Here is a 57,671-nt window from a genome sequence, read left to right on the forward strand (position 1 = left end):
CCGTATTAAATGTACGATATTTACCTAATTTGCCACACTTATAAGTAGTAACCCACCTCCGCAGCCATTTATTGGTGTGGTCTACAGAGGATTATGTCTTTTTAGAGGGGAAAATCCCTAGAACCCCTATCTGGATTACAGGAGTCCAAATCAATATGAGGCGGACATGAAGAAATTGAAAAAAGTAGCTTAACTGGGTTGGTCAATTTTGGTTGACCACGTCATCTCTGCTCTTTGAGAAACTGTGTATAGATCGTATATACAGTAACCTTTATCTACAAGTAAATATTTTATCGCTGACCGTAGGTTGGAATTATATTGTTCATTTACTCTCTAATAGGGGATCGGCTAACTTCACATCGTCACGTGCGATCGCAAAAATTCATTTTTTTCTAAACCATTTCAGGGGCGAGTGCTGTAACTAGTATTATGAAATAAATGTAAGGTTGCTCATGCTCTGGCTTTTAGGTCTTCACATCTTCGGTCTTCTGATCTGGTTGGCAACCGTGTTGTATTTGCCAATCTTAATTGCTACTGAGTCGAAAATGCGCGAAGACTTTATCGATATTCCATTTGGAGTGGGGTCGGTAGCGCGGCTGATATTCGCGTATGTGGCTTCGCCCGCGGCTATCATTTCTATTATTGCGGGAACATTGGTCTTTGTAATAAACGACACCCTTACTTTCTGGCTGATGGTGAAACTAACCATTGTGACGATACTGGTGATATTGCACGCGAGCCTTGGGCTACTGATAACGCGCCTTGAACGCCAGGAAATGCGTTATCTGGCAGGCTTTAGCTGGTGCTTTCTGATAGCGATATTTTGCGGCGTCGGAAGCATACTGTTTGTGGTCCTGGCAAAACCTGCTGCACCTGGTTTTGTGCCATGGCCAATCTAGGGCTCAACTTAGCGTTCATTATTTTGAGGCTCGTTAACACCTACGCCGTAAGCAAAAACCAGTTGAGCGCCCAAAAAACCAGTAATACCGATAAGGATGCCAGCTAGAACGCTGACATAGATTCCCCAGGGATTAATAAGTTCGCCGGGGTCATCGCCTAAGCGTAAGGTAAGGTTAAATGTGGTCAGCGATAGCGTCATTACTGCTAGAACGGCGTGAGCCCAGGCTGCGACAATATGGCGAATAATACGTACAGTAAAAACATCAATGGCACCGGCAAGGCTGGCCAAAACACCAAATGCCAGTCCAGCAGCAGTAAGCCAAAAACTGGCTTCAGCCCAGAAAGGATCGCTGGTAAGGATAAATACAATATCTGTGACAATGAGTATGAGCAAAAACGCGATGGGAAAATGGATCAGGGCTGGATGTAGCGCATGCCCCCTAAGTGAAGCGCGGCTGCTGATTATTGAATTCGACATAGAAGCGTCAGATCCTAAATACCGTTTAAGGAGTGAGTTTGGTAAATAGAGTAACAGAATATCTTTTCACTGCCAGTGCCTTATTGTTGGCAGGTTGCAGTGAGCCGTATTCCATTCTCGCCCCGGCAGGTCCGTCAGCCAAGGCGGTTACCACAATCTGGTGGGGCATGCTCACGGTTGGAGTCGTGGTATTACTGGGGATTTGCTCACTCTGGTGGTATGCCAGCTTCCGACGCAATCGTAAATATAGCGATGCAGATGTAAAACGCGTTCTTACTCGTATGGTTTTGTGGGGCGGTATTGTGTTACCCACGGTGGGCATAACCGTATTGCTCATTTTTGGTATTCCAGCTGGGAATATTATGCTGCCTTTGGCAGATGAGCGCGCTGTGCGAATTGATGTGCATGCCAGACAATGGGCGTGGGATGTAACCTATCCGCAACATGATATTGAACTAACAGATGAAATTCATATTCCTGTCGATACGCCAATTGATATTCATGTGACTAGTGCGGACGTGATTCATGGCTTCTGGGTGCCACGGCTAGGAGGAAAGATTGATGCGATCCCGGGGCACACGAACATCGTGCGTTTGCAAGCCGATGAAGTAGGTGAGTTCGGTGGCCAATGCGCCGAATATTGCGGCCTTTCTCACGCTAAAATGCATTTTAAAGTCATTGCTCATTCTGCTGAGAAGTTTGATGCATGGCTCGTCCAACAAGGTAAAACACAATGAATGGCAAATCAGAACTACACAAAAATTTTGCCAAGGTATGGGATAACCTACCTGGGTGGGGCAATCTTGCAGCGGTAAACCATACTTCTATCAGTCAGCGATTCATGCTAACCGGGGTGATCTTTTTTCTCGTAGGCATTTTGCTGGCAATGCTGATCCGCTCGCAATTGGCGTTGCCAGGTCAGACACTCATTACTGCCGACCTGTATTCACAGGTTTTTACTATGCACGGCACTATTATGATGTTCTTGTTTGCCATTCCGGTTCTGGAAGGCGCGGCGATGTATCTTATTCCAAAGATGATCGGCACGCGCGATCTAGTCTTTCCCCGTTTGAGCGCCTTAGGCTATTACTGTTACCTCTTTGGAGGGTTGATTTTGCTGTCAAGTCTGGTGCTAGGCATCGCGCCTAATTCGGGCTGGTTTATGTACACACCCTTATCCAGCGACGACTATTCCGCTGGCGCGGGCTCAGACTTCTGGCTACTCGGAGTGACTTTTGTAGAAATATCTGCAGTATCGGCAGGTATTGAGCTTACCGTCTCGATTTTGCGTACAAGAGCGCCGGGCATGAGTTTGAGCAAAATGCCTATTTTCTGCTGGTATATTCTCGCGATGGCGTTAATGATCGTGTTCGGTTTTCCTCCGCTGATTCTGGCTAGCATTCTGTTAGAGCTTGAGCGGGCAGCGCAAATGCCTTTTTTTGATCCTAACGCTGGTGGTGACCCTATTTTATGGCAGCATTTGTTCTGGTTATTCGGCCATCCTGAAGTTTACATTATTTTTCTGCCGGCAGCGGGTATGGTCTCCACTATATTGCCAGTGTTCGCGGGTCGACCGCTGGTGGGATATCGTTGGGTTGTATTATCAGTAATCATCACTGGGTTTATCAGCTTTGGCTTATGGGTACACCACATGTTTACCGTCGGGATCCCTCATTTGGCCCAGGCATTTTTTTCCATTGCCAGCATGCTGGTGGCGATTCCCACAGGCATTCAGATTTTCGTTTGGTTAACGACATTGTGGGTAGGCCGTGTTCGGTTTGAACTGCCGATGCTATGGATTTTTGGCTTTTTGTTTATCTTCGTTTGCGGTGGGTTGACTGGTGTGATGCTAGCACTGGTGCCCTTTGACTGGCAGGTGCACGATACGCACTTTGTAGTGGCGCATTTTCATTATGTGCTTATTGGCGGAATGTTCTTTCCGCTGATCGCCGCCCTATATTACTGGTTGCCCCATTTTTCCGGACGAATGCCGTCTATGAGAATGGGACGCTGGGCGTTTGGCTTGGTGTTTGTCGGATTTAATTCAACGTTTCTGATCATGCACCTAACTGGTCTGTTGGGCATGCCACGCCGAGTGTTTACTTACGAAAGTGGCCTGGGCTGGGATTGGTTAAATCTGAGTTCTTCCATTGGTGGCTTCGTGCTCGCGATTGGTATTTTAATGCTCGTCTTAGATGTGACGCTACATTTTCGATATGGTCGAAAGGCTTCATCTAATCCTTGGCAAGCTGATACATTGGAATGGGCCACGGGCATGCCGCCGGTGTCTTACAATTTTGCCAGTATCCCTGAGGTAAAATCACGTCATCCACTATGGGACGACCCGTCGTTGATTAATAGCATTCCAGCTGGCGAACATGGCTTAAAAAGTATTAAGCACGGGCGACGGGAACTGTATGGAACAGATGCGATTAGTGGCAAGCTAAAAGAAGTTATTCATATTCCCAGCCATTCGTGGTGGCCTCTAATTTGTGCGGCTACCCTGGCGGGGTTGTGCATCAGCCTGGTGTCTAAAGCGTATATGGTCGGCATCTTTTTCGCCATATTGGGTCTAGGCTTCTTTTTACGCTGGAGTTGGGAGAACGGCACGCACAAGACGATGGCACCACTGACGGATGAAGAAGCGAGCCGGGGAGAGCCGCCTCTGCACTCGCGTACCTTTGACGGGCCAGGGTTATGGGGTATGTGTGTGACTCTGTTAGCTGACGGCACCTTATATTTGTCGCTGCTTTTCGGTTGGTTATATTTGTGGACAGTTTCACCAAATAAAACCTTACCTGACGTGTCGGCAATTTCGCCGGTTTTAATGGGGCTAAGTGGTGCGTTACTGACCATTGCAGTGACTTTGTATCGCCGTCTGAATCGCTATTTGCGCCGTGAGCAAGAGAAGTCGCTCGCTAAGTGGCTTTGGCTCGTTTCAGCCTGTGGAATGGGTCATGTTGGACTATTGGCTTTCATCACTGTTTCGAGTGACCTGCAATTTACGACTAATGCGTATGATGCCGTATTGTTGGTGATGCTGGCCTTTTTGCTTTTCCACAGTATCATCAGCGTGATCACCACTACGCTCCAGGCACTGCGGGTTAGTTATGATTACATCAGTACAAAGCTGTCCTATGAAATTGTCGTAATGAGCCCCATGTGGTTGTTTACACATGTTATTTTTTGGCTAAGCTTCGCAAGCTTTTTGATCTTACCAACAATATGGGAGGCTAAATGAAAGTTTCCCGCGCGCACCCTTGGCATCTTGTGGCCGGGTTTGTGATTTGGGCGCTCTGGTTTGTATTTACTTATGGCGGTGTCGCGGTGGCTTGTCAGCTGGCTAAACCTGCGGCCGAGGCGGGCCTATTTAATTGGATAAACCTTAGTTTTTTAATTCCTACGTTTCTTATTGTTATTTATTTGGGAATTTGCGCCTTTAAGTCGTGGCACGTAGCGGCAAATGCAGAAAATGAGTCGCGCTTTTTACTGCGTGTAGCGGCGACAAGTTATCTTGCTTCGGCCATTTCGACGCTGGCTGTTGGCATTCCTCTTTTGGCGATGGCACCATGTATTTAATTATTCTCGTAGCAACGTTATTGTTTTGGTCAACCGGTGCATGGGCGCACAACCCCTTTACCAGTGGTGGCCAGGACGCGTTTTCCGCTAGCCTTACGGCGGTGATAGTACTGATATTCTGGATAATCTATGTATGGGGCTGCCGCTACGCTACCGCAGTTGTATGGCGGAGATGGCTATTTCATATCACCATTTTGATCACCTTTTTTACCATTTTGGGTCCGTTGGACGAATGGGCTGAACATAGCTCTGCTGCGCATATGACCCAGCATATGTTTATGATGGTAATAATAGCGCCAGCTTTCGCTTTGGCTCGGCCATTGCCACAGTTCTACAGGGCTTGTGGAGCATATGGGGAAAGATTATGGAAATATGCATTTAAAATCACTCAATATCCGATGGTATGCACCTACTTTCACGGTATGATGATCTGGTTCTGGCACATCCCGAAATTTTATATGTTGGCGTTGGAGAATCCCTGGATTCACGTATTCGAACACGCCTGCTTTCTGATATCGGCGGTATGGTTTTGGTGGGCCTGCTTACATGCCTTTACCCGTAAAGTTCCCTATGCGTTGCTGGCACTGTTGGTGACGCTAATGCACACGGGCTTTTTAGGTGCGTTTCTTACCTTTGGCAGCACTCCTTTTTACGGTGAATCCCGCAACCTTGCCGATCAGCAATTAGCGGGACTTATCATGTGGGTAGTAGGTGGAGTGCCCTACATCACCGCAGCATTTTGGGTGGGGCATCGCTGGTATAGACAGCTACAACGAAAATCGCTAACTGTTTAATCAGAAGGATTTGTACGTGAGGACTACCGGTCTCGGAGAATAGTTAGCAATCTTGTCATAGAAAGCGCGCCATTACGCGCTTTCTCGTCACCAAATCAAAGCTTGTTAATTAGGCAGCTTCAAGTTCAGCTTTAACCGATGACAGCGCAACATGGTCGTCCATCTCAATAATCATTTTTGCCATGAGCTGCGGATAACCTTTAGCCAGAGCAGCAATTTCCTTACCATCTTTGCGAAAAACTGCGAGGTATTGTTCGTCTTCCGGTGTGCCCACCGCTTCGATTTCGTCCCACTCTTTTGCGTGGCCTACGTATTCAAACTTTACATCAAATTGCTGTGTCCAGAAATAAGGTGTGCGATCAAATGCTTTACGTTCGGCAGGGTAGGCTAGGCTCGCGAGTATATTTTCTGCTGCGCAACGACCATGCTGCTGGGCTAGTCGCCAGTGCTCAATGTGCATTTCTTCGCCATTATACGGATAGCTGGTAATATCACCCACCGCATAGACATCTTCAGCAGCTTCAAGGAATTCGTTCACTTTCACCAATCCCTGATGCGTTAATGTAAAGCTATTGAGTAAATCTTTATCAGTCGTTATGCCGGTAGCTAGCAGCACCAGATTGGTTTCCAACGTTTCGCCACTTTCCAGCTTCACTGCGGTTACTTTTTCAGTACCATGAAATCCACTTACTGTGCCCTCGACAAACTCGACGTCATGCTTCTCGTGTAAATCACGGAAATACTGCCCGATTTGGGTTCCAAATTGTTTTTCAAACGGCACCGCATCAGGTGCGATAACCTTTACCCGTATATTGTCGCTACGCTGCTTTAATGAAGCGGCCACTTCCAGACTAATAAAACTGTTGCCAACAATGGTAATATTGTTCGTGTTTTCAACGTCAGCTAATAGACGTTCCACATGCTCAATATTTCGAAGCGTATGGATCCCCAACAAATTAACGCCGGGTAAATCCGGCCGTATGGGGATCCCGCCTGTGGCAATAAGTAATCGATCGTATGTCAACGATTGACCATCATATAGCTCAATTTGATGGGCGGCAGTATCAATTCCGGATACTTTAGCCACTAGGCGTGTAACTTCTGTGATATCCATGTCGTCTTGATTAACAAGGGGGTCTACCTCATCAGGTTCCATGTCGCCCGCTGTCACAGCTTTGGTAAGCAGTGTTCGGTCATAAGGTGCATCTGCTTCTGGATCAACAACAGTGATCCGACCGTGGTAACGATTGTTCACCAGACTTTGCAGAGCGGCAGCGCCTGCTGCGCCAGCGCCGACAATCACAATATGAGAATGTGCGTTAACTGCAGTTAATCGGTTTTGTCGTTTATCGGTGCTGTCGGTGGCCTGTTCGGGATCCACAAGTACCTCGCCGTCACGTATTTCAACCGCATACCGAGATAATCCTGTTAGTGCAGGTGGTTCGCATACATCAGCAGAGGCGATATCAAAAGTGCCTTTATGCCATGGGCAAACCAACTTGCCTCGACATACTGCACCATCTTCAAGAGGCGCACCTTTATGAGGGCAATCGGCGCTGCCGGCATAAACGTTTTCACCGTCACGAATGAGAAGAATTTCTGTATCGTTAAGGGTAACGCGTTTAGGTTTGAGGTTTTCAAGGCGGTCTGCAGGACCGGCTGAGATAAATGACATGAGAGGCTCCTTATCCAAATGGGCGCCGACACCGTGTGCCAGCAAGGAAGTATTGCGAGACTCTAGACCATCAAGTTTTATTCCTATTTGCGCATTGAAAACATTAAATTTCATTTTACGGTCGTGCAATCTTACTTATTCAATTAAAATCATTAGCCTATGGCATTTATTAACCAACGCGGTGTGGCAGCAAAGGCTCCTTGCATGATGGCTCCCCAAACCAATCGTGTTTTTACTACAAAGTATATTCCTGTCGTTCGCAAGTTTTACACTGTCCCGCCGCATTATCGATTATCAAGCAGACGCGGCGCGTTTCCCTAAATTGCCGAAGTTGATTAGATTTTGTCTATTTTCATCGTTTTCTCTCTGTCAATGACCCGAAACGCGGGTTGATTCGTTACTCAATAGTAACCCTCTTAATTTTAGGTTTCTGGCAAGGACTTATTGATGGCACAACAAGCAGCAGAAAAGCGGATTGTTCTGATAACTGGTGCATCTGGCGGCGTAGGCAGTGCACTTTGTGAGGTGCTGAAAAAAGATTATCACCTTATTGGGTTGGATTTGACACCTTGCGAAAGTGCCCATGAAAGTTACGAGTGCGATTTTACCTCCAAAGACTCCATTTCCCTTGCGTTGTATAAAATTCATGAAAAACATGGCGGTCATATTGCCTGCGTGATTCACCTTGCCGCCTATTATGATTTCTCGGGCGAAGACAACCCCTTGTATGAGGCTCTCAATGTAAAGGGAACGGCGGATTTTCTAACCGAACTGCAGCGCTTTGATGTGGATCATTTCATCTATTCCTCCACCATGCTCATTCATCGGGCAGGGGTCCCTGGAGAAAAAATCACCGAGGACACGCCCATTGAGCCCGGCTGGACCTATCCGCAGTCTAAAGCCGATGCCGAAGAAGCCATTCGCAGCCATCATGGCAAAATTCCCTATACCCTGTTACGAATGGCTGGCTTGTACGATGACCACACCGCTGTTCCCACTTTAAGCTATCAGATCGCCCGCATTTACGAGCGGCAATTTAAGAGTTGGGTGTACTCGGGCGATAAAATGGCCGGACAAGCTTTTTTGCATAAAGACGATATGGTGTCATTGTTTACCGAGCTGGTTGAAAAGCGCCATGAAGTGCCCAAAGAAAATGTACTATTGGCCGGCGAAGACAGCGTAATGGGTTATCAGGCGCTGCAAAATCGAATTGGTCATTTGATTTATGGTGAACGAGAGTGGAACACCATCGAAATACCGGAGTATGTTGCTAAACCTGGAGCTTGGCTGGAAGAAAAAACCGAGCCGGTGGTACCTGACGCCTTTGATCATGGTGAAAAGCCGTTCATTAAACCATTCATGATTGATTTATCAAGTGATCATTATGACCTTAATCTCAGCCGGGTAAAGGAACAGTTAAATTGGCGACCACAGCACCACATTTATGATGCACTGGAACGGTTAATTGACAATCTGAAAAAAGATCCGCCAGGTTGGTATAAAGCCAATGGCATCACTTTGCCAGACTGGATGCAAACGGCGAAGGAAAAAGAAGTTAACGCCAACGCAATTCGTGAAAAGCACGAAGATCATTATCGTGACGCCCATAGCAACTTTATTTGGGCCCACTTTATGAATATCGGGTTGGCGTTCTGGTTGTTAACCGCGCCATTTTTGTTGGGGTATGAAAGCCGCGCAATGACGATTAGTGACATGGGGTCGGGACTGGCACTGCTGGTGTTTGCCGGTTTAAGTCTGTCATGGCGAATGAGCCAGGCTCGCTGGGCCGCGGGAATTGTCGGATTTTGGGTGCTCTCGGCACCGTTGGTGTTCTGGGCTCCTACGGCGGGGGCCTATCTGAACGGCACGTTAGTGGGCATGCTGATTATTGCTTTTGCCGTGTGCTCGCGGCCAACGCCCGGTGTATCACTAATAGCGGCGGAGACCGGCCCCAATATTCCGCCCGGTTGGGAGTTTAATCCGTCAAGCTGGGTGCAACGGATGCCTATTATTTTGCTCGCATTTGTAGGTTTTTTTATTTCACGCTATTTGTGTGCCTTCCAGTTAGGACATATAGACGCGGTATGGGAACCGTTTTTTGCAGGCGGGGGCGGTGACCCGAAAAATGGCACCGAAGAAATTATCACATCTGAGGTATCTGAGGCGTGGCCGGTTCCCGACGCCGGGTTAGGTGCTATGACTTATGCGCTGGAAATTCTTACCGGCCTGATGGGGTCAACCCGCCGCTGGCGCACCATGCCCTGGTTGGTAATGCTGTTCGGCATTATGATTGTGCCATTAGGCGTGGTGTCGATTTTCTTCATTATTATTCAGCCCATCGTTATTGGAACCTGGTGTACACTTTGCCTGGTTGGTGCAGCAGCCATGCTGATTCAAATTCCTTATTCGCTGGATGAGCTGGTGGCAACTACTGAATTCTTATGGCGTCGTAAAAAGCAAGGTCGCCCATTGCTACGTATTTTCTTTACCGGCGATACTGATACAGGAGCCTGGGAGGGTGATGAAAGAGAGTTTGAACGGGGCCCCATAACAGTATTTAAAGACATGATTGCAGGAGGAGTTACTTTGCCCTGGAATCTTGCGCTCTGCATTCCTGTCGGAGTTTGGCTTATGTCCACTCGTTTGACGCTGGGGACCGAGGGCAGCACGGCTAATGCTGATCATGTGGTGGGAGCTCTGGTCCTGACAGTCGTTGTTACTGCTACTGCCGAGTCTGGGCGCATGGCACGTTATGCGCTTGTTCCTCTAGGCCTGGCATTATTTACCACGCCATTTCTGCTCGGTGCCCCTCTGGTTTCAGTTGTTTCAAGCTTGCTATGTGGCGCATTGCTAATTGGGTTGAGTTTACGAAAAGGTCATATTAGAGCAAGCTACGGGAAATGGGATAAATTCATTGTTTAGGAAAATAAGAGGGCTTCTTCAATCAGGTTATCCCTCTTGTCGGCAAAAAGCATGGATAATAAGCTGCTCCCACAGGTCGCGCTAGAGGCATGTAAATGAATAAGTCTGTTTACGTCAAAATCGCTTGGAAATATACCGGCAGTATCCCTTGGTAATCACATCATTACCTCTTATCACTTACCAATTTACGAAACTCAAATCGCCAAGACGAATGAACAAAAATTTCAAAAAGCCTGACTTGCCGAGTTACAGCGCTCTTCAATGATCTTGGCCTTTTTGTTAATAGCATAAAGATGGAGCACATAGGTAGATCCCGACCTCGCAGGTGAACAAGTCGTACTTTGGTGGGGCCTGTTTGACGACGAATTGTATGTTGAACATGATGGACAACGATATGGTGCTTATTTTCCGATCAGTGGTCCAATTCCCTTGTATAGATATCGTAAGTTTAAACAAACCAAAACAGAAAAGCGGCTTGGAAAACTCGAAACGCTAGCAAAGTCACTTAAATTACCGGACTCTGAAAACGATGAGAATCACCAAGTTATTTTGTCAATGAAGAACGTAGTTGAGCCAGTACCAACGCGAGAATTTGATAATCCAGACCCGTTTAACGAAAAGCGGTTTGAAAACATACTGAAAGCCAAGCTTGCCATATCCAACTATTTAGGTAAACCCTTGACAATACTTGCGCAAGGCGACAGAGATATGATTGATGCTATTTTGTCTGAGTCTTTAGATAAAGAGGCTGTCATGAAACGAATAAAAGAATATTTCCATAATAGGAGTGGAGAACATGCAAATTGAAGTCATGGAACACTTTGGTATAAAGAAGTATTTTCGTGATGCAGACTTCTTTGAAACTGACACGGCCAAAAGGTTATTCAGACAACTCAAAAAGATCATACCTGAAGGCCAGCTCATCGCACTGACTGGTGTTGTCGGTATTGGCAAAACTACCTACCTAGAAAAAATACAAAAACAATTAGCTGCTGAAAAAAATGTGATAGTTGCAAAGTCACTCTCAGTGGAAAAATCCAAGACAAATTTAACCACTTTGATCACAGCGCTGTTTTACGATGTTTCAGGTGATAATGGCTATCGGGTACCAAAGCTTGGCGAAAAGCGCGAGCGAGATTTGCAGGAGCTCATCAAGAAGAGTAAAAAGCCTGTTGTGTTGTTTTGTGATGAAGCCCATGACCTGCACCATCGCACACTGACAGGCCTTAAACGCCTAATGGAAGTCATTCATGAGGGCGGCGGCAAGTTATCTATTGTATTGGCGGGCCACCCTAAACTTAAAAATGACCTGAAATCTCCCACAATGGAAGAAGTTGGCTACCGCACGGTTACCATGTCTCTCGATGCCTCGCAGGGTATTTTACGCGATTATATTTACTGGCTCCTGGATAAATGCACCAATGACAATGTGAAACCAAAAGACGTTATTGAAGACCAAGCAGTGGAATATCTAGCTGAACATCTCAGTACGCCTCTTCAGGTAGAACAACATCTAACATTAGCCCTAGAAGAAGCTTACAAAGTCGGTATAAAACCTATCAATGTTGACCTTTTGGAGGAAACACTGTCTAGCCGCATAGATGAAATTGAACCGACACTTATCAGGCATGGTTACAATGAGCGCGTCATTGCTGAACAATTCCGCTATCGCCCATCCGAAATTAGAAAATTATTCTCTGGAGGGCTAGAACCGAATAGAGCGAAAGAAATGACAGCTGAAATGCGTGAAGCAGGACTGCCAATTTAGAGTCGATTAAAGTGGGCCCAACCTGATGAAATCGGTCCCAGTATCAATCAATGTGGTTCCATTCTTAATTAAAGTGAGCCAGCCTCATAGGGTAAAATCAATGATTGTGGGCCAGGAAGTTCGGATAAAATCGGTTCAGACAGGATAAGAAGTCAGGTCGCTACAAATAGCAGGGCTAATGAAGGGGCCCTTGACTCACCTTGATTGCAGTGAATTAATAGTTTCTTTCCTTGCCTCCAATGCTTATTTGAGAATTCTAAAAATGCTGTAAACAAAGGAGGCATAAACAACGGGACAGCAGGGTCGATAATATTGAGAAATAGGTCATTTTCTTTCTCAAGCACCAAATAGTTCGGGTGTGTATTTGCCAACTTTCCCCGATATCCCACAGAATGCTGATGACATGGGCTTTTGCAAGCATGTACTACAGCAAGATTACTATTGCCATTGGTGCATGACTGGTCGTTTGTGCCAATTACTCTCTCATGTATTTCTAGCACGCAGAACCTCCTTGTAACTTTTAACAGTTCATTACTGAAACTTCACAGTAGCGCCCGTTTCCACTAAAAACTATATTCTGTGCTTTTATAGGAAGGAACTAATGTCTACGTAAATGGGGTAACACGACAGAGCTGACTTCCAGATTGAGGCAAGCTCTGTGATGTTAAGTTTCAGATGAAATTTTTGTCTAATCCAATTTAGGCTTTGATCCCGCACTTACTTAAAGCTTCTGGCAAGGACGCATCCAGAGCATATTCACCTGTAGTCGATGCCGCCTGATTCATCCCAATCGTTCTGTACTTTATTTCTTTGCCATTGACCATTTCATCTAAAATCGCTCTGGCTTTTTCGCCTGTGGCAGCAGTAAATGGAGACATCGCCCTTGCGCTTCCCTCCATAGCAGCATCATATGTCCGCTGAGCCTGCTTGCGGCTCTCTTCAGGTAAGTTCTCAACGTACTGAGAAAAGTCCACAGTGGAGGCTTGTGGGGCATAATCTAACGGTGTTTCACTGGTGTTTATTGTCCAAGCGTCGTTGTTATCAATGCGTATCTGGACGTTGCCAACTGGGATACGGTAGTTACCACCGCTTTTGATACCGACCCGCAAGTCATTATCTACCACTTCGATATAGGGGTAATAGTGATTGCTGTATGTGAACACGCTACTTTTTGTGTATAAGCTGCCGACTGACACCGAACACGTTTTCTTATCGGTAAACTCGTCCACATTGACAGAGGCTACCCACGATATTTTTGGCGACGTACCCGCGCAGCCACTGAGAACTATTGCCAGACCAACTATTCCGTATTTCAAAATCCCTATTCCTCTTTATATTACAAAGTCGTATTCGACGCGGCCCTTATAGGCCGACTCTCTGCTGAAAATAGCACAGGAGGTTTAGCAATACACGCTGCATGAAGTTGGTAAGGCCCTAGTCGACTAGACACTTTGTAGCATTATAATTAAATAAACCATGAGGTGTTTGAATAAGCGGAAAACGCTATCCCGAAGATCCGGAATACGTACACAAGAGACTGTCAGATTTGGTCTAGCTCTATCTCTGAAAGTGTCAGGTTAAGTGACGACTAATCCAAATAAGGCAACGCCTATTATCCCCTTGCCTTTAAATAACAGGCCAAACAACGCAGCTCCCAAGACCCCAATAAAAATTATGTTAGCTAGCATGCCTAGAGGGTGGGCATTGTTAGCATGGCCTACGATTAACTCAAGTTCCTGCTTATTGGGTTTCATCTTGCTTTTCATGCTCCCAGATTCTTTCTAAAATAACTGCTCTTAGAGCATCCGCAGCGCCAGGTGAACTCAGTACGTAGATTCTTTTAGTAGTACAGATGGTCGATACCGTTCGCAGGGTGCTTTTGTCCACGCCGTCGTGCGTGTACTGTTTATCTTGGCCAAAGGCAAAAGGTGGTACTCCAGAAAGCTCTTCAATTATCCGCTCTGGCTCTTTATCTCGACGCTTTTGTGCTTCTTTCAACATTTGCTCATTGAGCGCTCTCAGCCTATCAAGTCCTTTTTTCAAAACAACTCCTACGTTTTCCATTTTCTAATGCTGTTACTGCATAATAGACATTTCTAACTACTCTGCCAGTGATGTCTTATCGACTTAATAAAAGTGGGCATGCTGCAAAATAAAATCTCGGCTATGACTTTACGCCTCAAAAAGCGTCTCAAATGATGCTACGCCGTTCTTACGTAAAAACCTAGCCAAGTTGTCGAGTCGCCATGTTCTAGGTTCGTCTGAGCGCCCATGGCGCATTACATAAGCTATTTCTGTATTGGCATTGATGGCCACGACAAAAAACTTCTGAGGTTCGGTTGGGCTTTCTTGAGCTATAACCTTTGTGATGGATTGAGTTTCCAGCTGTCTAACAAACTCACCTTCTTTTATTCTATAGAACGCGTTCGCCATAATTTACATCTTGAGTTATTGTTGTCGACATTATGGTGTATTGTTGATTCTTGTAAAGACTTTCCACCCATTAAGCCGTTTACTTTTACACTTATGAACTTAACGTGATTTCATCAGCATTAACACTACATGTGCTGTTTTACTTAAATTTTGAACACCATATGTCGTGTTTTTATAAAAACCCTTTTTTAAGAATAAATTTATTTTTATGTTTTAGAAATAATTAAAAGCGCTTGCAATCTGGATATTTTACGCTTGTATAACGCTAAAAAGTTAGTTGTTACTAACATAAATTTCATGCCAGTTTAGGTGCTTGAAATACCACCAGAAATTGGGTTGCAATACGACTAAAACCTCACTATCTTGTTTTGTGACGCTGGATATGTGAGCAGGGTGTAAGCGCTGTGACTTTCTAGGGTTGGAAACCGAAAGGCCAGCTACCAACTGGCCTCTCTGAGTCGGGACTCATTGTTTTGGAAATGGACCCATGAAGATTATCAATTGGCGTTGGACATCTTCATGCTCAAAGTATCGTAAGTGGCTATGAAAAATCAAGAGAGTTAACAAGTAAATTTGTGCATCTAAGGTGTATAGGCTTTGCAACTTTTTTGCAGTCCAAAGCGACTTTAATAAGTATTTCAATGAGTTCCTCATTATCTATTGAGGTAAATTCATATGACACTAATAGTGTTTAAGGACACGCCATGTCCTCATAAATATGGCAACATCTATACACATTCTGAGTTTGAACCTTTGGTGTGTGACAAACCCACCGTTACTGGAGGGTTCGAGCTATGAGTGGTAATTACATTGAAGGTAACTACGTGTTTTGTCGCTTTAGACGCAAGAAAAACAGTACAGAGATGTTAGATGCTCATGATTATGGGTATAAAGCGTGGCGTATCCCTATAAAGCGTAAGGGCTAGTAGGGTATCGCATTAGTGGGGGCCGGATAGCCCCCATTTTTATATTCTCACTTTGGACAACACGCCTTCAGCTATCAGATCCCCAGTCTCTTTGTCGAAGTCTTCAGAAGCATCAGCAAAGGTTTTACTCAAAGCAACATCAACATCCGCGTTAAGTGCTTCAATGTAACCCATAGCCAACTCATCATTTATGAACGTCTTAGCTGCATGTGATTTCCAATGTCTCATTTGAATGTCTGCCCAGATGTAATGATTATTTTTAGACATTACCTTCATCGCCATCCGCAGTTCCTTGCGTCTGAATTGGTTTCTGAATGGATACGCTGAAATCACGTCGTAAAGCGGAGTAAGCCAATGGCCAGTATGGTCAAGGTAAACACTGAAGTTCTTTGCGTGGCCATCAATGCCCATCAACAGCCAAAATACGTATTGCGCAAGAAAGAACTGATACATGTCATTTTCGCTATCAGTACTAAAGCGCAGTAGATTGGCTATCTCACTCGCACCCGGCCCCCCATTTGCTTCATACTTTGACTGGCCAGCTCTACCAAGTGCTTGGCACATGTCTTCTTGAGTAAGTCGATATATTAGGCCGTCCTCACCTTGCTGCCTATCAAACCGTTCAACCACCAGCGCTTTTTGGTCACCGAAAGTGCGTATATCCGCTTGTGCAACGTTGAATCCCAGGTAACGCATAAATCTCAGGCAGAACCATTCATTATCTACACTGTTTGTTAGCTTTAGCCCGTTTTCTAAATCATGGATTGGCAGTTTGAATATATGGGTTGTTGGAGTGGTACCTAGAGGGCGATGCCATTTTTCTTCATGAAGTGTCAGCGCGGTTTTCTCTTGTGCACCTGCAAGGGATATTCTGAATACGTCATCATCATCCATACCCAGTGTTTTACGTCTTACTGTATTCCTAAGGTGCGCTTCGATATCGGCATGACTCATTGCCTCAAGCTTTAATTCGTCGATCCCATCGACGGGTTCCGCTGTTAAAGAAAGAGAGCCAACGCAATCACGGCCAATCTCACTCAACAAATCCATTGTGTCTGTAGAGTAGGCGCCAACACGGTCAACAATTAACTTACGAATCTCAATGTCGTCCGGCAGTAGGTTGTCGAAGTAAAAGCGCACCAGGTCACCGGTGTGTCTCTTTTTGGTAAGCGGCATCGATAGACTAATTGGGTGTGCGTATTCTGCGGATAGCCACTCACCGTCGTAAGTAAATGCATGCGTGGCACCAGAGCGCTCGAATGTACCTACGTGCCGGCCATTGATGCCCACTGAGAGATTGTTAGTTTTTCTCCTCTTAGCCATAACTATTCCTTAGCTTTATTCTTACTAACAACCACCGGCGTTCTCGTTGGCTTACTGACAAACTTACCTGATTTCACTCTTCTTAATGGGCTTTTAACTTCTTTTGGGGCGTTCTGGGGAATACGCTGTCCACCAGCTACTGCTGCTGTCCCATCTATTTTATGAGTGTTTTGGTTTGTCATATCGATATTGATATTGAGAACGTTTAGAACCATCAGCACAGTACCAAATGACACGCTGGTGGGGTCATTCTCTAATCTCGATACAAAGCGCTGGTCTTTACCAATTTTAGTGGCCAAGTCTGTTTGAGACCACCCTAGCGCCTTGCGTGTAGATGCTATGTAGTGACCTACGTCTTTTGGGGTCTTAATTCTCATTGTTAACTCAATATATTCCATAAGAAGTATATTCATAAATATACCTTATCTTGCATATTTTTCAATATTCTCTAAAAGGAATATTAATCTTTATTCTATATAAGGAATATTTGAGAGCGCGGCAAGAAAAAGAAAGGGCGTTACCTCCACACCGTTATTAAGCGGTTTTGGAGGTAAACAAAACGAAACGTTGTGATACAACTGAGAGACAGGGGGGGGCATAAGCACCTATTGTCGGAGGTGCTTAAGGCCGGGTTTAGGATTTTGATGCTGCTATAAGTTCATTTCTAATCGCGATAAGCAGTTCTTCAGCCTGAATATTGTGACCTGCGAAAATAAATCATCATTGGGTTCGCTAATGCTTACCGAATCGATTACTGCTCTAGCGGCCGCTGGTGGAATTTGCTTGCGCGCTTCTTTAAGCTGGTTTACCGATTGGTTAACTTGATTAAGTTGCTTTGACATGTTCTAGCCCTTGAACGACTTTTTAAATGCAAATAAAAACATAGGATTCATAAGCTTAAAAATTAAAAGCGGATTTGCTGATCTCCAACTAGCTGCTTTTTCTAAGTAACAAGTTTTCTTTCTATGTGGCGGCTATCCAAATTGAATATCAAATAGGGGATAAACAATGGGGCTTTGCAGTCTAACTATGCAAAAGAACCTTCATAATGACTCAGGACCTAGCTTATTGGCACTGACCTTAGCGGAGAGTTTATTAGACATAGACCAAAACGTTGGCTTGCGGCAACTGTCTGTTATACTTTTTTGAAAGTACTAGCTTGCTCGTTCTTACTAGTAGTGTCATTTAGGCTTAAAGATGGTGGTATTAATGGATATATCGGTAAACCTAGATTATTTTTGGTGGTTGTTGGCTGCTTTGAGCATAACAGCGGCTGTAATTTTCTCGCTGATTTTTTGTAATAGAAAGGCTCTACAGAGATTAGGGCAACGGTTTTTAGAAGATTAACTCAACAAACGGCTCCTAACTTGGAGCCGTTTTTGTATCAACAATTCCCTCAGATTTGCCAAATTTTGTAAGTGCGCAACGCTATCTCCATCATCAATTATGGAGATTGGGAAATGAAAACAGATTATTGTCTGATGTCGGAATACAGAGACATGGTTGAAAAGGTATCGGCAGTTTATGGGGAGAAGTCCAAAGCTTGTATTAACAACTACATTGATTCTACGCTGGTAGGGGAGGTTAGGAAGTGGAAGGTGATATCTGCGTTGTTTCTTTTCTTTGGTATTTTGTTACTTCCTATTCTGTTAGGTCTCCCCTTAATTTTGGGCGGTATAACTCTTTACATTCTGATACCAAAGAAAATGGAGAGTCTAATCGAGCAGTACAGAGTCTTGGTGAAAAACGACAACACCCTAGAATGATCAACAACGCTACCATTTACTAAACTTCTCTATCTGAAGTCTTGAATCGTTTTGGATTCACTTTAGTTTCTAAAGAGCTAGCCTCACTTGCTTTAGAGATAAGGCTAGCTTTGGACTGAATTTTGAGAATAATCACCGAAACCATTCTTCCTCAAGATTAAAACTATCCATAAGGGAATCCAGAGAAATGAAAAGGTCAGCCCTAAATTAAAGTGTCGTTTAGATGACTTTTTGGCTGAGCAACTGACGGTCTACCGCTATCGCTACTAGACCATCAATCATTATTTAGGTGCTACTTACTATTTTTAGCACTCTTTCAGTGCTGATGAATAATACCAGAAATTAGAGCCACCAATCGTAGCTCTTCTATATTAGAAAGTTTTTTTCTATCGTCACTCCTCTACTCCCCACGTTACTGGACGTCCGGGAACGCCCTCGAAAAGAGCGTCCGGGAACACATATTCTATCTTTCTAAGTTTTTATGCGTGCTGGCTTTACTCCCCACGTTACTGGACGTCCGGGAACGCTTTGCTTTTGTTCTAAAAATTTAAATGGATAACGTGTTTGTACGAAAATTTAGATTCAAATTGGTCCCTATTTTTCTAAGGTAGCTTTACTCCCCCTGTTACTGGACGTCCGGGAACGCTTGTTTGTGTGCAGTGTTTTATGAATATCACAGAAATTTAGAAAGAAATAATGTGGGTTATTATCCGGTACGTAATTCATTACATTAGCCTGAGTCTTTTGAAGCGAAGTGGATTAAAGCAAAACATTGAATACTGCTCTAGAACTACTACAAGAACCCTGATATTCACTAAATATTTGGCATTTTGCTCCATACGACAATATTTTTGCCGTATGGGGTTCTAATGGAGAGCTTCAGTATTAGATGAGCCTGCAAATACCCCATATGACATTTTTTTGGACATCTGGGGGCTTTGTCTGCTCAGAAAGGCGTGAGCGGGAAAAGCGAGTCCCCATATGTATTTATTTTTGCTTTTTGGGGGATTTCCCTCAAATTTTGAGATTTAAAATGCTCAGTTACTATCAAGTATCAAAATAGGAGTATTTTATGAAACAGAATTCAAACAATGTTATTCCACATGAACCAACTAAGCTTGCTCTTTCAAAAGGAGAAGTTGAGCTTTTAGAAAATGCTTTCAAAAAGTTGAGGAGGAATAGACATCTCACTCCCGTACAAAGAAAAATGAAGTCCCTCAGAATAGGTGCAAACGCGAGGAGAATATATCAGCAAGTTTTGATAGCGAATGGTGTCAGGTTTAAAGTCTAGAATAAGGCATTCTGGTTATCGAGATAAGTCACATAGCATATCGATAATCATTATTCTGATAATATTTACCGTCATAGCTTTCACTGGCTTAACTTAGTTTTGCCTTAATTTCTTGCTGGAAACCAGTCATGCAGTAGATTACGAAAAAGTAAAAGGAACGCTGGCAGGGTATAAAATTGCAAGTGGCCTAATGACACTATTCTGGGGCAACTTATATATTACTCGCAAGTTCAAAAGTAGCAGTTCATATACTTTATTCTTTGATATGCCAGCGTTGGTATTTCTACTTTTTGGGGCTAGGCAATTCGTTGTCTGACTTACGCAGTATATTGCTGAAGAAGTAATCCCCGATGATTGAAAGGCCTGTTCAAAATGAACCAGTTTGATTACGAGCGAATAAGGTTATAAGTGACCTTTCCCCTGAACTAGCACCACTCTTTCGATGAGATTTTTCATGTTATGCTGCCTGTTTAGCATACTCAAAAGACACCAGGTAATTCAGAGGGTTATGTGGCCGAACCTGGTTTTAAAGCTCACGCCATAGCTCTACTTCTTATATTGCCTCGTCCATTGTTTTAAACCAATGCTGATCCAGATATTCGTTTCTGAGCTTGACATTAAGGCTTTCCACGAAGGAATTTTGGGTCGGTTTACCAGGCTGGATAAAGCCAAGTTCAACACCCGTTTCCTTGCTCCATAAGAACATCGCCTTACTGATAAATTCTGTTCCGTTGTCGCAAATAACCTTTGCTGGTTTTCCCCGTTGCTCAATGAGCTGCCTCAGGGAGCGTGCACCTGACGACCGCTGAAGGAGACAGAAACTAGTTGGCCGACCGTTTGGCGAGAGTAATCGTTTAATACGTTCAGTATCCTTAAGCGCCTGCCGTTGCTAAGTTTTCAGATACGAAATCCATAGACCAGCGTTGATCTGGCGCTTTTGGTATCTCAAGCGGTTATCTTGGTTGAGTCAGCTTCTTGCGCTTCCTCGTCCTTACCTGTAACGCCTCTTCGGTATAAAGCCGGTAGGTATGTTTGCAGTTCACAGCAAGCCCTTCGCCTTTGCGTAAGCCATGCAGCATCAAATAACCATACTGAGCATACTGTGATGCTAATTCTTTTAACCGTGCGCGCTAAGCGCTATTAGGTTTTGTCTTATGGCAATATCTGAATGCGGTTTGGCTTGACACCAGCAAGCTTGCAGGCAACCCGTTCTCTAAGCTTACACGTATCAATAAGGTGACAGGTGACAGGCTTTCTTGCTGCTGGCGTTACCACTTTTTTGGAAGCACATCCTTCATCGCTTATACTTCTAATAGCCTGTCAGCCAAAATCTTTTTCAGCTTGTTGTTCTCAGACTCAACCTCTTTTAAGCGCTTGGCTTCGTTGACCTCCAGGCCCGCATACTTGCTGTGCCAATTAAAAAAAGTCCCCAACGAAATACCCATCTCACGGAAGATGTCGCCCACCTTTGCGCCAGCTTCATGCTGCTTGACGGCCTTAGAAATTTGTTCTTCACTGTAGCGCTTTTCATTTTGAGACCTGCATTGTCTCCAGTTTATTGGAAATCTCATCAATATCATGGTGCTATTTGGGGGAGAAGGTCATTAATATTCAAAATTTAATTGCTCCATATGGCTCTTTTTTTGCCATTTGGGGGACGGCCGCATCGCCTCTTTAATATTGCCCAAGCTTACGGGGGCGCCAAAAGTATTTTTTTGCCATTTGGGGTTTTGATAAAATGTTGGAGGACCTTCTAGATTACTAGGAGGTACGATTTTTAATATGAACAGTATTTATTTAGCAGCGCATGAAAGCTGTAATAACAAAAAGTGATATGACAATAGAGTAAGATCACACGCGGAAAACACGGCAAGAATTTGATGCGTTTATTATTTAATATTTCGCTTATAGAGATTCATTCGTCGATTAATCAAAACCCAACCATCCCCTACATTTTCTTTAATTTTCACGTGCCGAGGCGCAATCAAACTGCTAAGGTGGGTATGGTATTTGGGGGGAGAGAAAAAGACATAAGGTAAACTCGCAGCATATCCCTTTGCTTTTTCTGCATCCTCTAATCGAATGGATGATTCAGGCCGCAGCTTTATCCGGCGTTTAACCGCAAATTCTGCGCTTTGATGTGCATCTAGTAACGACTTGTCGTGTTCAAGCTTCTCTAGCCAACTCTGACGAGAATAAGACAAGGGAACGGTATGAACCCCTTTATCTATTTTTTGTTTCAACTCTTCGAGCGTATAAGCTTTATGGAGTGGGCGTGAAACCCAATTGAAATTTACTCGGTGAACATCCTCTTTAAATGCATAGATGGTGCGATAAGCCGACGTAGTGATTAAATAATTGAACCGGTCGTGCACGTTCTGCCACTTTTCGTAGGCATCATCACTGCTTTTTACTACTGCCGCTCTAAATGCCTTTTTCTCATTATTGATCTTTTCAATGCAAGCAATAATCTCTCGTTTGTTTTTGGTTGCTACTACGAAGCCAGGGTGTTTTTGTACGAACCGGCGTGACTTTTGTGGCGTTTCATCGAATACGTACATGTCCTTATAAGCATCAATAATTTTTAAAATCGCTTCTTGGCCAGTAAACATATCAACATTAATGCTTGAGTAGCCGTGCTCAATAAGTTCCTCTTCTTGTTCTTTAAGTACAGGCTCAATGGCGTAGTAATATGTTGAAGCCGGGCAGGCGCTATCGAGGAGCAGTTCTTCTAGCTCTTTCAGAAACGCTTCAATATTACTCATGTGGAATTGTAGAAACATTTATTAACCATAGTGCTGTTTACTTATACAGCAATTTTAAGCCTATTTACCCACCAGCTCAAATCTATTCCGGTTTATGGGGTAGTGGCAGTGTGTTATAAGGATGGCTGAATTGTAGTATTAAATAATAGGTAAATTAGGAACATGGATGTACTCAAGCTTTTAGAGCTAGACCCAGTAGATGTGAAAGGCCACTTAGCCGTATGGAACGGAATTGAAAACCCATTAGAAACATTTTTCGATGGGCGATTTGAGCAATGGCAGCAGGCTCAAACTAAGCGCAATTTCGGTCGTAACTTTATCGTTTCGCTTATCAAGCTGCCCGGGGTTTGCCAGTGGCTATTTGTCGGTGTTTATCTATCAAAAGGCATTTCATCGTCGAGCAGTGACGGAAAATGTCATTACTATGACACTGAGCTTACTAACATAGGCGAGAGCCTTATCGGGCGGCTGGTAGTTCACTTTAAACGTACAGGGCGTAATTCGTATCCCACCGGTGAAACCCTTTCTGGTAGAGCAACGATTCACTCTATTCTACCAGAGCCAATGGCATTCCAAGATTTCTCCGACTTCAAGCATGTGTGCCTATCCCGAAGTGAACTAGAAATGCTGTATCGACACCAATACCCCTCATGGAAGACCGCGCTTTCATCTGTGTCTGGCGTTTATCTAATTAGTGATAGATTAACGGGAAAACAGTACGTGGGCAGCGCCTATGGGGCTGATGGTTTTTGGAATCGCTGGGCGGCATATGCCAATGGCCATCATGGGGGTAATAAGCTCTTGCGGTTGCTATTCAATGAAACCGGAGAAGGGGGCTTTAGTCAGTTCCAATACTCTATCCTTGAAGTCTGCGACATTGATTTGTCTAAAGAGTCAGTGATTGAAATAGAGAATAGATGGAAAAGAAAATTACTTTCTAAAGAGTTTGGTTGGAACGATAATTAATCTTTTCAAGATAATGTATTTTGTATTAATTTAATAGTTCACGCATGATAAGTGTAATTATCATGCGTGAATCCGAAAATTTATAAAGCTTGAGATTAACTTGAAGCTTTAGATATGTTATGAGTTCAAATGCATCCATCGGATATTAAATCATAATAATATTTACTACCTCAACCTACCTAATAACATCGATTTAATCCAACACACTGATGAGCTAAGGTTATGAAAAGTTAAACTTTTTGATTGCACCCTGCATTATTCATCGCTAAAAACTCCAACTACGTCTGTCTCAGTTTATGGGAAGTGGACACTACCGAAAACCAAATTAGGCGAAGCGATACAATACTGCTTGAATCAATGGGAAAAGCTGGCGCGTTATACACTCGACGGATTATTGAATATCGATAATAATCGCGCTGAGCACGCGATTAAACCGTTCTTGATAGGCAGAAAAAACTGGCTGTTTAGCCAGACCTCCACGGGCGCAAATGCCAGTGCGGTTCTCTACAGCATCATCGAAACCGCTAAAGCTAATGATCTCAATGTGTTCGAGTATGTGATGACTGGCCTCGATAAACTCAGTAAGGCCGACGTTGATATCGAGCAAATTGCCATGGCAATTTGCTAAGCGTTAGGTGGGATTACCGGACGTTTACACTTATGTGCTGATGTTCTTAGTTGCAGCAATAAAAGTACTTCATAGCCTCTAGTTCTTCAGGTGGCCGCTTTAGCTTCAATTGTACGCTTAGACGAGCAGCATATGCAGTAACCTTTGGTTATCCACGGATTTATAAAAACTCAAAATAGTCTCAAACTATGAAACCTATTATCCTTGTAAACGGCTACACCAAAAGCTAAGCCCAAACAAGGGCCAAGCTTTTTAATAGAAGTATCTCTAGTTGCTTAAAAACAAATTTCGTAGCTTTTGGAAAGATTTAGTACAGCAAAGATAGGTATCGCTATTTATAATCGAAGCGTTCTATCGTTATCCTTCCTCTGTAAAATCCACCACTAAAAATTAAAGAATTCATGTTTACGCCGTATCCTAGTGGGCTCAAATAGTTGTTCATATCTTCTATGTGAGCCTCTAGCGCCGCTTTGATGTTCATATTGTTCAACTTAGTTACATCTTGCTGTACTTCATTATTGTTAGTATCAAGAATTCTGAGTATTTTAACTTCTAACTTTATTGGAGAGTTAATTACTGTTAATTCAACTAAAATACTGCCGCCAGTTTCAAGTGGAATTTGAAACTGGTTTGGCACACTAGTATTAATCAAGTTAAGCGCCTGAGCTATGGAGATAGCCGTCGCTTCTACAGTTTTTATCTTTCCCTCTAAGCTATTATTTAGATAGTCGCTTACATCAGCACGACAATAGCTGCAATTAACGAATTCCCAGGGTGAAGATATAACTTCTTTCGGAATTGATTTTGCTTCAGCTTCGGCCACCAGAGAGTTCGAAGCATTGCTGAGGTCCGTCATCATTGTTGAAATACCCGAAGGAACTGAGGAAAGCATGTATGTCACAACCGGAACTTCAGGCATCCCTGGAAGAGTGGGAGTGAGAGAAAGAGTTACATCAAAAGAACGAGCATTTTTATTGTAAATATCAACAAGCGTAATATGCTTTTTTTCACCAACCTTTAAGTTCAACATACCCCATGACACAATTTTATCGGAATGGCTGCAATCATAACACTCAACGACTTCCGAACTTACAGCTAGCTTAGAAAATGACACTAGAATAGCTAAAAAAAATCCAATAGACATTAATTTCATTTATTACTTCCTTTTACTGTTCAAATGGGCTTTTAGTAGGCCAAAAAATGATGACGTAGGTATTATTTTTTTGTTACGACTAAAAGACTGATACCTCAAAAAAGTAACCCTAGACATTAAGCCTTAACACATGTTGCGACAAAGAATTGGTTTCAAGGAAATACTATCGATACTATAGAGCCAGTAATACCGTTTATAATATTTCCATTGATTCACCACTGTTAAGTCTAGGAGCCCGAGTCCTGCTCTTTACTAAGGAAATTGCGAATAAGTCCTGCAATTTAGTGCCAATAGCAGCCGTTCGAATATTTGTAATTAAACGGCAGAAAAGTACGTAAACCGGACCTTGGTACTTGAAGCTCGAACACAATGCACAGCTTAAACATGCATCATGCTCAGGGCGTGCTTTCATATATCTACTAGAAGATTTCAGTAGCAATGACCAGCGTATTCCAATTCGATTAACAACAATGATTTCGTCATTGCTTTTCATATCTAAATTTGTAATGCGTGAAACAGGTCTTGAATTCAGAAGTCACAGAGGATAGTACATAGTGTTAATCTTTCCTATATTCAGGTTTGTGCGCCTACCATTACACAATTACCGTTAGAACACGTGGGATTGCCACTTGTTGAATTGGCGTTGGGCTTTGATAACCCCGCGAATCGAGAGTGGCTAATAATGGCGCGTTTAAACTCAGGGTAGAAAAAGGCATGAAAAAAGCACCGCTTACATAAAGTTAAGTCGGTGCTTTTGTAGCATTGAAAGGGTAATTGTCGCAGACTAGTCTGTGCAAATTTGCGGCCATTTCAGTGCGAGTGGCGCTGCATCAGCGCATTAATTTTCAGTCAGATTTAAACTGTCAACAATGTACAGCGTATTGCCATCAATCACGGTATTATTGATATCTAAATATTTTTGACCTAGTGGTGCGCCTTCTTCCGATTTTGACCAGGTGGCAAAATCATCATCGTTAAGTACACCTAAGCGACTGCCATCAATCACCCAAAGACCTTCCATTTTGTCGTGTGGGTATGCCACTTCATCCACCATATCAACGACCATTTCCAGCTTTTCAACCGGAGCAATCCCTAAGTTGGCCAGCATACCCCAACCCTGGTCGTAAACGCCGTCAGTGGCATTGTCGTTGATAACTTCTTCCAGCGTAGCACCGTCAATCACCAGGCCTAATGCATCATCCTGTGTGATAGTGCCAGCAGCGGCGACACTTTCCAGATCGGTTGCGTTACTGATGTCAATTTTATACACCTGTTTCTGGGCTGCGCCCGTTTTGCCAAAGAATGCACCATCGCGCTCTAACACTAAGAATTGCGTGTCGCTGATGGCTTTAATGGCAGAGTTGGAATTAGAGCCTTTTTCCTGTCTGTACAGATACTGTGAGATAGCGCCGGTTGCCAAATCTACCGTAACAATGCGTGTCATATCGGTTCTGTTTCTGTCGGGGTTATCCAGACTCGATTGCATAATACCTACTAAGGTGCTTTCATCTGGCGTGATGGTCAGGCCTTCCATACCGCGGTTAGCCCAACGATTGCCAAACTCAGCTGGCAGATCATACAGGTTACGATCATCTGCAGCGAAAGGGTTAATGCGTTCCAGTTCAACTCCGTCAGCGCTGTAATGCACAATGTGCGGGCCATATTCATCCGATACCCAGAAGGTACCGTCAGACACAGCGACTAAACCTTCTGAATCTAAACCGTAATCATCAAAGACTGCAGGGTTGGTATCGGCATCATAAGGTTGGGTCATGTCTGCACGGATCACTTCGCGATCTGTGTTGTAAGGTACTTCGCCCGTGCCGCCTAAGCTTGGCGTATTCGGTAAGCCGCTAATGTTGTTACCATCCCGGTCTTTTAACAGAATATCGCTGATCTTAGCAATTGAACCATTGGCCTGAACCTCGAATAAGCCAATGCGTGGCGTGTAATCCGGGGTCGGGAAAATTTTACCACTACCGTGTGGCGCTCCTTCCTGAGCAGTGCGGTATTTGGCATTAGGGCCACGGTCGGTTAACGCATAAAATTGCATTGGGTTGGTTGGGTGGCCATCAAGGTCCGAACCATATCCACCGTTACGCACTTCAAAAGTTGAGCCCGGGTAAAAAGTATTGTCCATATCGTTGCGCAGCACGGAATAAGGAAGGCGCGCGCCGCTGGTGCCAAAAGTGTCCGGGTTACAAACATAAGAGGTATCGCTGACTTCTGACGCCTCTAAAGTACCATCACTATTGGCATCCAGTCCCGAATCTATTTGCACGCCGCCCAGCCAACACTGCTCACTGCCGGTAGCCAGTTCGGTTTGTACAACCAGGCTTGTCAGACCATTGCTGCCGTCAGCGCCATTCGTCCCATCGACACCGTCATCGCCATCATCACAAGCGGTTAAAAGTGTTACAACAGATAAAGCAATAACGGATAATTTAAACTTACTCACTTATTATTCTCCCTGAAAATTAACTATTGCGAAATGCAATCAAATGAGGTTATGCATGAAACATGATCAGCTTGTGACAGTCTGATGACAGGTAAGTGACAGGTGTATAAAAGGACGTTGTTGCAAGCCCGTATTGAGTTTCTGCGCTTTAGTTATCGTTTTCACAGCAATATAGTCAATATTGGCCTGAGTCGGCAACAGAGAGACTGAAGCTCATCACTGCATAAGCCGATAGTGACAGTCTGGTTACTATTGTCTCAAGGTGCCTCCGATGCTGTTGGGCTGCTCCGTACGTAAAGCGGTCGCTGGAAGATTGAGATTCTAATGACGGCAATGAGTGAAAGCGGAAGTTCGGGGTAAACGCTTTTCATTGAAGCAGTCTGCAAAAAGGGATACACCTATATTGCTAGAAATGATGGATAGACACTGGGCGTCAACTCTCAGTGCCCACCTACATCCTCGTCTTTAAAAGTCGTTCTTAGCTTTTACACCCAGTACCTGACCATTGTTGGCTATCTTGAAAAAGACTTGCTTGGCAGCATCAGAATTTGAGGCACTTACCACATAGAACTCTTCTTCAACACTAACGACACTGAACTTTTCAGGCGTCAAGTCTTTCCACGATTCATCCAGTTTACCCACTTCAAAGCCAAAATCTTTGAAGGTCATTTGCGTCACAGATTTAGCTGCAATGCTGATGGCTTTCTGGCCGCTGATGACACCATGATCGCCATGTGCCAGAGCACTACCACTGATTAATGTGCAGCAAAGTACCACTGCTGATAACGTTTTTTTCATCATATTCTCCAATTTTAATAAGTTGATTTATTGCTTCAGACCAATTACTTGGTATTCGCCCTTTACCAAAAGCTGCACAGCAATAGGCTTGTCCGATTTGTTTTTCCAATACCAACCATGTGAACCGGCGAAAGGAGCAGTAAAGCTTCCTTTCATCTCATTGGATGTCGCTATGGTATAGCTCTCGAAATACCCGGTGGTATCGCCTTCCGGCTCACCATGTAAATCGAAATAAAGGGCTTCACCGTCGGTCAGCCATTCATAAGTCATTTTTGCATATTGCTGCATGGCAAATTTGTATTCGACACCGCGTCCGGCTGGCACGACGACTTCAATGGTCTTAAATTCCTGACTGCCTGAAGTATTGGTATCAGCATTGTTGGTAGAAACAACAACATCAGATTCATTCGCTTGTGCTAGGGTCGTCAGCCCTAGTTTTTGCCCGATTCCTGTTGGGTCGATGTTGTATTCCGCTGGAAGAATAAAAGTCACCAACGCAATTGCCGCCACAATTGTTGCGGTGATACTGGCTTTGACTAAGGTTTTTGTACTAACAGTGTGTTGCATAATATTCTCTTGTTATAAGTTTAATTAACGATGTAGCCGGTAAGCTGATATCCCATCAACATGACACCAGCACTCATCAGCGCCGTGTTGGTCACGGTAGAGAACCGCTGGAACGAAGGCAGTTTTCGCCAAGCGTTGATGGCGATCAGGATAAACACGAGTGCTGCAAACTGGCCCAGTTCAACTCCGATGTTAAAGGCAATCAGATTAGTAATAAGCCCCTCTTCCGGTAAATGGAATTCCTGTAATTTGGTTGCCAATCCAAAACCGTGAAATAAGCCAAAGATCAGTACCGCCCATTGCGTGTTGGGTTGCCAGTTAAAACAGCGTTTGAAACCACCTAAGTTATCAAAGCCTTTGTAAACGACAGATAAACCTATGACAGCGTCAATCAGATAGGCGTTAACCTGAATATCGCTCAGCACACCAAACAGTAAGGTTGTGCTGTGACCAATAGTAAACATGGTCACGTACAGCAGTACTTCCTTGCTGCGGTACAGAAAGAAGATCACACCCACCAAGAACAGCAAATGGTCATAGCCGGTGATCATATGCTTAGCCCCGATGTACAAAAACGGAATAAACTGCACACCTTGGTTTTGTTCCAGAAATGCGCGAGTATTATCGTCCACCCCATGTGCGAATACATCAATGCTGATCAAGGCTAATGCGCCCAGCAGCAGAGTTAAGCTGAGTTTAATAAGACTATTTGGCATCAGACGACTCCAATACTTCTGTGTCAGTCAAAAGTGACTCCTTTTCTTTGTGTAAAATGCGATATAAGGCCGGAATAACGAACAGGGTAAGCAAGGTGGATGAAATGATCCCGCCTATCACCACCGTAGCCAATGGACGCTGAACTTCAGAGCCAATGCCGGTATTGAGCGCCATCGGGATGAATCCCAGTGATGCCACCAATGCGGTCGTTAATACCGGGCGCAATCTCGTTAACGCACCGTCAAAAATGGCCTGATTCAGATTCACGCCTTCTTTGCGTAATTCACGGATAAAAGACACCATTACCAGACCATTCAAAATGGCGATACCAGACAAGGCGATAAAACCCACCGCCGCCGAGATGGAAAATGGGATATCACGCAATAAAAGCGCAGCAATTCCGCCCGTTAATGCCAGTGGCACTCCGGTAAAGATGATCATCGCGTCTTTAAACGAGTTCAGTGCTAAAATCAGCAAACCGATGATCATTAGCAAGGTAACCGGTACAACAATACTAAGGCGCTTGGAAGCCGACTGTAGCTTCTGGTAAGTGCCACCGTACTCTACCCAGTAACCTGCCGGAATTTCGACTTTTTCCGCCACAGCTTGCTGAATATCAGCCACAAAGCTACCTAAATCACGTCCACGCACATTGGCGGTGACCACCACCCGGCGTTTGCCATTTTCCCGGTTTATCTGGTTGGCCCCGGACACCAGCTCCAGCGACACCAATTCTTGTAGCGGAATGCTATGACCATCGGGCAACGTTATGGGTAGGTAATTAAGCGCATCAATATCCTGTCGGCGTGATTCGCCTAAGCGCACAACAATGTCTGAGCGAACATCGCCCTGATAAAACTTACCGGCAACTGTGCCGCCCATAGCGGTAGCTACCTGCGACTGCACATCACCAAGACTGATATCGTGCTGCATGAGTTTTTGATGGTCAGGCACAATATTCAGCATGGGTAAGCCGGTAGTCTGTTCAACCTGAATATCGGCAATGCCTTCTATCTGAGAAATAGCAGATTCAATTTCGGCGCCTAAACCTGTGAGAATATCAAAGTCGTCTCCAAATACCTTGATGGCCAGCTCAGCCCGAACGCCAGCCAGTAGCTCGTTAAAGCGCATCTGAATGGGTTGCAGAAATTCGTAGCGGTTGCCGGGTATGGGCGCAACCAGAGCTGCGAGCTCTTCGACAATTAGCTCTTTCGGCTTATCAGGATCAGGCCATTGCTCACGGGATTTTAAAATAATGAAGTTATCCGCCACACTGGGTGGAACGGCATCAGTAGCCACATCAGCGGTGCCGATTTTGGCAAACACTCGCTCTACTTCCGGCATCTGCTTAATTTTGTTTTCCAGCGTTTCCTGTAACGCAATAGCCTGACTCAGTGACGTACCCGGAATGCGCAGAGCGTGCATAGCAATATCCCCTTCATCCAGATTGGGGGCAAATTCGCTTCCTAGTCTGGTTGCCTGATAGCCAAATACCACCACCATTAGTGACGCAGCTAATACAACTATCCAACGGCCTTTCAGCACCCAGCTTAACGCAGGACGATATAAGACTCCGGCTCCACGAATCAGCGCACTGTGTTTTTCTTTGACTGGCTTTTTAAACAACAACGCAATGGTAGCGGGTACAAAGGTGACGGAGAGCAACATCGCACTTAATAAAGCGATGACAACAGTAATCGCCATAGGGTGGAACATTTTGCCTTCCACACCTTCCAGCGCAAAAATGGGCAGGTAAACGGCTGTGATGATAAACACACCAAACAAAGCCGGGCGGATCACTTCACGGGTAGCGTCAAACACCAACTCCATGCGCTCTCTAAGTGGTAATGGGGCGTGCTCTTGGTCCGAAGATGGAGCACTTTGGCTGAGCCTGCGCAAACAGTTCTCAACAATAATAATCGCACCATCAACCAACAAGCCGAAATCGAGTGCTCCAAGGCTCATCAGATTAGCACTTACGCGGGTCTGAACCATGCCGGTAATGGTCATTAACATGGCAAAGGGGATCACCAGCGCGGTTAAAAAGGCTGCCCGGAAGTTACCTAAAAGAACAAACAGCACCACAATAACTAGAAGCGCCCCTTCCAACAGGTTGGTTTGAACTGTCTGTAAGGTTTTATCTACAAGTTTAGTGCGGTCATAAACAGCGGTAGCCACAATGCCTTCGGGCAGACTAGCGTTGATTTCTTTCAGCTTCTCGCCGACGGTATGCGCCACGGTACGACTGTTCTCGCCAATCAACATGAACACGGTACTCATGACCACTTCGCGGCCATTTTGCGTTGCAGCACCGGTACGTAAACCCTGACCATTTTCAATATCCGCAACGTCCTTAATGGTCAGCGCAGAACCTTTAGTCGATTTCAGTGGAATACGGCCTATTGCCGCAATATCTTCGGCCTGTCCGGGTATTCTGAGCAGCCACTGCGCACCGTTTTGTTCAATAAAACCTGCGCCTTGATTCTGGTTGTTGCTGGCAATGGCATCGACCACATCCGCTTGGGTTAAACCAAATGCCAGCAGCTTTTCAGGTTTGAAGGCAATCAGTATTTCACGTTCAAACCCACCAATAGGGTTTACTTCCACTACACCCGGCACACGCATCAACTGTGGCCTGATAGTCCAGTCGTGAACTGTGCGTAAATCCATCGGTGTGATGGGCGAACCATCTGCATGGGTGGCATCAGGTTCGGCATCTACGGTGAACATGAATATTTCACCCAAGCCCGTAGCAATGGGGCCAAGCTGAGGCTCCAATCCTGTCGGCAGTTCAGAACGGGCGGCGGATAATCGTTCATTCACCAACTGGCGAGCAAAGTACACATCCGTCTCGTCACTGAATATGGCGACTACCTGAGATAACCCATAGCGCGAGACAGAGCGGGTATAGGTCAGCCCCGGCAAGCCTGCCAGAGCGGTTTCCAATGGAAATGTGACCCGTTGCTCTATCTCAAGCGGTGTATAACCTGCTGCTTCAGTGTTGATCATCACCTGTACATTGGTGATATCTGGCACCGCATCAATCGGCAACTTAGTGAAATTCCATATCCCCAGTCCGGCAACAGCCATTACCATCACCAACACAAGAAATTTTCGCTTTATCGAAAAGCGTAAAATCGATTCCAACATGATTTACGCTCCTAGTGGTCGTGTGATGCGCCCGACTTTTCAATGTCGGCTTTTAAGATGTAGCTGTTCTCGGTTACATACTCGGTGCCCGGATTCAATCCGCCGAGCACTTCAACCCATTCTCCGCCCTCACGTCCCAACTCCAGCATACGTACTTCATACTGTTCACCGACTTTGGCATAAACCACCGTAAAATCGCGAAAACCTTGTAAACCAACGCGCTTAACCGCCAGTGGTACGTCTATGGTAGCGACTTCAATATGCGCTCGAACGAAGCTGCCAGTGGTCAATTCACCCTTTTCGTTAGGTAAGGTTACCCACACGATGCGAGCCTGATCATACCGCACCTTTGGTTCGATAAACGAAATGGTGCCTTGGTAGTTTCTATCCACACCTTCAACCTGCAAGTTCACCACTGAACCTTTACAGACTTTTTGATAATCGCTTGGATAAACAGCCAGCTTTGCAATGTATTGGCTGCTATCTGTAATGCTCAGTAAGGTGCGGCTGGCAGTTTGTTCTCCCGCATTCGCAAACTGCTCTGTGATAACGCCATCCGACGGCGCTTTAACTTGATAAGGCTTCAGGCTCTCATTACTTTCTACCGTTAACAGCGTTTGCCCTTTCTTCACCTCTTCACCGAAACCCACATGCAATTTGGTAATTTCCCCATCAAATCGAGCCGAAACAGAACGTTGCGCCCCCACAGGCAGTGCCAACGTGCCGTAGGCAGGGATAGTTTGATGCAGGGTCGCAGGTCCTGCGATAGCCGTTTGAATATCCATTGCCTCTGCCACAGCTTGCTCAATAATGGTACGCCCTTCGAAGTTGTCATATTGCCAGCGGTAGGATTTACCCTGATGCTTAGCTTCGATGGTGACCACAAAAGAATGGGGTTCATAGATTTCCATGTCACCGCGCAGGAAATCACCTTGAACATAGAAATTAATGTCATCAACAACATTACCCAAGCGGGTCAATTTAACGTTCAAATCTACCGACTTTGGATCGATAGGTTGGCCTTCTTTGGTGAGCCAAACACGAAATTCAGGAGGAACGCCCGTTTCGAAAATTGACAACTCCAAAGCGAAATCACCATCACGTAACATACGTCCCCGATGTGGGCCTTTTTCTGGTTCAGGCTGTTCAGCAGCAGGCGCAGATGATGCCATTACCGGAAGGCTGACTAAGTCTAAGCTGAGGTTTAATAACATCGCCAAACTCAATGACGAAAGGATTTTATTGTTTTTCATAATTTGTCTCACTGAGATAGGGATGTACCGGTCAGGCGTTGAATTTCAATATGCTGCAAATGCAGGCTTTCAAACGCTTCAAGCAACTGTGTTTGTGCGCTAAGTAATTCTCGGCGCACGCCGCTGTATTGGTTGTAACTAAGTTGGCCTTTTTCAAAAGCATTATTTGCTTCAGATAAGGCAGTTTCCAACGTGGGCACAATGTCTGTTTGCACGGTGTGTATCACGTGCTGTGAATGCGCCATTTCCTGTAGCAATACATAAAGTTGTGCGTCCAATGATTGCATCAACGCACTTTGTTCGCTGGCTAATACATCCTGCTCTGCTTGCAGAGCTGCAATCATCCCGGCATTGCGGTTGCCATCGCCCCACGGAATGGAAATCCCGGCAACCAAACCAAAATCATCGGTCGCTTCATAGCGGCGTAGTCCGGCTGTGAACTGCCATTGGGGTTTAGCTTCTATTCGTGCCAGTTCCATTTGCGACTGGGCGATACGCTGGTCGCTAACGAACTGTTGTAAGCGAGGATTTTGCTTGAGCAGGGCCAGTTGGTTTTCAACCGATGGAACAGCCGGTACGCTGAGCAAATTGCCGTTCAGATGATAGTTCTGAGCAGGTTTACCCCACAGAGAGGCCAGTTGATACTGACTGGCCTTGAGTTCATGTTCTACGTCTTCTACGGCCAATTCCCGGCGTATCAGCTCTGCTTTTGCCAGTTGTACCTCAACACTTGAGCTCTTACCTGCTTTCACTCGCTTAGCTATCGCTTCTACCACTTCTTCTGCCTGAGTTGCGGCCATCTGATTTAGCTTAAGACGCTCTTGCTTAACCAGAATGTCGATATAGTGCTTGGCCACCAATGCAGACAAATCGAGTGCTTTAATCTGCTTTTCAAGTACCAGTTTTGTGGCTTCGCTTTTTGCGGCATTCACCCTGCTATCGATTTGTTCCTGCTGTAACAACCACGAATACGTCAGTGTTGATTGCGTGCTTTTTAGCGCACTATGTTCACCCGTACCCATCGCATCTTCAATCATCAGCCCAATTTGGGGACGTTCACCGACACCAGCTTGTTGAATACGCCCCTGCCAAACCTGCTCCTGTGACAGTAAAGCCTTCAATTCTGGGTGATAATTTAAGGTCATCATCACGGCTTCAGGTAGGCTGATAACCTGAGAAGTTTCCTCTGATGCGGCTGTCGCTGATAAGAGTAAACCAACTCCGGCAAGTACAGCAGAAAACCGATAGCCAATCGGTTTTTTAGTCTTGCGTTTACAAAGAATTTCTTTCATTCCCAGTCCTTACTTAATGGGTGAAAAAGGTTTCGATAATGTGGTGGAGACTATCAACCGTAGAAGCGGTTAACAGAGGCGCAGAAGCAAACAATATGATTGCAAAGCCCATTGCTAGTCGGGACGAAGACATCACCGGGCTAATAAGGCTTTGCACGCGCACACTGGTTTGATCATTACCGAAATAGCTCGTTTGCAAGCCATCGCAGCCCATGTTGTTGTGCATGGAGTCTACACTTCGCTGCATGCGTGCGACATTAATCAAGGTTTGAGCAACATCTAAGTTGTCATATTCCTTGGTCACCGCACTATCTGCCATCTGCTCGGTCAATAAAGTAAATTGCTTGATAAGTTCACGCGTCGCAGTAATAGGGAAAAAAGCCGCAAATGTCGCAAAGACAACTTTGAATAAAGGATCGCGCGATTCAACATGCGCTATTTCATGGCGGACGATGATATCCAACTCCTGCTCATTAACCCGTTCTTTGAGCGCGGTTGTAACATAGATTTTCGGAGACAGCAGCCCTGTGGTAAAGGCTGCCGGTATTGGCAGCGGTAACGAATAATACCCCTGCTTACCGTTGATATGCTGTAATTTGATATCAGATAAGCCAATCAAATCTGCCATCGATGATGCTTGCTTTCTACGAATATAAACGGTTCTTGTCACTGACCAGAGCAAATATGCAGAGGCCGATAACAAGGTAACAGCATGCCAACTGGTGAAACTAAAAATATCGACGTGGTGCCAGTGCGCAAAGTCGTTTAGCAAAGCCGCGGGGAATATGTCTTGCTGCCTCGGCCAGAAAAATCCTACGCAACTGATTGCGATCCACCACGGCGCAGTCACTAATGACCACAAGATGACTTTGCGAATCCCAAAGGTGAATTGTGCTATTCGGTGAAGAGTGAATGGTGAAATAACGGCAATGAAAACCACACTGATAGCAAATACCAGCACAGCAATGCTCAGTAAATTCAGTGTTATTGCCATATTTCCCACCAACATGTTCGTTAGTTCCCTTTGCGCAACTTGCGTTGTTGTTCTATCAACTGTTCCAGCTTATCAAGTTGGGCATCATCCAGATTGGCAGAAGCTGAGCTGAATGCTGCAATCAAGCTATGCTCACCGTCTTCAACAAAATCGCTGGTCACGTTGGTGATAAGCGTCGCTATCAATGCTTCCCTGTCTACTTTTGCTCGGTAACAATAGGCGTGCCCCTGTTTGGTTCGGCTCAACAAACCTTTTTTAAACAAGCGATCCAAGGTGCTCTGAATGGTATTGAGTGAATTCCCACGAGACTGCCCAAGCACGGCATGTACTTGTTTCGCGTCAGCTTCAGACGCATTCCACAGATACTGCAAAACCTGTTTTTCTAATTCACCTAACTGCATAACACTATTCTCTTCCAATAATAGTGTTATAGTTACAAAAAAAAAACCGATAGGCAATCGGTTTTTTGAGGTGGAGGTAATATGGGTTGGTTAATTACAAAGTATTTAGTGACTGCGGCAGTCGTCGTCGCTGCTTCTGAAGTTGCAAAGCGCAGTGATAAGCTAGGCGCACTTATTGTGGCACTCCCGATGGTAACCATTCTAGCCATGATCTGGCTGTACGTTGAAAAGCAACCGATGGAAAAGATAGCCAACCATGCTTGGTATACTTTCTGGTACGTTGTACCTACATTACCAATGTTTCTGATCTTTCCATCACTTCTTCATCGCTTTGGCTTTTGGCCGGCATTAGCGATGAGTGCTGGGATAACAGTGGTGTGTTTTGGGGTATTTGCACTTGTTCTCAAGCTAATTGGAATCAATCTGATATCTTAACTTACTAAATAGATTGGCATTTTCTTAACATTTTTGAATGTCCGATTTTGACACAAATCGGTGGTTCGACATCTCGACATTGACCGTCTGCTATTTGTCTGAAGCGGACCAGCGCATTGGTTGTGGTCAATGTCCGCTTTACTCATAGCCGATCTCTGTCCCCCAGAGTGCAAACTTCTACTTCACGTAAACAACAGCCCTTCGTAATTGATACCTTTCTATTATCTAAAATGTCAGAACAAGTTGAGACTCACCAAATTTAGCTTTTGAAAACTTCTTTTAAAATAAAAACATGACCAATAGACATTAGCTTTCTATCCTCAACTTTTACATCAATGTCACCATTATAACGAATAAAGTGCGGCTTATATCTGACCTGTACTATCATTGAATTTCGGAAACCATCACGAATTGATTCTACTTTTTTCAAAAATAGACTGTCTCGATCTTCTACCCTATTCTTATCGCATGTCACATTGATTGCGACCATTGGTATAAGCTTGTTATTCGCACGAATATTACTAATTGTATCTTTTGGTGAATTGAATAGCAGTGTCTCCATATCTATATCGAGAAGCTGATCCGTTGCTTTGTTTAACGCCTTTTAAATTCTATTGTTGTTGTTGTTGTTGGTTGCGCTGGTTCTTACAGCTTTGCATTCAATAAAAGTGGCGTGTCTCTTACTGAATAGACCTATATCAATGCGCCCCTTTGATTCATTTTTATTTCGTGTAGCGGTCAGCTCCGATACTGGATAAAAGACCGCCTTGTCATTTCTCTGTAGATTGTAGGCAGATTGCATAATGAGCGGTGTCAGCGATATTTCCTTAGCGGCTGTAGGCAGGCACAGTACTGGCACAATGGGCACGCTGTTTCTATATTCGACAATCTGGTTACAGACTTCGTCCATTAGCCCTCTAAGCGACACCAATATGTTGTAGGGCGCAAAAATTTTCCATGTGTTATCTTCAATCAACATTATTACTCCTTGCTATTAATTTCACTACGCTGTTATATAAGTCTGACTGGTTGAGCGCTTCTTGGCGGGGATTGCCGGTACGCTTTTTTGTTTGCTTTGCAGCTCTCCAGCCTTCGTTGAACGCCAGCGCGATCATTAACGATAAGCGCTCTCTGTCGTAGTTTTTCAGTCTTTTGGTAAAGCTGTCGAGCATCAATTCGGTGCTATCAAAGTTTCCTTCGCCTAACCGCTGCTTAGCCAGGTCCACATCGTGTTCATACTCGCGATAGTCCGGTGACAATAAAAAGTCTATCGCCTCTTCCAATGTGTCGGCGCCCACCTGCGCTTTAAACTTATCAAGCATATTAAGAGAATGTGATTTTAATTGAAGGTTTTTTATTCCTCTTTTTTCTCTGTGTTTGTGCGCTCTAAATCTATTTTGAAGCTTTTTAATGGCATCTTGAGTAATTATTTTTCTAAGGCAATCATAAGTCTTTTTAGGCTCTAAAAAATTAATATCTTCATCGCTTATAATTTCTTTTTCGCCACTTATAAAATCGTCGCTTTTTAAAGATGAAATGAATTTATCAAAATTATTTTCTATATATTCCTGCCAAACCGTATCGTTGCTCACTACCCTGCCCTGCGTTTGCGTTACTTATAACGCTTTTATATCACGACTGTAGCTACCCTACTATTGTTATTTTGTGCAAGCGTTATATGTAACGCTTTATTTACTCTCTTTGCTGTGCTATTTTATTATTATAGATAATTACAGTTATATCGATTAATAGCATGGCAAATGAAATCGCGTTAGCGCAAAGCGACTTTTCGCTGAATGAAGAACATCGAACGCTGGTGGTTCAAAATTTAACTGAGCTAAGAGACTCAGTGTGGGAAACGATGTCGCTGAATACGCGTAAGGCTTATCAGTCTGATTTCAATCAATACCTTAAGTTTTGTCGGGCACATGCATTGCCGGCACTGGCAAGTGATTGGAAAATTACTAAGACTGCATGCCAGGCGTTCTTCGATGAACTTATGGCGTCTGAGCTTAAACATCACACCATCAAACGAAAGCTCGCGTCGGTGCGCTTTTTCATTGGCGTAAGCGAGTTACCCGACCCATGGAAGCACTCCAAGCTTTTCAGTCGTTATGTGAATGGGAGGCTTAAAGAAAAACCAGCGGCGCAAAAGCAAGCAAAGCCATTAAAGTTAAATGATGTGCGTGTAGCAAATCGTGTGTTAAATGTAGACTCGTTATTGGGTTTACGCGATGCGGTGCTGGTCAATGTCGCACTCGATACACTTTTTCGCGCATCCAACATTCTGGCCATTGAAGTCAATCATATCGACTGGCAAGCTAAGACAGTATTTGCCCCGCGTTCCAAAACGGATCAATCGGGTGAAGGCCACTACGGGTATTTGTCTGACGAAACTGCAGAGTTACTGACAAAGTGGCTCGATAACGCAAAAATTACTGATGGTTATATATTTCGCAAGCTCTCCCCTAAACAAACTGTTCAGAAAGAGCCTATGCAATACCAGGCACTACTGAAGAGGTATGAGGCTATAGGTATGGCCATCAACACCGATGGTAAATTTACCTGCCACAGCACGCGCACCGGTGGTGTTCTCACGCTCATGGAGGCTGACGTTCCTATGGCAGAAATTGTGCTTTCGGGGAACTGGAAAAGCGAAGCCATGGCTATACGCTACGCTCAACAATATCAAGCTGGTAAAACGGGTATGGCCAAAGTTAGGTGAGCGAGCAGTTTGCCGATTATTAATAGTAGGTTGATAATGAGTCAGGCTACTTTAAAATCAAATTTCACTTTACTATTTTAGGAATTATAAATGATAAAAAGGATTATTTTCTCAACCCTCCCTGTGGTTTCAATCTCATTATTCGGTTGTGGTGCGACTCTGCCCGGCTATAATTCTGGACTATCCTACGAAGATGTTGCGGCGAAGAGGACACCACTTTTTGAACGTGTAGAAGGCTGGTCTCTTCAACCAGAGTGCACTAATCTTATTGGCCATTTAATGTACGACTACCGCCATGTCTACAGTGAAGAGAACAGTATCCTTGTCGCTCCATTGCTGAAGTATACAGATTATGACGTTAGAGGTAACCATGGCACTATGACCTATAGGCGTGGTAAGAATGCTGTTTACAGTTATACATTTTATAAAGACATTAACAGCAACCTTTTAATCGAAGATAATAGTTATAAAGAAAACGATAGTACAAAGAACCCTAAGAATGCTTATTGCGCCTTTTGCACCGATGACGGGTTTACGGATTTTGCGCTAAAAACGCATACTTTTATCGCCGCAGAAATTAAAAAGCACAACAAAAACAAAACCTGCGATGATTTCCAAGAGTTTTTAGGGAATGAAGAGAAAAATTACACTTCTGAGTTCTATGAAATCAGCTCGAAGTAATTCTTTATGTATTCACAACATCTAACTGTGTAAATAAAGCCCAAAGTCGAAATAAATTGATGCGGAGTCTTGGAAGACTACTTAGGTTTGAAGTACACTTGAGGTGGCTTCAACCCTTGAGGTTGATGATACAAAAAGGAGGGCCATATTTTGACCAAATTTTTGAATTACTCTCGGCATCCAGAATAGGGGACAGAGAGCCATGGCCGGAGGGAAAGCTCCCCTTGTTCAGCTTGGATGCTCACAGCATGAAATACCCTACCGGCCACCTCTTCACAGTTAAATTATCTTGTTTTTTTTAAGAAATTCCATCACAGCCTCTTGTGTACCAAATGCACCTAACAGCATCCTTCTAGCATGTATCTTGGACCAGCGGGGGCATTTGAACGAAAACCTACGGTTTTGAATCCTGTGGCACCCTCGAAACCGTAGGTTTCCGTCAGATAGCCGCTAACCCGGCATTTGCCCTTAAAACTTGGTCATCTTTGGAACATTACCGAATATTCAATGCTGTGACAGCCTTTTTCATAGCGAACCCTGGAGTTGTTTGAATTGTCCTAGGATCATCGCCTTTTCCTGAAGAATTACCTTGTTCTCATCGGTCAGATACGTCACTTTATCCTGGATGGTTTTCAACTCGGTTTTGGTGGCCTTCAAAGCTTGGGATAACACGGCCAATTCCTTATCGACATCTGCTTTCTGAGCAGTGAGAGCTGCTATTTTTTCTGCCAATTGCTCATTTTTATGCTGGTATTCCTGGTTCTTCGTCATGGCGTCTTCAAGGTTGCGCTTCAGGTTCTGGGTCTCATCTACCTTTCCGTTCAAATCCCTGTTTAGCGTCGCATTGGTCTGTTCAAGTTTATCGGCATTGCTTTGTAACTGCGCATTGGCATCAAATAACTCGGACGCTCTTGACTCAGCCTGGTCGAACCGGTGTTGCAGTTCCTGCATCTGGTCTTTCAACCCCTGGGTATCGATCCGGAACTGTTCGCGTTCTTGCTGACGGTCTTCGGCAGTGCGCTGCTGATAATGTTCAAAATGATCGCGGATGTCCTTATTTTCCTGCTTAAGTTCCGCAATACTTTCCTTTAATTCAGCGGTTCGCACAATGGCTTCGTCTCGTTGGGCCTCGGCTTTGACCAGGCTGATACGCACATCTTCCAGAGACTTGTCTAACGCGCTTTTTTCTTTGTTCTGCCGTTCAATCTGGCTCTCAAGATCCTGTTGTCGGGCAGTAAGTTGCGCGATGGTGTTTTTGGAATCGGCCAATTCTTTGCGGAGTTCTTTATTTGACGCCTCAAATTCCTGACGGGTCTCCTCAATACGGTGGTCGGCCATCTGCTGTACCCGCTCGTGGAGTGATTTCACTACCTCCACCAGGTCGTTCGGGAGTCCACCGATATCGGCTGCCTCTCCGTTGTCTGATCGCCAACGCTTGAGCAGCGGCGCGATGGTGCTTTTGCTGCCGGTGCCCATATGTTCCCGCACTCGATCCACCGTAGGCTCCTGGCCTTGGGTTTTGATGGCTTCGGCGGCTTTGGCGACATCGTGGAAAGTGACTCCGGCGCGTGCCATAGGGAGATTTCCTCTCAAACTATTTAGTAACGTATTATGTAACACGTAATATAACATTATATTTATGCTTATCAAAGTTTCTTGAGTTTCAATTTTTAACCTTCGATAATCAAGGTTATCGTTGGCTATGGTATTAAGCTGAAAATCTTCTGCTTGTAACGCCGGTACATAGCCGCCTTTCTGGTGACACCGATAGGAATCCAATTCATGAACACCAAACCACCCAAAATGGCCACCGACTTAGCATTACGTAATGAGGAATCGAACCAGATTGCTCATCGGGAATCCGAGTCACTGCGGCACTACCTCCAGGCGGCCACCTCCGATAACACCCGCAAGGCCTACCGATCCGCCATTCGCCAATTTGAGAAATGGGGTGGCCGGTTGCCGACTGACCGAGATACGGTGGTGCGCTATCTGCTCGCCAGGGCCGAATCGCTCAACGCCCGGACGTTAGATCTCCACCTCACCGCCATTAGCCAGTGGCACCATTACCAAGGCGTCACTGATCCGGTGCGCGATCCCCTGGTGCGGAAAACCATGGAAGGCATTCGTCGCACTCATGGCCAACCCAAACGCAAGGCCAAGGCCCTACGCCTGGAACACATCGCACAAATGGTGGATTACCTGCGGTGTTTGCCGGATAGCAAAAAGAAGCATAGGGATATCGCCCTGGTGTTGACCGGCTTTTTCGGCGCTTTTCGTCGCAGCGAACTGGTGGCCATTCAAATCAGTGATCTGAATTGGGAGCCGGAAGGCCTGATCATCCGGTTGCCGCGCTCCAAAACGGATCAACAGGCGACAGGGCTGGCCCGCGCCTTACCTTTCGGTACACCAGGTTGTTGTCCGGCTACAGCAATCAAGGCCTGGATGGATAGCGCTGAGATTGATAGCGGCCCGCTCTTTAGGCCGGTTAACCGCTGGGATCAGGTGACGCCCAGGCCTCTGAACCCAGGGGCAATTAATGACTTGCTCAAAACCCTGGGCAAGGCCTGTCAGTTCGACTTCGTGCCCGAGTTGAGCAGTCACAGTTTTCGCCGCGGCCTCTCCACTTCGGCGGCTCGAGAACGGGTAGACTTCGAGCTGATCAAGAAACAAGGCGGCTGGAAAAGCGATGCAACGGTCTGGGAGTACATCGAAGAAGGCCAGCAACTTTCGAATAATGCCTCGCTGATATTGATGGAAAAGTTGGTCACGCTGATCGACCCCGTATAACCCGTCAAATCACGAATCCCACTCTCAATTCATCTTTGCGTCTCCAGCGCTGCCCGTATCGCTTTCGCCAGATCCTCGGGCTTGCCCTTGCCCCAATAATGCAGGAAATAGTAGGAAGGCGTTTCACCGGTCATATGGTTGTGCAGCGCCACGATGTGGATGCCCGCCTGACGCAGCGTCCGCATCACCGGCTGGATCTCGTCCGCGGTCATGGCAAAATCCCCATCGACGACCGCCTGCTTCTCATTCCCGGAGAAGGCGGCCCAGGTGGACAGGCCCATGGATGCGCCAAATTCCACACCGTGCATTCTGGCGCTGCGCCCGAACGTGAATTTCAGCACCTGCCCGTTAAGGCTGCCCTCGGCATCCAGAATCTTTTCCAACGTCTTGGTGTTGTATTTGCCGGTGATATCGGGCACATCACCCGGAAATCGTTCTTGCGGTACGGGATGCTTTTTACGCACTTGTTTAATGGCATCCCACATGGCCTTGACGCCTTCGGCGAGTGACTCGGCGTTTCGTCCATGGCCGCCGATGTGCATAAAGTAAACCGGCGGACGGTCGAACACGAAATGGTTGTGCAGCGCGGTGATGTCCAGGCCGTGGGCAAAGGCGGCGTCCATGGCCGGGGTGATTTCATCCTCAAACACCACCGTATCCCCCATCACCATAACACCACCCTCCGGCAAGGCCTTGAACGCGGCCCAACTCCCGAGGCCCGCCGGCGGCGGGAACTTCATACCGTCAACGGTGACGGGCACGTCGTCGCGCTTCCAGCCGATACGCACCACGCCATCAGGTTTGGCCGTTGCCTGGGTGCCAGCCGCCTGGCCAATGGCCTTATCATCGAGGCGGCCGGAATCGTCGGCCATTGTTATGGATGCTTGAATGAATAAAGCGCACATTAGAATGAATGCTCGAAGCGGAGACATTGTCATGGCTATTCCTCTTTTTTTGTTGCTGTGAAACATTTTTGGCTGTATTGGGGGGTTACGCCGCCGGGACGCCTGCAAATAACAGATGGTACACAATACCCAGCAGTGCGCTGACTAAAATCATCGGCAACATGCCCACCTTAAAGCGCAACATAGCGATAAAGGCGCCCGCGGCCAGCGCGACGCTGACAATGTGGATGCTGCCCCAGGCGGGTATCAGCAGTAGCATACCATAGGCCCGTACAGTTTCAACCTCGTTAAAGGCGACGTGCACCGCGAACCAGATGGCGAGATTCAGCATCACGCCCACCACGGCCGCCGTGACCGCCGACAGCGCCGCGCTCACCGCCTGGTTGCCGCGCAGTGTTTCCACATACGGCGCGCCCAGGAAGATCCACAAAAAGCAGGGAACGAAGGTGACCCAGGTGGCTAAAACCGATGCCAAGATGCCTGCTGTGAAGGGGTCGAGCGTTCCCGGAGCCCGGAAGGCCCCCATAAAGCCCACGAATTGCACCACTTGGATCAGCGGGCCGGGTGTAGTTTCCGCCATACCCAGACCATCCAGCATTTCCCCCGGTGCCAGCCATCCATAGTTTTGTACCGCCTCCTGGGCCATGTAGGCCAGCACCGAATAGGCGCCACCGAAGGTGACAACCGCCAGTTTGCTGAAGAAAAGCCCAATCTGGGTGAACACATCCTCATAGCCCAAGGTCACAAGCAGGGCGACAAGTGGCGCAAACCACAGCGGCAGCCAGACGGCGAGCACCTTGAGTGCCCGCCCCCGTGACGCCCGGGTATGGCTTGCCGCGCCGCCCTCCATCATGGCATCAATCGCACGCCCGGCGTCCTCGGGGGTATCGTGCCCCTTGATGACCACAAAGCGTTCCGGATCGACATGCCGACCCAGCAGACCGATCAATCCGGCGGTAACGATTACGATCGGGAAAGGCACGGCAAAGAAGAAGATCGCCACGAAAGCGGCGACCGCCAATGCGTACATGTAGGCGTTCTTGAGGACGCGCTTGCCGATGCGGATCACCGCCTGGATCACGATCGCCAGCACGGCCGCCTTGATACCGAAAAACAGGGCCTGCACCAGTGACGCTTCCTGAAATCCAGCGTAGAGCAGACTGAGCACCAGAATGCTGAGAAAGCCCGGCAGCACGAACAGGGCGCCCGCAACCAGTCCACCCTTGATGCCATGCAGCAGCCAGCCGATATAGGTGGCCAGTTGCTGGGCTTCAGGTCCGGGCAGCACCATGCAGTAATTCAGCGCGTGCAGGAAGCGGCTCTCACTGACCCATTGCTTTTCATCCACCAGAATACGGTGCATCACCGCGATCTGGCCGGCGGGACCGCCAAAGCTCAGGATGGCGACCCGCAACCAGACACGCACGGCCTCCCCGAAGGTGATGTGATGGCCGAATGCATTGAGGTTACCAGCGGTCGCATCCCTGGTGATTTGATTGGACCCGCTGCTTGGCGGTACAGATGAAGTTGACGGTTCGTGCATGGTTATTGTTCCTTACCGTAAGTGACCAACAGGCTGTCGAAAACCTGATTGGCAGCTTGTAATAATTGATCATCATCGCTATGGGTTTCGCGCAGCCCTATCAATACACACTCGACCCCGGCGGCCTCCGGCGGCTGATGTCCCCCCACATCGAGGTAGTGCACGAGTTTTCCAAGCCGGAGTAGCGCGGGTGAATCCAGGTCGAAGCTCGCCAGCAGCGTTTCGAAAGTGACTTTTTCTTCCACGTGAGTAAAGGTCGCCCCATCGAAATCGAACCCCAGCGCCTCATCCGGGCAGTCGTCCGGCGAGGCCAGCCATAAAAAGCGTGCGGATGGATCGATGAAGCGGCCAATCAGCCAGGCACTGGCCAAACGGTCCACCCACGGCCGACGCCGCGTCGCCCAGAGCCTGCCTTGATAATCGGCTCGATCAAGACGGCGGATTGTGCGAGGTTCGGGCTGCGGCTCATCGGGAGACAAGACCCGGTTGGCATCGCTTTCCAGCTGTTTCAGAGCCGTATCGATTCGATCCCGCGCGGCACCGGGGAAAAAATCGATGGCTGACAGTCGCGTGAAGCTTTTGCGCAGTTTGCGTGTTTCCTTCATGACCTCCATGGCGGTTTCCGGCAAGAGCTTTGCCCGCAGGTCCGCCATCGCCGAGTCCAGCGACTCATAGTCTTCCGAGCGATCGAATAGCGGGGGAACGCTTCGGTTTCAGGATCATTAGCGTGCAGTACATGGGCGGTCCCGCCACTATCACGGACATCCTGGGCAATTGCCTCTAGCTTTTCGGCATGATCAGAGATGGCTGGCAGTAGATAGACGCCATCACGCAGCGAAACGGCCCCCAGGGCTTTGATGGCGCGCCATGCCCGCATGCGCACGGTGGCGTTTTCAGTGGGGAGTGAAAGTATCAGCAGTATCCAGGACATGCGTAGATCTTAGTACATATATGTTATAACCTCTACACATTTTTAAACCGAATAACCCCTGGGCAAGAGCGATTGCCTTTAAAGGCGGTGATGCACCTTTAAATACCGCATCCATCAATAAAAACAGCGCTATAGCGCAGTTGGCGTGACCGGAGCCAAGTGAGGTCCTATGACAGCCAAAGAGCAGTTCTTAACCGATCAGCAGCGGTACCAACCGTTAATATTGCCGCAACGATTCTCCGATGAGGAAATGGTTCGCGATTGGACGCTAAGCCGTCGTGATTGCGAGGTCGTCAACAAGTATCGCAAGCAATATCGCCTGGGATTTGCCATCCAACTGTGTGCCATGCGCCTCTATGGCCGGTTTCTAAACCAGCTCCATGATCTTTCGCCACGAGTGATCAGCTACCTGAGTAGTCAACTCGATCTTCCTCCTACGCTAACGGTGGAAGTGCCCGAAAGAGAAGCCACGGTGTTGGAACACCGGAACAATATCCTCAAGTACCTGGGCTTTCATCGGTTTGACGACAAAGTGGAAGCAGATCTGGACCGCTGGATTGAAGAACATGCCCAACAGGGACTGCTTCCGGATGAACTTTTTCACCGGGCAGAACGCCACCTTCTGTTGAAACGTATTGTTTTACCTGGCCCCACGACGATCGAAAGACAGATCATCCGCATATGTAACCAGGTACACGCTCAGCTTTTTGAGCAAGTGTTTGATCAGATGTCGCCGGAATTACGCGATGCCATTGACGATTTGTTGCAAGCCACCGACGGCAATCAACGAACCTACTTCAACCAACTCAAAGAGTACCCGCCGGGTGCGAAAATATCATCACTGAAACGCTATTTGGAACGCTATGACAATCTGGTGTCCACCGGCATTAATGAGTTCGAAGAAAAGGTCATTGATACCGCTTTTCTTAACTACCTGTACCGACTGACCAAGCGTTACAGCGCTAAGGACATGAAGCGCTTCAAGGACCATAAGCGCTATGCATTGATGATTTGCTTCCTGTTGGAATCCCGCAAGATCCTGTTGGATCATCTGGTCAAAATGCATGATCAGTACATGACAGAGCTATGCCGGCAAACCAAAAACAGCCACGACAAAAAACACAAGGAGTTTCGCAAGCGCCAAAAGAAAGCCATCGATGCTGTGCTTGAAACCACGCATGTTTTGCTGGAATGGCCGGATGAACAGCCATTGTACAAGAAGGACTTGTGGCAACGCATTGACGAGAAACATCTGCTGGCATCCATTGACGACCTGCACATTTTTAAACGCCTGGAGGAACGCGGCTACTGCGATTTGTTGCTGGCCCGTTATCCCAGTTTACGAAAATATTTTGCCGACTTTATCCGGTTACCATTTGAAGTGGCTAAAGGTTCCGGGCCGCTGATAAAAGCTATTGAGTTCGTCCGGAAATTGGATGATGGCGACCTGAAAAAGCTACCCGAGAACACACCGACAGCATTCATTCCCCGCGAACTACGCCGCACCCTTAAAGATCAAGCCGGTAACATCAATCGCAACGTTTGGGAAATGGGATTGGCTCTCGCTATGAAAGACGCCTTGCGTTCCGGCGATTTGTACTTGCCGCAGAGTAAGCAGCATGTTTCGTTCTGGGATCTCACCTTAAATGAACCCAGTTGGGATGAAACCAGACAGGCTGTCTATACCGAACTTCAACAGCCTCCACCGCACGAAGTTCGAGCCGCCATTTCAACGCAGTTCCACGAATCAGTCTCTGAAGCGAAAAAGCTGTTCGGCCTGGACAACTTCGCGGAAATTCAAAACGGCCGATTGAAACTCAAACGTGATGACAAGCTCGAGGTCCCGGATAAAGTCAACCAACTGCAAAAAGTGATCGATGCACATATGCCCAGCATACGTATCGAACAGCTTCTGATGGAAGTAGATCAAATGACACATTACAGCCGTCATTTTGTCCCTATCCAGCACCATCAATCGCGCCCCAAAGCCTTTTACAAAAGCCTGATGGCCGCCATTATTTCGCAGGCCACCAACCTGGGTGTCGTATCCATGAGCAATAGCGTTAAAGGTGTGACCGTCGATATGCTCCGGCATATCCTGCAATACTATATTCGAGAGGAAACCCTGATCAACGCCAGTGCTGAAATTGTGAATCAACACCATGAGCTGCCGTTGAGTGCGGTGCACGGCACCGGTACATTGTCCTCATCGGATGCGCAACGCTTTAAAATCCGCGCCGACAGCCTGTTGGCTTCTTACTATCCCCGCTACTACGGTTATTATGAAAAAGCCATCGGGATCTACACCCACGTTTCCGATCAATATTCAGTGTTCAGCACCAAGATTATTTCCTGTAGCCCGCGTGAAGCGCTGTATGTTTTGGACGGCCTGCTGGAAAACAACACGATTCTGAAAATCCGGGAGCACACCACCGATACACATGGCTATACCGAAATCGTCTTCGCACTCTGTCATTTGCTCGGATTCTACTTTATGCCGCGCATTCGGGATCTCAAAGATCAGCAGCTTTACCGTATTGACAAAACCGTCGATTACGGCGACCTCAACCATTTACTCACCAAAACAGCCGATCTGGCCATCATTGAGGAACAGTGGGAATATATGATGCGAGTGGCGATTTCACTGAAGCAGAAAACTGCGCCAGCACACGTCATCGTCCAACGATTAACCAATAGTTCACCTTCGGATCGCCTCACCAAAGCCTTTACGAACTTGGGGCGGATTATCAAGACCGAATACATTCTGCGGTACCTGACTGACAAAGAACTCCGTCAAACCGTCCAACGGCAACTGAATAAAGGGGAATACCGACATAAACTGCCGCGCTGGATATTCTTTGCGGAACAGGGTGAATTCACCACAGGCGACTATGAAGAAATCATGAACAAGGCCAGTAGTCTCAGCTTTGTGTCCAATGCCATTCTGTACTGGAACACCATCAAGATAAGCGACATTGTGGAGCAGCTTCGGCAGCAAGGGGAGAAAATCGACGACGAGACCTTATCTCATATCTCGTTGTTGCCCTATAAGCATGTGTTACCCAACGGTACATACTTTATTGAAGATGAGGAGAAGGGATGATTCGACGGAAACCTACGGTTTCGACGTGGTCACTGGGTTCAAAACCGTAGGTTCTCGTTCAAATGCCCCCGCGGGTCCATCTTAGAATTTTCGTCTTCTGCCTTTAATAAAAGTTCATACCATGTCTTTACTAATACTACTGGTGGTTCTCGCATAAAATTCCCACTTTAGCTTATATCTAGCTAATCAATTCGGTGAATAGTGCCCTTCGTTACTTTGGCAAATGAGAACTAGTCTCCTCGAAAAATTCCATCCCATAATCCAGGTGATAGCTTTATGCTTAAAGTGCGACAATTTCTGTAATTAATTAAGCAAGCAAGGTAAGCAATGCCAACTATTATTTTGGAATTAGAAGATATGAAGCGGTTTGAGCAAGCGGAGGTAGTCTTAACGAACTTGCTAATGTTACAGCACCCTACCGAAAAAAAATTCATAATAAGTCATGACGACATTGTTGTATCAATAGAAGCAGCTATTGGATTGATCCATTCCACTTTAACAATAGAACGCAATTAACAAGAGGATATAATGGGAATAAAGCGGCGAATTGTCGTCTATAGGGAGCACATTCAGTCTCTTCAATAGATATCAATGAAGTGAAGAACCTAGAAATCCGGCACTTTCTCTAACAACTCTCTCCTGTTCTTGGTAGATAATACGTTCGCCGTTCTATTATACGTATCTTTCGCGAACCCTTCATATCCAATTGCCCCAAAAAGCGGGGAGAACATGGAGCAGGCAATAAAGTTTTCGTTTGAAGCGTTTTTTTTAGTTACCTTGCGCGCGTCTTCTCTGGCTGAATCTGAGATACCGGTATTCATAAAATGCTGTTTAGTTTTGTAGGACGGATTTACAAAGAATGTATAGCTAGCTGTAAAATAGTCCATGTATTTAGTGATGTCTGCGTCAGTCGAAAGTGTTTCAAGCGTATTCGCTATTTCAGGTAAGGTTGCCCCCCTAGCATCATCTTCCAATGCGCTGATAAGAGTTGACTTGATATCGGGTGATGAGTTTTCAAACCATATGTTGCATGCTTCATTTAGTTTGTTGAGGCTCTTGTATTCGTCTGTTGGATAGTGCCATTTGAACTTCGCACCAGAACCAGAAAAGCTGTTTACCCAATAAATAGCTACTGGGTTTTTCTGCTCAATTAAATCCATAAGTATCGCTTTCGGAGAGCTATTTTCAGAAGCACATCCTCCGATTAATAAGGGGAAACAAGTAACATGCTTTTCATAATCATTCCTTGATACTACATTTACAATATTTATTGGAGATCAGATTAACCTTTTTCGCAGCCATAGTCTAAGAACCAACCGATGTATGCGCCCGAAATTGATCATAAAATTGGTTGGCAATGCGTGTGTTTCCCTCGAATAGAACTTTATTCTCAAGAAAGAATGCTCTATCAAACTGAAGTAATGCCTTATGAACGGTGTTATATCGCATTTTCTTCTACCACATAACCTAGCCACTAGGCACAAATACGCCCTTTCCTTCTGTCTTAATCAGTTCCTGTAAAAGTGCATGTTCAGCTTGGGTCATTTCAGCTTCATCAACAAATCGCCACCTGCTCTCGTAATACAGGTATGCATCAGCCTCTGATAATTCAGAAACATTTTGCATATCCCATAAGAGAGACTTTAAAACTGGGTATTGGTCAACGTTTATCATAAGGGGAAAATTACCTTAACTGTAACACTAGCGATACTAGCGTTTTTGAAGTGATTTTTCAGCTAAATAAGTTGGGTTTACTGGGTAGTAACTATTGTCCTTTGGTTTTCGTCTAGTGGCGCTCGTGCGAGTGATAGACGGGTGAACAGCGCCATTGCTTTTAGCTAGTTATAAATAGTGTTTGAATTGTAATTTGACCAATCTGGTCGATTCAGCTTACCATAGAAGGTCGAACTACTTTATCTGCTATTGATTCTTGCTTAGATAACCAGTGATTGCAGCTCCCTACTCCTTTCCCTCCTACTCCTACAAACGACTCTATCGGAAAAAATCAAAGGAATTACTCTTATTAATTATTGCTCTACGGTCGAAATTCATAACAAGGGTTATGTAAAATTTGGCAAGTTATTATGAAGCGCTATGGGGATATATTATCACGGAAGTCTCTTCCTGTTTCTGTAGCGGAGCTATTTAATGCTGAAAAGGCTATTTCATCTAATTTGTTGAGGGTAGCAGTGGAAAGGTCATTGTAACCCTCGTTCCTTCCCCCAGATTACTTTCAATCTTTAAATCACCAGAACATTGTTTCACAAACCCGTACACCATTGATAACCCTAACCCAGACCCTTGACCAATTTTTTTTGTTGTGAAGAATGGCTCAATAGCTCGCTTAACGGTATCACCTGACATTCCTTGACCATTGTCTGAGACGAAAATTAGGCACTCTGATACAGTTTTATCGACGTTGTTTTCCTTTAATATTCCTATTTGGATGGTGCCACTTCCATTCAAGGATTCAGACGCGTTAATTACCAAATGGGTCAATGCCATTTTAAATTGAGCTTCATCTGTTTCAATTAGCACTGGCTCATCACATAGCCTTAACTCAATTTTGTGTTTTTTGTCGAAAAGCGCTAAGAAAAACTCGCTAATTTCGCTGAGCAAGCTGTTTAATTCTACGGCTTTTAAATACATTGACCGCTGTTTGGTGAAAGATAGTAGATGTTTGGTTAACACCCCCCCGCGAGTAGCCGCTTTTAGGCAGGCTTCAATAAATGGCATCACAGCCTTATTGCCTTCTAGCTCACATTCAAGTAAATCTAGGTTCATAAATATCACTTGAAGTAGATTATTAAAGTCATGGGCTATCCCTCCCGTTAACTGAGAAACAGCCTCAACACGTTGAATGGATATGTTTTTTTCTTCAGCTTGTTTTCTCTGGGATATATCCCGAATAACGAATAATAATAAGTTTTCTTTTTCATTTTGAAGCTTTGCGCATCTTACCTCTATCGTCATGTCAACTTTTTCATTCGAGAATAGGCTGAGTTCAGAGGTCTGTGCATTATTATCAGCGACGCTAACCATATTATTTAGCAATGAATGCCATTCTTTTTCTCTGAATAAATTGCGAATATTATCTCCAACGTTGATCTTTCTATCTTTTCCAAATAAACGTGCTAAAGCATCATTAGCTCGAATGATACTACCAGATGTTGTACAAAGAATTAATCCGTCAAAGCTTGAATTAAAAACAGTTCTTAATTGTTCTTCTTGCTTTTTAAATTCTAGTTCGCGAACCATTTTGAGCGTAATATCCGTTTGAATTATCACAGCTCCAACTTTTTCCCCCTGTCTGTTAAGTATAGGTTGTCCCTGAACGAGTAAATTTTTAGGATTTAGACCCTTAGGTTTTACAGTAACAAGCTCATCTGAAATATACTCACCCAACAACGCTCGGTGTAGTTGGAACTCGTTAGGCTTCAGAAGGTTTTCGCCACTGGAGTCATGAATTGAGTAATAACTAGGTAATTCAGTGACGTGAATCGCAGAATATGACTTTTGGTAAATTTTCTCCGAAGTGGAATTAAAAACTTCTATTACTCCGTTCGCATTACAAGCAATGACGCTACTTTCCAAGTTATCAAGTAATGCCTTTAAAAAATATTCTGTTCGCTCCAATTTTTTTGTGACGGAAATATAGGACGTTAAGTTTTGAATAAAGCCGATAAATTTGGGTTTTTCAATATCAGCGCGTTGTATAAATTCGCCATAAACTTTAATCTGATGAATTATAGGTCCACCTTTTGCGGGAACCTGACACGGCAGAACAATTGACAATACTTCATGCTTATTGAAAAGCTCATTCAACGCCTTAGAAAAATTTTTCTTTTCGGGGTAACTTAAGTACTTGGATAAATCGTCCAATGATTTCAAATTAATATCCAGCTCCGGTAAAACAAGTTTAAATGGCCCACTTAGTAAAAATTCATTGCTTGAGTACTCAAATGTCCAAGAGATTATTCCTGCAACTTCCTGTGTAAATCTTAGTTCAGTGGTGCGTTTCTCGAGTAAACTCTTGGCGTGCTTTAACTGAAGGATCGCATTTTCTACTTCCAGTATGTTACTGGTAAACGGTGAGGACTCTGGGGGATTTTCGTTTTCCCAACTCAAATCTTGGGAAATATCGAACGCGTAACCGACTAGAGCTTGAATACTTCTATAATAAAATAGGTATACAAGCGCTGTCATCAGAACTAAAAAAACTAACATTGAAAACAATGAAACGAAAATAGGGCCCCCCAACTTACCAAAGAAATCTAGGAGTAGAGCTTGCCTTTCCTGTGTGGCAACGATATGCATGTGAATACCGTCTAAACTCGCTTCCTTAAACGCATAAACCCGAGTGATGTTGTCTAAGCCAGGCCCAACTCTGGCACCAATGTCCTCGGAATGTACCTGTTGGTAAAGTGGAGATTTCAACACAGAGCGGCCTTGCCAGTATTTAGCTCCCTTGGGGTGGCGAGATGCTATTATCATACCGTTATGATCGATGATGAATGTTGCGGAATATTCGTCCAGTGGTTGTTGCTGAAGAATTGAGAATAACGACTCAACTTTAATTGCTAGTGCGAGAAAATAAGGCGTGCCCTGCTTATTAACAAACTTAATCGCAAGAGGAATCACTTGACTACCAGACAGTTCACCATTCCTTAACCGTCCCACGTTCAATTGGCCAATTTCCGCCTCCAAGTTGAATAGATTGAGCGAACTTAAATCTTTTCCTTCGCTATCAGAATAGGTGCTGCAAACTACTTGCTTACTATCGCTTACCAAGGCAATACCACCAAAGCGAGAATTAATAGAAGATGAGTTAAGCGTACTGTTCAAAATAGTTTTACAGCTCTCACCCTGTAATTCTGTACTTAAACTGAGAATGTGCAAAACAGAGCTGGCTTCTGATAATAGAAAGCGAACCTCTCGGTCTATTGCTTGAACATGGATTAGAGAGTCGTGTTTCGCATCCTCAATTACACTTAACTTGGTAACTTGAAAAACTGAATAGCTAGCAGCAGACAATAAAATCAACGTCGCAATAAAAACTAACCACATCCTTCCCCTGTTTGTTAGCAATAAATACTTAAGTCGTTGAAACATTTTTCATATCCAGTTCTAACTTTTAGGTAATAATTCTTTTATGACGTTATTTAACTCCTCACGTCGATAAGGCTTTCTTAGTAATCTACACTTTGAGTGATTGTTACCTGATACTTGAAAGCCGTTAAAATCAGACCCTGTCGCTAAAATGACTGGCATTGATGGTGAGACTTTACCTACTAAAGAGACAATTTCTTCGCCAGTATGCTTTCCATCGAGAAAGTAGTCAGTAATCACAAGCGCAATATCCTCACAATTCTGTGTAAGCAATAACTCCGCTTTTTGGAAACTCGTGGCCAGTAAAGGCTTGTAACCCAATGCAGTGAGGTGTCTTTTTACAATTAAGGCAACTTCTTCGTTGTCTTCCACAATGAGTATACTCTCACCGCTGCTATTAGTGGCGTTTGTAAGAAGAGAATTTTCTTTCAACCTAACGTCAATCGAGTGAGCTAACGGTAACAACAGAGTGACAGTAGTACCTTCACCGTTGGATTCGATCTTTATATAGCCGTTACACTGTTTTATAAAGCCATACACCATTGCCAACCCCAATCCTGTGCCTTTTCCCTCCTCTTTTGTTGTGAAAAAAGGCTCTATAATTTTTTCTTGAATTTCTGGAGGAATTCCTATTCCGTTGTCTTTAACCTCCATTTTGACAAAGTCACCTTTAATTGCAGAATCGGTAAGTGTTTCAACATCATTTATCCTTTCGGCAAGTTCAGCACTTACTATTATCTGACCTCCGTTGGGCATTGCGTCTCTCGAATTAATAGCCAGATTGAGGAAGACATTTTCCAACTGACTATAGTCTGTGAATACTTCTAGGTCAGGGTTTTCACAGATGAAATTCAACTGGATATTGGTAGGTAATAACCGTAGAATAAATTTGCTAAGGGAAGTAAAGAAGCTGCTGACCTTGATAAACTCGCCACGAACAGGCTTTCGACGTGCAAAAGTTAGTAATTGGTTAGATAGTTCTGAACCACTAGAAGCAGCTCTTATAATACTTTGCGTGGCCTCCCTTTTTTCCTCAAGAGTAGCTGTGTTATCAGTGAGCGTATCCGTACTGCCTAGTATAATGGAAAGTAGGTTGTTAAAGTCATGTGCAATTCCCCCAGAAAGACTTGCAACACTTTCCAGCCTTTGCATGTGTGCTAGCTTGTCCTCTGCTTGTTTTAAGTCAGTTAAATCTATGAATGATAACAATAACGACGGTGTATCATCGTTTAATGGTGATAACATTAACAGCGCAGAAAGTGCATTTCCGTCTGCATCTATCATCTCTCCGGGGAATGGACGTCCCATCCACGATGCGTCAATATCTTCATTAAAGGTAGCTGGAATTGTATTCAGATTAATGACTTCCCGCAATTTAATGTCTTGCAAATTTTGATATTTCAATAATGACTTCGCGGTATCATTTAAAAACTCGACAATTAAGTCACCGCTAACGATGGCAACGCCGAATAACGCTGATTCACTAATGGCACGAAATCGCTTCTCGGAATTGGCTAACTCGGTTGTACGGAGTTCTACTTTTTTCTCAAGAGCGTTTAGAAGAGTGATACGATCTAAGTTAGTTTCTATTTGTTGTAAACATGTAGCAAAAAATGTTGATAAATCCTCGTACTTTATACTTTCTTCAGTCAAGAAAAAATGTAACGAGTAAGCATGTCCTTTATCGAACTTTAAAGGGAGATAATGATGCTTCCCTTGACTTTGCAGCGATTCTGTCAATAAGCAAGCTTTAGGGGAGTTTTCCGCGTCACTTGCCACAGTTTTCATACACGTACATTGAGGTACAATTTTTCCACTTTTTAGGTGAGGGTGAGTGCTTTTTAAAACCTTGATATGGTCATTTTCCACCCCTTCGCAAAACCATACAGCTTCCACTTGCTCTAATGAGACTAGTAATTTAGAGGCTGTACAAAATAGTTCTTCTATTGACAAACACGCTTGTAAGTCGTTAGAAAGTCTCATCTGAATATTTTGAAGTTGGAGCTGCTTTTTCAGCTTCATTGACTGGTGTTCAAGCTCTTGGTTTAAATAGACCGATTCGTGATATGTGGATATCAGAAGGTCTAAAATCTGCTGTCGGTCCGCAGTAATAAAATGTCGCTCTCCACCAAATTCAATTTCTATGCCGAGTTCCATTTTCCTTTTACCACGTAGTCGTCTGTTTGATAACAAGTAATCTACTTGGTCTAAAAGGTAGTCATTTTGGTAAGGCTTCGTTAGAAAATTATCAGCACCAACTTTTAATCCTCGTAAAACATCACTGGCGGACTTTAAGCTTGTGACTAGCATTACGGGAACATCAAATCCAAATTCGTTTCGTATGGTCTCACTTAATTCATATCCATCCATTTCCGGCATAACTACATCGGTTATTACTAGCTCCGGCAACTGTACTTTCATTCTTTGCAATGCCTCACGTCCATTTGAGACA

At 45.1% G+C, this 57,671-nt stretch carries 49 protein-coding genes and 2 pseudogenes (1 of these 51 running past the window's edge); 18 read left to right on the plus strand and 33 right to left on the minus strand.

All coding sequences use genetic code 11. The features are described from left to right. Nucleotides 1-452 precede the first annotated feature (452 nt). Nucleotides 453-899: a CopD family protein gene (locus GTH32_RS12395; RefSeq protein WP_049587409.1), complete on the plus strand. Its 447-nt coding sequence runs from the start codon at nt 453-455 to the stop codon at nt 897-899. 8 nt (nt 900-907) lie between these two features. Here the strand turns inward: GTH32_RS12395 and GTH32_RS12400 are convergent, their stop codons facing one another. Then, nucleotides 908-1,378 carry a DUF2231 domain-containing protein gene (locus GTH32_RS12400; RefSeq protein ID WP_049587407.1) on the minus strand — a complete coding sequence of 157 codons (471 nt, stop codon included), beginning with the start codon at nt 1,376-1,378 and terminating at the stop codon, nt 908-910. Nucleotides 1,379-1,410: 32 nt separating this feature from the next. On the opposite strand from GTH32_RS12400, the gene coxB reads away from it, so the two are divergent. From coxB to GTH32_RS12420, 4 genes are read left to right on the plus strand one after another with little or no spacing between them, the layout of a single operon-like run. Further along, nucleotides 1,411-2,115 (plus strand): cytochrome c oxidase subunit II, encoded by a 705-nt coding sequence (coxB, locus tag GTH32_RS12405; protein WP_257721544.1) that lies wholly within the window; start codon nt 1,411-1,413, stop codon nt 2,113-2,115. Beyond that, on the plus strand, nt 2,112-4,619 hold the full coding sequence (ctaD, locus tag GTH32_RS12410; RefSeq protein ID WP_049587404.1) for a cytochrome c oxidase subunit I: 2,508 nt from the start codon (nt 2,112-2,114) through the stop codon (nt 4,617-4,619). The genes coxB and ctaD overlap by 4 nt, the downstream gene beginning before the upstream one ends. After that, nucleotides 4,616-4,957 carry a hypothetical protein gene (locus GTH32_RS12415; protein WP_049587402.1) on the plus strand — a complete coding sequence of 114 codons (342 nt, stop codon included), beginning with the start codon at nt 4,616-4,618 and terminating at the stop codon, nt 4,955-4,957. The genes ctaD and GTH32_RS12415 overlap by 4 nt, the downstream gene beginning before the upstream one ends. Then, nucleotides 4,948-5,751, plus strand: a complete 804-nt coding sequence (locus GTH32_RS12420) for a cytochrome c oxidase assembly protein (protein ID WP_049587401.1) — start codon at nt 4,948-4,950, stop codon at nt 5,749-5,751. The genes GTH32_RS12415 and GTH32_RS12420 overlap by 10 nt, the downstream gene beginning before the upstream one ends. A 109-nt stretch (nt 5,752-5,860) precedes the next feature. On the opposite strand, the gene GTH32_RS12425 is transcribed toward GTH32_RS12420, so the two are convergent. After that, entirely contained in the window at nt 5,861-7,540 is a 1,680-nt protein-coding gene (locus GTH32_RS12425; protein WP_246223242.1) for an FAD-dependent oxidoreductase, read from the minus strand. A 333-nt stretch (nt 7,541-7,873) separates the two neighbouring features. On the opposite strand from GTH32_RS12425, the gene GTH32_RS12430 reads away from it, so the two are divergent. The 3 genes from GTH32_RS12430 to GTH32_RS12440 all read left to right on the plus strand — a co-directional run bounded on the left by GTH32_RS12430 (nt 7,874) and on the right by GTH32_RS12440 (nt 12,116). Then, entirely contained in the window at nt 7,874-10,348 is a 2,475-nt protein-coding gene (locus tag GTH32_RS12430; protein ID WP_049587399.1) for a vitamin K epoxide reductase family protein, read from the plus strand. Nucleotides 10,349-10,777: 429 nt separating this feature from the next. Further along, nucleotides 10,778-11,155 carry a hypothetical protein gene (locus tag GTH32_RS12435; RefSeq protein WP_049587398.1) on the plus strand — a complete coding sequence of 126 codons (378 nt, stop codon included), beginning with the start codon at nt 10,778-10,780 and terminating at the stop codon, nt 11,153-11,155. Continuing rightward, the gene (locus tag GTH32_RS12440; RefSeq protein WP_004587121.1) at nt 11,145-12,116 is read left to right on the plus strand and encodes an ExeA family protein; all 972 of its coding nucleotides are present in this window, start codon (nt 11,145-11,147) and stop codon (nt 12,114-12,116) included. The genes GTH32_RS12435 and GTH32_RS12440 overlap by 11 nt, the downstream gene beginning before the upstream one ends. A 152-nt stretch (nt 12,117-12,268) precedes the next feature. Here GTH32_RS12440 and GTH32_RS12445 read toward each other — a convergent pair whose 3' ends face one another. The 5 genes from GTH32_RS12445 to GTH32_RS12465 all read right to left on the minus strand — a co-directional run bounded on the left by GTH32_RS12445 (nt 12,269) and on the right by GTH32_RS12465 (nt 14,549). After that, complete coding sequence (locus tag GTH32_RS12445) at nt 12,269-12,616, minus strand: protein-tyrosine phosphatase family protein (RefSeq protein WP_049587467.1); 348 nt, start codon at nt 12,614-12,616, stop codon at nt 12,269-12,271. A gap of 198 nt (nt 12,617-12,814) precedes the next feature. Further along, nucleotides 12,815-13,432 (minus strand): hypothetical protein, encoded by a 618-nt coding sequence (locus GTH32_RS12450; protein ID WP_049587397.1) that lies wholly within the window; start codon nt 13,430-13,432, stop codon nt 12,815-12,817. Between the two features lie 261 nt (nt 13,433-13,693). Continuing rightward, nucleotides 13,694-13,882, minus strand: coding sequence for a hypothetical protein (locus GTH32_RS12455; protein ID WP_049587396.1), 189 nt, complete (start codon nt 13,880-13,882; stop codon nt 13,694-13,696). Next, a complete protein-coding gene (locus GTH32_RS12460; protein ID WP_049587395.1) occupies nt 13,857-14,180 on the minus strand; it encodes a hypothetical protein in 324 nt (107 codons plus the stop codon). Before GTH32_RS12460 ends, GTH32_RS12455 begins: the two co-directional genes overlap by 26 nt. Nucleotides 14,181-14,288: 108 nt before the next feature. Then, the gene (locus GTH32_RS12465; RefSeq protein WP_015068532.1) at nt 14,289-14,549 is read right to left on the minus strand and encodes a hypothetical protein; all 261 of its coding nucleotides are present in this window, start codon (nt 14,547-14,549) and stop codon (nt 14,289-14,291) included. A 794-nt stretch (nt 14,550-15,343) separates the two neighbouring features. Here GTH32_RS12465 and GTH32_RS19635 point away from each other — a divergent pair. After that, nucleotides 15,344-15,475 carry a hypothetical protein gene (locus GTH32_RS19635; RefSeq protein WP_258312652.1) on the plus strand — a complete coding sequence of 44 codons (132 nt, stop codon included), beginning with the start codon at nt 15,344-15,346 and terminating at the stop codon, nt 15,473-15,475. Nucleotides 15,476-15,514: 39 nt separating this feature from the next. Here GTH32_RS19635 and GTH32_RS12470 read toward each other — a convergent pair whose 3' ends face one another. From GTH32_RS12470 to GTH32_RS12480, 3 genes are all read right to left on the minus strand, one after another. Continuing rightward, nucleotides 15,515-16,798 carry a type II toxin-antitoxin system HipA family toxin gene (locus GTH32_RS12470; RefSeq protein ID WP_049587393.1) on the minus strand — a complete coding sequence of 428 codons (1,284 nt, stop codon included), beginning with the start codon at nt 16,796-16,798 and terminating at the stop codon, nt 15,515-15,517. A 2-nt stretch (nt 16,799-16,800) separates the two neighbouring features. Continuing rightward, on the minus strand, nt 16,801-17,211 hold the full coding sequence (locus tag GTH32_RS12475; protein ID WP_049587391.1) for a helix-turn-helix domain-containing protein: 411 nt from the start codon (nt 17,209-17,211) through the stop codon (nt 16,801-16,803). A 237-nt stretch (nt 17,212-17,448) separates the two neighbouring features. After that, nucleotides 17,449-17,640, minus strand: coding sequence for a P-loop NTPase family protein (locus GTH32_RS12480; protein ID WP_049587390.1), 192 nt, complete (start codon nt 17,638-17,640; stop codon nt 17,449-17,451). Nucleotides 17,641-18,258: 618 nt separating this feature from the next. On the opposite strand from GTH32_RS12480, the gene GTH32_RS12485 reads away from it, so the two are divergent. Both GTH32_RS12485 and GTH32_RS12490 read left to right on the plus strand, forming a co-directional pair. Next, on the plus strand, nt 18,259-18,564 hold the full coding sequence (locus tag GTH32_RS12485) for a hypothetical protein (RefSeq protein WP_049587389.1): 306 nt from the start codon (nt 18,259-18,261) through the stop codon (nt 18,562-18,564). Nucleotides 18,565-19,636: 1,072 nt separating this feature from the next. Beyond that, nucleotides 19,637-19,855, plus strand: coding sequence for an ATP synthase subunit B family protein (locus GTH32_RS12490; protein WP_039235047.1), 219 nt, complete (start codon nt 19,637-19,639; stop codon nt 19,853-19,855). 457 nt (nt 19,856-20,312) lie between these two features. Here GTH32_RS12490 and GTH32_RS12495 read toward each other — a convergent pair. After that, a pseudogene (locus GTH32_RS12495) lies at nt 20,313-21,426 on the minus strand (IS3 family transposase). 318 nt (nt 21,427-21,744) lie between these two features. After that, nucleotides 21,745-22,638, minus strand: a complete 894-nt coding sequence (locus GTH32_RS12500; RefSeq protein ID WP_080986416.1) for a DNA replication terminus site-binding protein — start codon at nt 22,636-22,638, stop codon at nt 21,745-21,747. 144 nt (nt 22,639-22,782) lie between these two features. Between GTH32_RS12500 and GTH32_RS12505 the strand changes: the two genes are divergently transcribed. After that, nucleotides 22,783-23,586 (plus strand): GIY-YIG nuclease family protein, encoded by an 804-nt coding sequence (locus GTH32_RS12505; RefSeq protein WP_049587383.1) that lies wholly within the window; start codon nt 22,783-22,785, stop codon nt 23,584-23,586. 325 nt (nt 23,587-23,911) lie between these two features. Further along, nucleotides 23,912-24,221, plus strand: a pseudogene (locus GTH32_RS12510) (transposase domain-containing protein); the annotation flags it as partial. Nucleotides 24,222-24,545: 324 nt separating this feature from the next. Here the strand turns inward: GTH32_RS12510 and GTH32_RS12515 are convergent. The 10 genes from GTH32_RS12515 to GTH32_RS12560 form a co-directional block, all read right to left on the minus strand. After that, entirely contained in the window at nt 24,546-25,367 is an 822-nt protein-coding gene (locus GTH32_RS12515; RefSeq protein ID WP_131094916.1) for a hypothetical protein, read from the minus strand. Between the two features lie 838 nt (nt 25,368-26,205). Continuing rightward, on the minus strand, nt 26,206-27,825 hold the full coding sequence (locus tag GTH32_RS12520; RefSeq protein WP_049588550.1) for an esterase-like activity of phytase family protein: 1,620 nt from the start codon (nt 27,823-27,825) through the stop codon (nt 26,206-26,208). 465 nt (nt 27,826-28,290) lie between these two features. Beyond that, nucleotides 28,291-28,626, minus strand: coding sequence for a DUF6488 family protein (locus tag GTH32_RS12525; RefSeq protein WP_425482369.1), 336 nt, complete (start codon nt 28,624-28,626; stop codon nt 28,291-28,293). Between the two features lie 24 nt (nt 28,627-28,650). Then, nucleotides 28,651-29,190, minus strand: coding sequence for a hypothetical protein (locus tag GTH32_RS12530; protein ID WP_163086188.1), 540 nt, complete (start codon nt 29,188-29,190; stop codon nt 28,651-28,653). A gap of 20 nt (nt 29,191-29,210) precedes the next feature. Then, on the minus strand, nt 29,211-29,906 hold the full coding sequence (locus GTH32_RS12535) for a HupE/UreJ family protein (RefSeq protein ID WP_163086190.1): 696 nt from the start codon (nt 29,904-29,906) through the stop codon (nt 29,211-29,213). Continuing rightward, a complete protein-coding gene (locus GTH32_RS12540; protein ID WP_163086192.1) occupies nt 29,896-33,057 on the minus strand; it encodes an efflux RND transporter permease subunit in 3,162 nt (1,053 codons plus the stop codon). The genes GTH32_RS12535 and GTH32_RS12540 overlap by 11 nt, the downstream gene beginning before the upstream one ends. 11 nt (nt 33,058-33,068) lie before the next feature. Then, nucleotides 33,069-34,310, minus strand: coding sequence for an RND family efflux transporter (locus GTH32_RS12545; RefSeq protein ID WP_163086194.1), 1,242 nt, complete (start codon nt 34,308-34,310; stop codon nt 33,069-33,071). Nucleotides 34,311-34,318: 8 nt separating this feature from the next. Beyond that, the gene (locus GTH32_RS12550; RefSeq protein WP_163086196.1) at nt 34,319-35,602 is read right to left on the minus strand and encodes a TolC family protein; all 1,284 of its coding nucleotides are present in this window, start codon (nt 35,600-35,602) and stop codon (nt 34,319-34,321) included. A 13-nt stretch (nt 35,603-35,615) separates the two neighbouring features. Then, the gene (locus tag GTH32_RS12555) at nt 35,616-36,611 is read right to left on the minus strand and encodes a M56 family metallopeptidase (protein ID WP_163086198.1); all 996 of its coding nucleotides are present in this window, start codon (nt 36,609-36,611) and stop codon (nt 35,616-35,618) included. A gap of 5 nt (nt 36,612-36,616) precedes the next feature. Then, nucleotides 36,617-36,997, minus strand: coding sequence for a BlaI/MecI/CopY family transcriptional regulator (locus GTH32_RS12560; RefSeq protein ID WP_163086200.1), 381 nt, complete (start codon nt 36,995-36,997; stop codon nt 36,617-36,619). Between the two features lie 81 nt (nt 36,998-37,078). On the opposite strand from GTH32_RS12560, the gene GTH32_RS12565 reads away from it, so the two are divergent. Continuing rightward, a complete protein-coding gene (locus GTH32_RS12565; RefSeq protein ID WP_163086203.1) occupies nt 37,079-37,432 on the plus strand; it encodes a DUF3147 family protein in 354 nt (117 codons plus the stop codon). Nucleotides 37,433-38,036: 604 nt separating this feature from the next. On the opposite strand, the gene GTH32_RS12570 is transcribed toward GTH32_RS12565, so the two are convergent. Beyond that, entirely contained in the window at nt 38,037-38,411 is a 375-nt protein-coding gene (locus GTH32_RS12570; protein ID WP_163086205.1) for a hypothetical protein, read from the minus strand. Further along, nucleotides 38,401-39,024: a hypothetical protein gene (locus GTH32_RS12575; RefSeq protein ID WP_131094912.1), complete on the minus strand. Its 624-nt coding sequence runs from the start codon at nt 39,022-39,024 to the stop codon at nt 38,401-38,403. Before GTH32_RS12575 ends, GTH32_RS12570 begins: the two co-directional genes overlap by 11 nt. A gap of 161 nt (nt 39,025-39,185) precedes the next feature. On the opposite strand from GTH32_RS12575, the gene GTH32_RS12580 reads away from it, so the two are divergent. After that, nucleotides 39,186-40,157, plus strand: a complete 972-nt coding sequence (locus tag GTH32_RS12580) for a tyrosine-type recombinase/integrase (RefSeq protein ID WP_163086207.1) — start codon at nt 39,186-39,188, stop codon at nt 40,155-40,157. A gap of 90 nt (nt 40,158-40,247) precedes the next feature. Next, nucleotides 40,248-40,838 (plus strand): hypothetical protein, encoded by a 591-nt coding sequence (locus GTH32_RS12585; RefSeq protein WP_163086209.1) that lies wholly within the window; start codon nt 40,248-40,250, stop codon nt 40,836-40,838. A gap of 525 nt (nt 40,839-41,363) precedes the next feature. Here GTH32_RS12585 and GTH32_RS12590 read toward each other — a convergent pair. Further along, nucleotides 41,364-42,413, minus strand: coding sequence for a DNA-binding protein (locus GTH32_RS12590; RefSeq protein WP_049589052.1), 1,050 nt, complete (start codon nt 42,411-42,413; stop codon nt 41,364-41,366). A 207-nt stretch (nt 42,414-42,620) separates the two neighbouring features. On the opposite strand from GTH32_RS12590, the gene GTH32_RS12595 reads away from it, so the two are divergent. Then, nucleotides 42,621-43,628 carry a tyrosine-type recombinase/integrase gene (locus GTH32_RS12595; protein WP_049589050.1) on the plus strand — a complete coding sequence of 336 codons (1,008 nt, stop codon included), beginning with the start codon at nt 42,621-42,623 and terminating at the stop codon, nt 43,626-43,628. Nucleotides 43,629-43,657: 29 nt separating this feature from the next. Here GTH32_RS12595 and GTH32_RS12600 read toward each other — a convergent pair whose 3' ends face one another. The 4 genes from GTH32_RS12600 to GTH32_RS19735 form a co-directional block, all read right to left on the minus strand. Next, the gene (locus GTH32_RS12600; protein ID WP_197044410.1) at nt 43,658-44,500 is read right to left on the minus strand and encodes a DUF1259 domain-containing protein; all 843 of its coding nucleotides are present in this window, start codon (nt 44,498-44,500) and stop codon (nt 43,658-43,660) included. A 118-nt stretch (nt 44,501-44,618) separates the two neighbouring features. Next, a complete protein-coding gene (gene chrA / locus GTH32_RS12605) occupies nt 44,619-46,076 on the minus strand; it encodes a chromate efflux transporter (protein ID WP_049589048.1) in 1,458 nt (485 codons plus the stop codon). A 2-nt stretch (nt 46,077-46,078) separates the two neighbouring features. Further along, nucleotides 46,079-46,729 carry a chromate resistance protein ChrB domain-containing protein gene (locus GTH32_RS12610; RefSeq protein WP_246223244.1) on the minus strand — a complete coding sequence of 217 codons (651 nt, stop codon included), beginning with the start codon at nt 46,727-46,729 and terminating at the stop codon, nt 46,079-46,081. Next, nucleotides 46,678-47,007 (minus strand): Chromate resistance protein ChrB, encoded by a 330-nt coding sequence (locus GTH32_RS19735; protein WP_343033427.1) that lies wholly within the window; start codon nt 47,005-47,007, stop codon nt 46,678-46,680. Before GTH32_RS19735 ends, GTH32_RS12610 begins: the two co-directional genes overlap by 52 nt. A gap of 169 nt (nt 47,008-47,176) precedes the next feature. Here GTH32_RS19735 and GTH32_RS12615 point away from each other — a divergent pair, with 169 nt between their 5' ends. Beyond that, nucleotides 47,177-50,110, plus strand: a complete 2,934-nt coding sequence (locus tag GTH32_RS12615) for a Tn3 family transposase (protein ID WP_163086211.1) — start codon at nt 47,177-47,179, stop codon at nt 50,108-50,110. A 605-nt stretch (nt 50,111-50,715) separates the two neighbouring features. Here GTH32_RS12615 and GTH32_RS12620 read toward each other — a convergent pair. From GTH32_RS12620 to GTH32_RS12635, 4 genes are all read right to left on the minus strand, one after another. Further along, complete coding sequence (locus GTH32_RS12620; RefSeq protein WP_163086213.1) at nt 50,716-51,270, minus strand: hypothetical protein; 555 nt, start codon at nt 51,268-51,270, stop codon at nt 50,716-50,718. Between the two features lie 307 nt (nt 51,271-51,577). Next, the gene (locus GTH32_RS12625; protein ID WP_049587460.1) at nt 51,578-51,784 is read right to left on the minus strand and encodes a hypothetical protein; all 207 of its coding nucleotides are present in this window, start codon (nt 51,782-51,784) and stop codon (nt 51,578-51,580) included. A 495-nt stretch (nt 51,785-52,279) separates the two neighbouring features. Continuing rightward, nucleotides 52,280-55,177, minus strand: a complete 2,898-nt coding sequence (locus GTH32_RS12630; RefSeq protein WP_049587458.1) for an ATP-binding protein — start codon at nt 55,175-55,177, stop codon at nt 52,280-52,282. 60 nt (nt 55,178-55,237) lie between these two features. Further along, a protein-coding gene (locus GTH32_RS12635) for a response regulator (protein ID WP_163086215.1) crosses the window boundary here: on the minus strand, nt 55,238-57,671 show its 3' portion. It continues 128 nt past the right edge of the window; only the last 2,434 of its 2,562 coding nucleotides appear in the window; its start codon lies beyond the right edge, outside the window; its stop codon occupies nt 55,238-55,240.

This window comes from Alteromonas profundi, assembly GCF_010500865.1.
Lineage (GTDB): Bacteria > Pseudomonadota > Gammaproteobacteria > Enterobacterales > Alteromonadaceae > Alteromonas > Alteromonas profundi.

Excerpts from the sequence above, each read along its gene's own strand:
- GTH32_RS12395 (WP_049587409.1), top strand. The coding sequence starts at position 453 with ATGCTCTGGCTTTTAGGTCTTCACATCTTCGGTCTTCTGATCTGGTTG.
- GTH32_RS12400 (WP_049587407.1), bottom strand. The coding sequence starts at position 1,378 with ATGTCGAATTCAATAATCAGCAGCCGCGCTTCACTTAGGGGGCATGCG.
- ctaD (WP_049587404.1), top strand. The coding sequence starts at position 2,112 with ATGAATGGCAAATCAGAACTACACAAAAATTTTGCCAAGGTATGGGAT.
- GTH32_RS12415 (WP_049587402.1), top strand. The coding sequence starts at position 4,616 with ATGAAAGTTTCCCGCGCGCACCCTTGGCATCTTGTGGCCGGGTTTGTG.
- GTH32_RS12420 (WP_049587401.1), top strand. The coding sequence starts at position 4,948 with ATGTATTTAATTATTCTCGTAGCAACGTTATTGTTTTGGTCAACCGGT.
- GTH32_RS12425 (WP_246223242.1), bottom strand. The coding sequence starts at position 7,540 with ATGAAATTTAATGTTTTCAATGCGCAAATAGGAATAAAACTTGATGGT.
- GTH32_RS12430 (WP_049587399.1), top strand. The coding sequence starts at position 7,874 with ATGGCACAACAAGCAGCAGAAAAGCGGATTGTTCTGATAACTGGTGCA.
- GTH32_RS12440 (WP_004587121.1), top strand. The coding sequence starts at position 11,145 with ATGCAAATTGAAGTCATGGAACACTTTGGTATAAAGAAGTATTTTCGT.
- GTH32_RS12455 (WP_049587396.1), bottom strand. The coding sequence starts at position 13,882 with ATGAAAAGCAAGATGAAACCCAATAAGCAGGAACTTGAGTTAATCGTA.
- GTH32_RS12460 (WP_049587395.1), bottom strand. The coding sequence starts at position 14,180 with ATGGAAAACGTAGGAGTTGTTTTGAAAAAAGGACTTGATAGGCTGAGA.
- GTH32_RS12465 (WP_015068532.1), bottom strand. The coding sequence starts at position 14,549 with ATGGCGAACGCGTTCTATAGAATAAAAGAAGGTGAGTTTGTTAGACAG.
- GTH32_RS19635 (WP_258312652.1), top strand. The coding sequence starts at position 15,344 with ATGAGTGGTAATTACATTGAAGGTAACTACGTGTTTTGTCGCTTTAGA.
- GTH32_RS12470 (WP_049587393.1), bottom strand. The coding sequence starts at position 16,798 with ATGGCTAAGAGGAGAAAAACTAACAATCTCTCAGTGGGCATCAATGGC.
- GTH32_RS12475 (WP_049587391.1), bottom strand. The coding sequence starts at position 17,211 with ATGAATATACTTCTTATGGAATATATTGAGTTAACAATGAGAATTAAG.
- GTH32_RS12480 (WP_049587390.1), bottom strand. The coding sequence starts at position 17,640 with ATGTCAAAGCAACTTAATCAAGTTAACCAATCGGTAAACCAGCTTAAA.
- GTH32_RS12485 (WP_049587389.1), top strand. The coding sequence starts at position 18,259 with ATGAAAACAGATTATTGTCTGATGTCGGAATACAGAGACATGGTTGAA.
- GTH32_RS12490 (WP_039235047.1), top strand. The coding sequence starts at position 19,637 with ATGAAACAGAATTCAAACAATGTTATTCCACATGAACCAACTAAGCTT.
- GTH32_RS12500 (WP_080986416.1), bottom strand. The coding sequence starts at position 22,638 with ATGTTTCTACAATTCCACATGAGTAATATTGAAGCGTTTCTGAAAGAG.
- GTH32_RS12505 (WP_049587383.1), top strand. The coding sequence starts at position 22,783 with ATGGATGTACTCAAGCTTTTAGAGCTAGACCCAGTAGATGTGAAAGGC.
- GTH32_RS12515 (WP_131094916.1), bottom strand. The coding sequence starts at position 25,367 with ATGAAATTAATGTCTATTGGATTTTTTTTAGCTATTCTAGTGTCATTT.
- GTH32_RS12525 (WP_425482369.1), bottom strand. The coding sequence starts at position 28,626 with ATGATGAAAAAAACGTTATCAGCAGTGGTACTTTGCTGCACATTAATC.
- GTH32_RS12530 (WP_163086188.1), bottom strand. The coding sequence starts at position 29,190 with ATGCAACACACTGTTAGTACAAAAACCTTAGTCAAAGCCAGTATCACC.
- GTH32_RS12535 (WP_163086190.1), bottom strand. The coding sequence starts at position 29,906 with ATGCCAAATAGTCTTATTAAACTCAGCTTAACTCTGCTGCTGGGCGCA.
- GTH32_RS12540 (WP_163086192.1), bottom strand. The coding sequence starts at position 33,057 with ATGTTGGAATCGATTTTACGCTTTTCGATAAAGCGAAAATTTCTTGTG.
- GTH32_RS12545 (WP_163086194.1), bottom strand. The coding sequence starts at position 34,310 with ATGAAAAACAATAAAATCCTTTCGTCATTGAGTTTGGCGATGTTATTA.
- GTH32_RS12550 (WP_163086196.1), bottom strand. The coding sequence starts at position 35,602 with ATGAAAGAAATTCTTTGTAAACGCAAGACTAAAAAACCGATTGGCTAT.
- GTH32_RS12555 (WP_163086198.1), bottom strand. The coding sequence starts at position 36,611 with ATGTTGGTGGGAAATATGGCAATAACACTGAATTTACTGAGCATTGCT.
- GTH32_RS12560 (WP_163086200.1), bottom strand. The coding sequence starts at position 36,997 with ATGCAGTTAGGTGAATTAGAAAAACAGGTTTTGCAGTATCTGTGGAAT.
- GTH32_RS12565 (WP_163086203.1), top strand. The coding sequence starts at position 37,079 with ATGGGTTGGTTAATTACAAAGTATTTAGTGACTGCGGCAGTCGTCGTC.
- GTH32_RS12570 (WP_163086205.1), bottom strand. The coding sequence starts at position 38,411 with ATGTTGATTGAAGATAACACATGGAAAATTTTTGCGCCCTACAACATA.
- GTH32_RS12580 (WP_163086207.1), top strand. The coding sequence starts at position 39,186 with ATGGCAAATGAAATCGCGTTAGCGCAAAGCGACTTTTCGCTGAATGAA.
- GTH32_RS12585 (WP_163086209.1), top strand. The coding sequence starts at position 40,248 with ATGATAAAAAGGATTATTTTCTCAACCCTCCCTGTGGTTTCAATCTCA.
- GTH32_RS12590 (WP_049589052.1), bottom strand. The coding sequence starts at position 42,413 with ATGGCACGCGCCGGAGTCACTTTCCACGATGTCGCCAAAGCCGCCGAA.
- GTH32_RS12595 (WP_049589050.1), top strand. The coding sequence starts at position 42,621 with ATGAACACCAAACCACCCAAAATGGCCACCGACTTAGCATTACGTAAT.
- GTH32_RS12600 (WP_197044410.1), bottom strand. The coding sequence starts at position 44,500 with ATGGCCGACGATTCCGGCCGCCTCGATGATAAGGCCATTGGCCAGGCG.
- chrA (WP_049589048.1), bottom strand. The coding sequence starts at position 46,076 with ATGCACGAACCGTCAACTTCATCTGTACCGCCAAGCAGCGGGTCCAAT.
- GTH32_RS12610 (WP_246223244.1), bottom strand. The coding sequence starts at position 46,729 with ATGGCGGACCTGCGGGCAAAGCTCTTGCCGGAAACCGCCATGGAGGTC.
- GTH32_RS19735 (WP_343033427.1), bottom strand. The coding sequence starts at position 47,007 with ATGTCCTGGATACTGCTGATACTTTCACTCCCCACTGAAAACGCCACC.
- GTH32_RS12615 (WP_163086211.1), top strand. The coding sequence starts at position 47,177 with ATGACAGCCAAAGAGCAGTTCTTAACCGATCAGCAGCGGTACCAACCG.
- GTH32_RS12620 (WP_163086213.1), bottom strand. The coding sequence starts at position 51,270 with ATGGATTTAATTGAGCAGAAAAACCCAGTAGCTATTTATTGGGTAAAC.
- GTH32_RS12625 (WP_049587460.1), bottom strand. The coding sequence starts at position 51,784 with ATGATAAACGTTGACCAATACCCAGTTTTAAAGTCTCTCTTATGGGAT.
- GTH32_RS12630 (WP_049587458.1), bottom strand. The coding sequence starts at position 55,177 with ATGTGGTTAGTTTTTATTGCGACGTTGATTTTATTGTCTGCTGCTAGC.